Source organism: Methanolobus sp. ZRKC4, assembly GCF_045291305.1.
GTDB lineage: Archaea > Halobacteriota > Methanosarcinia > Methanosarcinales > Methanosarcinaceae > Methanolobus.
This window is the reverse complement of record NZ_CP146983.1, coordinates 115,343-173,013: the sequence shown is the minus strand read 5'-3', so window position 1 is coordinate 173,013 and position 57,671 is coordinate 115,343. Positions and strand designations below refer to the sequence as shown.

Sequence of the window (57,671 nt, the reverse complement as noted above, 5' to 3'; positions counted from 1 at the left end):
CTAAAAAAGCCCTCAAACTCATCAGGGAGCATGAAAGCATAGAAAATATTCTAAAGGCAAAGGATCTGGAGATTCCTCACCTTGAGGATATCAAGGAGTTCTTCAAATCTCCTGATGTGACTGATGATTATTCTCTGAAATGGAGCAAACCAGATCCCGAAGCAGTAATCTCCTTCCTCTGTGGTGAACATGATTTTTCTAATGACAGGGTGGTAAAGGCTCTGGAACGCCTGGAAACTTCTTCTGGAGGCGGCCAGAGCACTCTGGATAAATGGTTTTAGTTCTTTGAATCCTGTTTTTTAATGAGTGAGACGCCTGTCATCTGTTCAGGTTTTTCTATGCCAAGTATATCCAGCATTGTGGGAGCTATGTCTGAAAGTTTTCCATCCTGTAATGTCATTTTTTCCTCACTGCTTACCAGAAGGCACCTTACAGGATTGGATGTATGTGCAGTATGTGGCTTTCCTGTGTTGTAATCTATCATCTTCTCAGCGTTGCCATGGTCAGCGGTTATGATGGCGGAACCGCCTTTTTCCATAATGGCATCGACAATCTTTCCTACACACTGATCAACGGTCTCAATGGCTTTTATTGCTGCATCGACGATTCCTGTATGTCCTACCATGTCCATATTGGCAAAATTGAGGACTATGGCATCATAATTGTCGTTGAATATTTTATTCACAAGCTCGTCAGTTACTTCATAGGCACTCATTTCCGGTTTCAGGTCGTATGTCGATACCTTTGGGGATGGTACAAGGCATCTTTCTTCTCCTTTACTCTGCCTTTCTTCCCCCCCATTGAAAAAGAAGGTTACATGGGCGTATTTCTCGGTTTCAGCTATACGAAGCTGTTTCATGTTGGCTTTGCTGAGTACTTCTCCAAGAGTGTTACTTATGCGCTCAGGCGGGAACGCGATAGGTACGTCCAGCTCTTCATCATACTCGGTCATGCATACATAGAACACATCAGGTTTTGCCTTTCTCTCAAAGCCTTCAAAGTCCTTTTGTACAAAGGAATATGTCAACTGACGCGCCCTGTCCGGCCTGAAATTGAAGAATATTAACGAATCTCCTTCTTTCACTGTTGCAACAGGTTTTCCTTCTTCATCCACAACAACGGTAGGTTTGACGAATTCGTCATTTTCTTCCCTGTCATATGCCTGGCTGACTGCTGATACTGCATCTTCTGCAAAGACTCCCTCGCCGTTTGTGAGTGCGTTGTATGCCAATTCTATTCGATCCCAGCGTTTGTTGCGGTCCATTGCATAATACCTACCGGAAACCGTTGCAGTCTTTGCTATGCCGGTGCTATGGCAGAACTCCTCATGGGCTTTCATGTCCTCAAGCGCATTCTGTGGTGGCACATCTCTTCCGTCAAGGAATGCATGGATATACACGTTTTCAAGGCCTTCTCTTTTTCCCATCTCTACGAGTGCTCTCATGTGACTCATATGACTGTGTACGCCACCGTATGAGAACAATCCCATAACATGAAGTGATGAATTGCTCTTTTTAACATTGTTAATAGCCTGAAGAAGGACTGGATTTTCAAAAAAAGATCCGTCTTCTATTGCTTTGTTTATCCTGGTATAGTCCTGGTAAACTATCCTCCCGGCTCCAATGTTAAGGTGTCCGACTTCCGAGTTTCCCATCTGGCCTTCGGGAAGTCCTACAGAGTTGCCTGAAGCTCCAAGCAGGCAGGAAGGATACTTTTTAACAAGGTTGTCAAGTACCGGTGTTCTCGCAGCGAGAACCGCATTTCCAGTTTTTTCATCCGTGTAGCCCCATCCATCAAGTATCATCAGCAAAAGGGGCCTTTCTCATGTGACATGCGTTGAGAATTGTCCTGATGGTTTTTAAATGCGTTGTATTGTGAGTTCAGGATGAGGTGATATTCTCATCCATAATCGTCAATATTTTGAACTCTTTTATCACCATCACAAAGGTAAGTAAGAACGCAAGACCATCTGATAATGGGAAAGCCATCCATACACCTGTCAGCTGGAAAAAACGTGGCAGGATTATCACAAGGGGTATCAGGAACAATAACTGTCGACTCATGGCTAATAAAAATGAAGGGCGTGCTTTTCCTATCGCCTGATATAGTGATGTTCCAACTACCTGAAAGCCTACAAGCGGGAGTGCCAATACTATTATACGTGTTGCATATTTCCCCGATGAAATAAGTTGCTGGTCAGTGGTGAATATACTGAACAACTGTTCAGGAAAGGCCAGAAACACTATGAAACCCACAATTGCCATAGCGGTTGTAACAAACATTGAGAGCTTAACAGAGTCCATAACCCGGGAAAAGTTCCTTGCACCATAATTGAATCCGACTATCGGTTGTAATCCCTGTACGATCCCGTACATTGGCATGAAAGTGAACATGAACAGACGGTTGATTACGCCGAAAACTGCTATGGCAACATCTCCTCCGCCGTAAGCCAGAAGTATGTTGTTCAAAACAATTACGACAAGACTGCCGGATGCATTTCTTGTAAGGGGTCCCATTCCAATTGAAATGGTTTCCCTGGTAATGTCCCATTTTGGTATCAGATTTTTAGTATGGAATCGCAGGCTGGAATTGCCTGAGGCAAAATACCACACAAGGAAGATAGCTCCTGTAGTCTGGGCAATAACAGTTGCAATAGCTGCTCCTTTTACCCCCATTCCAAAACCATACATGTATAAGGGCTCGATTATGATTCCCAGTTTGTCAGCAAGAAAATTGAATTCTATGTATCCTGACCCGAAGATGAAAAACGGGTCAAGTATGATGTTTACAAGAGCTGATACCAGCATGGTGTACATTGCAACTTTGGCATTCCCTTCTGCGCGCACCACATTGTTCATGGCCAGTGCGAACATGAAGAATATGGATCCGTAGAGTATCACTCTAAGGTATTCTGTGGCATATGGAAGAATGGTGTCAGTAGCCCCGAACAATTGCAGTATGGGTGTGATGAATATGCTTCCTAGTATACAGATGAATGCACTTGTTATCAGGACAAGGGAGAGCACGTTTCCCATTACATTTTCAGCTCTGTCAATATTCCTCTCACCAAGGCTTCGTGAGATCATGGAAGAACCACCGATGCCAATGGCAAGTGCAATGGCCATGACTACCATCATTATAGGGAATGCAACTGCAATTCCTGCGATACCCTGTACGCTGTTCTCTCCAAGTGCCTGACCTACAAAAACAGTATCTACCACGTTATACAGAGCCATGACTAACATCCCTATGGTGGCAGGTGCGGATAACTTGAAAAGGAGCTTGCCTATACTTTCATCAGCTAAGAGTCTACTTCGTTCGTGCAATGATCAGCCTTCTTTCCCGGAAAAAGGGATGGGACTAATAGACTGGATTGTTGTATTTATCCTTTTCTTTCATTGTGTCTGGAACACTTTTTTTCCGTTTAATTGAAAGTGTTTTATCTTTCTGATCTTATGCTGTCCTGATGTGCCGGAGCATAATGTTAAACAGAAGCAAAAGATTGCTTTCAAAAAGTATGATGTCAGTATTGTTCCTGTCTTTGCTGGTTGCAGTAAGCAGTGTGAACTCAAGGTCCTTCTCAGCTTCCATGCGTATTTTTGAAAAAGGGTCCTGAGTTTCATTTCTTGCGATCGATATACTCTTTGCAACTGAAAAAGGGTCAAGGTATTTGTTGACCCAGCAACCCAGTTCTTTGCTATATCTTGTAGAAAGAGTCATGTTCTTGATTCTCTTCAACGAACTCTGTTTGTTTTCCTGATAGTATGTGATCCAATCCGACATGCTATTACCCCGTTCATTTTACTCAAAATGATGAACTATTCCCATGTGTTTATTTGTTAGTTCAACAATATTAAATTTCTCCAAAACAATATTTATATTTATCTGTTTATATTTGTTTAATGATGTCTGGCTTACAAATTGTCTGCCAATCACGTTATCTATTTATGCTAATATGGTCACTTTTTCATAGGGGGTTAAAAATGGAAGAACCTATAAAGAAATCCGATGAGCAATGGAAAGAAGCACTCACGAACGATCAGTTTCTTGTATTGCGACAAAAGGGGACAGAAGCGCCTTTTACCGGCAAATATTATGCGAACAAGGAGGAAGGTATCTACCTATGTGCAGCATGTGGACAGAAGCTATTCACTTCGGACACAAAGTTTGATTCAGGAACCGGATGGCCCAGCTTTTTCAAACCCATATCTGAAGAGAAGGTTATGCGCAAAAAAGATAAAAGCCTCTTCATGGAGAGAACCGAAGTCCTCTGCAGCAGATGTGGAAGCCATTTGGGTCATGTTTTTAATGACGGACCTAAACCCACAGGTGAGCGGTTTTGTATGAATTCCATATCACTTGATTTTGAAAAAGAGGAATAAGGGCATTTGATTAAATATTGATTTGAGGCAAAAAGCCTCAAATTTATCTTATTGTAACACTAAGTGTCATGTCGGGAACATCTGTTACACTGAATGTGTAGGTCCCACTTTCCATGAATGTATAGGTATAGACGTCGTTGGAATCCATTTCCTGATCGTCAAAGAGGCCGTCATCACTGACAAGCACATATGTGTTCTGTGGTTTGTAGTTTCTCCACGCTATGGAGTCGCCCCTGTTTATTTCAAGTTCAGAGGGTTTCATCATTCCGTAGTATTCCATCCTTACAGCGTAGTCCTGAGCTTCACCAATTATAGGTTCAAAGTCTTCAACAACATCTTCTGATGCTTCTTCTACTTCATCTACAACGGTGTCTTCTGCATTGTCGGCACATCCGCTAACGAATACTCCTGCAAGCATTAATAGTATGATACATATCAGCCATTTTTTTGTCATATTTTACCACCCAATTCTATTTTCTTAAATTAGAAATTTTCCTATTTGTCTTTCCCGGCAAACAGCTTATTTTATTTTGTAATTGCTTTCCGGGATAAATTTATACGGCATATCGTGAAATAAAGGCTATGAACACATCCCTTATATTTTTTATGTATTTGCTACTGGTAAACATAGTAGCATTTTCCCTAATGGGGATAGACAAAAGAAAAGCAAAAAAAAATAAATACAGGATACCTGAAAAAAATCTCTTCCTGTGGGCGATTGCCGGTGGCAGTGTCGGTTCTATTGCAGGGATGTACTTTTTCCATCACAAGACCAGACATCCCAGTTTTCAGATTGGAATGCCTTTGATCCTTCTGGTCCAGATATACGTGTTTATTCGTTTTCTGATCCCACTTTATGTTCTGAGCTGATACGTGGGGTGGAGTTCAGAACTCCAGCCTTTTCATCTCTTCCAGTATCTTTGGGGTGAAAGTGGTAAAATTCTGTATTCCACCGGTCCATGCGGCCAGCATCATGACATCCTTGATCTCCTGGGCAGTCACACCGTATTTTTTCAATCTCTGAAGTATCTTCACGGCACTACTTGTTTTTTGATTGGCGCAGGCAATGGCGAATACCATCAAATGCTTATTTCTCTTGGAAAGACCGCCTTCCCTTTCGTCCCATACTGAACTGTAGAATCCTGCCACAGCTTCTGAGAAGTCCTCATCCAGTCTCTTTGCATAGACAACGGCTCTTGGCTGGAATCCTTTCACGTCTTTTGCATTTTTTGTTTCTTCTGCCATATTATCAATGAAGATTTGGCAGGAAATGATTTAATGCTTTCTTTGAGGATTCTGGTAATATAGCTGATGATGAATATTTCGTTGAAACTTACGAAGACGAAGGAATCTCATAATGAAGGAAATATTACTATTTTCTTCTACCTTTTGGTTCACTATTGTTCCTATCCTTGTTTTTAGATTCATCCGATATTTTATGTTTAGTTGAGATGCTTGAATATCCCGATAGTAAAATAGAGAGAATCGTAAGTGCTCCTACAAATATTCCCAAGTTTTTAACCCATTCTTGTTCATACCTAGATTTTACATGCACTGTTACGCTTTCTTGTGTAGAATACCACACATTGTCATGCTCATAGAACACATAACTTCATAATTACCAGGATTCGCATTATCTGCTATTTGAAATTCGAGAGATAGAGGAGTTACCAATTGTCCGCCATTTTCTTGCCACGGAGCTACCCTTGAAGTATTATTAAAGGACTGCCATGGTTTTCCCCCATAATTAAAAAAGGGAGCTAAATTATCATCGTCCTTTGTAAAATAATACGCTGGCAAAGCTCCTGCTAATTGAGATCCTTCTTTAAAGGAACGTGTCTCATACTGACTTTTTTCTTTACCCTGCTCAATATCTGACCAATTGGCTTGAATTGTATAGACACTAACACTTTTTTCCTTGCTAATATCAGAAGGAATCGATATTCTTATTTTATTAGTATCAACTTGTCCAACACCTGTGATGAAATAATTTATTTTTATACCTTCATTTACATTTTTTTCTATATATTTAGTGTCAGAATAAATTTCATAAACAGGGACACCAACAGAATAATTGGCTGTGGCATTAGATACGTTATAAAAACAAGGGAAATCTGCAGATACATTGCCGCAGAAAACAATGCACAAACAAAGCGCGAAAATCCAACATGCATTTTTTTGATAACGCATTAACAATTACCTCTTGTTCTAAATAAGAACTCACTATGTTGTTAGAATATAAATGTGTTTAAATTTATTTATATTAAGCTGAGATATGATAGGTATTGCTTCCATTAAATATCGTAAATAAGATATTTAAACTGCCAAGTAAAGGAAAAATTTCCAACAGCATTCTTGAAAACCCTTTTTTATTTATATGCAAAATCTGTATTTTCATGTTTGAAAAGGGTGAAAGAAGAAATCTTTCTATTATGGTGGCTAATCGGAAATTTTAATTCGGGCATTTGCTAAATGCCCCTGTTCTGCATCCGGCACATAGCGCAGCTTGTTCAGTAGCAACCCATCAGTCCCGGTACTCTCTTCCTATTAATAGATAATGTACGTGTGTCATCAAAAATGACGACAAAGTATAACATTATAAATTTCACCTACAATTTCCCATTCATAATAGAAAACTTTTAATTCTGGTGCAGAGTAAGTTCCATCATGTCTCTTGAAAACTACGGGGTTTTAAAAGGAAAGCCAAAGGACTGTAAATGTGGAAAAGGTACAAGCTCTCATTTTCAGGTACTAGTACATGATGGCAAACATGAGCATCGTGTTGCTGTTAATGTCAGTTCTAAGGTTTCTCCTTCTGAGATACTGTATTTTGTAGATGACAACTTCAGTCATCCAATCACTGAAAAACTTGAGAACCTTGGAATGGGATATAAAAGACTTGATAATACCTCAAGGGCTATACGTCTGGATTATGTTCGTGGCGGACTCTTTGATGTGTCAAAGATGCTGCCTTTGAAATGCGATATTCCAGGTCCTTCCAATGACCTTAATGAGCTCATACAGAAATACGTGAAGCAAGCCATCAGTATGAACGGCAGCATGATCTATGCTTTTGGTGAAAGATGGGGGCCAGAATCTTTCCTTTCTGATAGTTTCTTTGGTTTCAGGCCCGGTAGTGGTATCCATGATATTCACATGAATCAGGGCAATTCTCCTAAGTGGACAGGTGATGATGCTCCTGATCAGGATGGAGGCCTGCTCATACATTTGACGGAAGAGGACAGGTGGATTGCTATTTTCCTTGCATTCCAGTCCCAGTGTTTCAATACAGATGAGTCAACTGGTCACTGTCTGCCTGATGGGAAAAAGATTACTTCAGAACCATGTAAAGAATCCAAAATAGAGCCTGAAAACATAGTTCATGCAGGCTCGGTCAAAATAATTGCTGCACTTGTCAATCCCATAGGTGTTGATATGGGCAAAGAGGCCATAACTCTGTTCAATGCCTCTCCTGATGATATTGATCTCGATGGCTGGTTCATTCAGGATGGACCGGGAAGAAAATCCTTGCTGAAAGGCGATATCAGTGCAGGCTCAGGTACGCGTATACTTCTGTCCGGAAAAGGTGTTATTCTTGCGAATAGTGGAGGGCAGATCAGCTTGTACGATAATAAGGGCACATTGATGGATGAGGTTAAGTATGCCGGCAGGAAAGTACGGTCTGGCTGGAGTCTTGTTTTTTGATTCCAATCTTCCTTTTCCCATTTTTATTTACTGTCAAAACTCGATAAATTGATAAGTTCTCACGTTGTCAGTCTCTTATACAACAAAGGCAACGTCTCCGGTAGCATAAGAGCATCATCGATTATCGTGTATCCGACATCGGAAAATATGTTGTCAAGGTACTCTCCGGGATTCCTGTCAACAGTTATGCAGAAGAAGTGCATACCCTGGTTTTTTCCTTCACTGATGGCAACTCTTGTATCTTCCTGTGCGAGGTCGCCCTGATATGAATCCTCTCCCTTTGACCTATCATAGGGTTCGCCATCAGAGAGCAGCACCAGCATTTTTGTCCTTGCACCAGCCTGTTCCAGTTTCTTTATGGAATGGCGGATTGCAGGTCCCAGGCGTGTATTGGATTCAGGTTGCAGGAGGCTTATCCTGCGTGCCACATTATCCGAGAGTCCTTCATCGAATTCCTTTATCACAAAATACTCAACATCTTCGCGGCTCTTTCCTGAAAATGCGTAGATGGCGTACTTGTCTCCGATGCTCTCAAGCGCCTGGCTCATGATTATGAGTGCATCTTTTTCAACATCCAGTATGCTCCTGCCATCAGCTCCAAGTATCTTGCGTGTTGAGGCACTGACATCCACAAGAAAGAGGGTTGCAACATCCCTTTCATGCTTATCCCACCTGATATACAGCCCATCATCTGGGTTGATTCCGCACCTTTTTGCGATGAGTGATTCTGTAAAAGCATCGATATCTATTTCGGTTCCATCATTCTGCTGCTTCATCCGGTGGAAAGCTTCAGGTTTCATCAAACTGAAAGTGTGTTTAAGGAGTGCTATCTCATTCCCGTAGCGTTCCATTGCTTTGGTATAGTAATATGTGGAACCGCCTATAGGTTCAATTTCATTTATCGTACTCCACTCTGATCTGTAGTCATTGATTAATGAGTCCCACTCGTCGTATTTGTAGCTTCCAAGCACTCTCCAATTCTTATTCAGGGCTTGAGTGGGTTTCTTGGTGGCCTGCTCCTTCGGTCTTTCTTCCTGGGCGGTCAGGTCTGACTCAGTTTCAGGTATGAAATTCTTAATGACATTCTCACAGGATTTAGTCATCATCGGGTCCGCAGAACCAGTGGCACCGATATCCATTCCCCGGTAACCGATGTTCTCCAGCATTTCATATTCCGTTTGTCCAAGAGGGCCAAAGTATTCTTCAAGCAGGTCATAGATGTCTAAAGCAAGCTCAAGGGATGAGAATGTGCTTGAATCTTCCCTGAATATGTTCTCTTCCAGCTTTTTCTGGGTTTTCTTCAGGATTCCTTTGTTAGGCTCACTAATCTCAAACGCAGGTTCATGTCCGGTGGAAATCCACAGCAATGCCTCCATGAATTCATCAAGTCTATCTTCTGGTGCAGGTCTTGTCACAAGCATCCTGTGGCGCACATCCTCAAGGTCAGAGCGCACTCCTTTGAAGTGGTCCATTATCATGTACTCGACACGTGCATCCTCCAGTATCCCCAATATGGTTGCAGCCAGTATCTGATTAGGAAAAAGTGAGAGTATGTCAATTATATCGGGATGGTCGTTATTTTCCCTGTCCTGTGAAAGAGTATCTCCCTCATTTTCAAGCGAGTACTTCCCCTTTATCTTCTCTGTCATTGCAGCGGCTTTTTCAAAAGGGATGTCCACCGAACTGAACCGAACGTGTCCAACCTCATGCATTACACTCAACTTGTATATCTTGAAATTATCTTCAATATCCTCATAAACTTCCATTTTAGGTGCGAGGTAGATTGTATTTCCTGCTATGATGGGGTTCATGCCATGTACATCTACCTGAAGTGGCAATGTTGCCATGGAGCGTATTATGAAATTGGTGCCTGAAAGTCCCAGAGCATAATATCTCAACACATTTGCCACTTTCTTAAGAGTGATTGCACCTGTGAGTTCTTCAACCAGTTCTCTGGAACTTTTGGATTCGAGTGAGAAATAGGCTTTTCCAGCAGGTTTTTTCTCATCAGCAGCTTCCAGACCCTTCAGTGTCCAATCTTCCAGGTCGTCCATGTTAAGTTTTTCAAGGATCGAAGGTGAATGGAAAAAGAAATTCAATGCCAGTTTCCTGTCTTTCTCATATACCTTCAGTCCGATCTCTATCCATTTCCCTGCATTTTCTGGTTTTGTTCTATCAACAAATGGGCTGAGATTCTCAAAAAAAGCACTGGAAAGAGCGCCCTCTTTTGCAAGGAGTGCATTTGCAATCCTGAATATCTCTTCATGCTGTTGCGGGGGTATTTTGCTTAATGCCTGTATGGATGTTTTGAAATAATCCATGGCCAGTTCAAGGTTCTGTATTGCGATTCCTTCTCCCGTTCCTGCCCATTCATCAAACATCTCTTTACTTAGCAGTTTGTATGCCCCGGAAGTATTTTCAAAATAACTTTCAAGACATTCAGATTGGATATCTGCCAGAAGGATACCTCTGTCTATGAGTATTGACCTGATATCCCTGTCTGTATCTTCCAGGTGTTTTCCAAGTGCAAGGCTTGTTCTGATGAAATTCCTGAGTGTCTGTTTGTTACCCGAAAAGGAGGATATTGCTTTATCTTTCCATCCTTCTACTTCATTCAGTTTCAGGTTACCAAGGTAATGTGGGATAGTATTCAAAAAGGATTTAGCACTCTTATTATCTGTATCAGCAAGGTCAATTGCGATGTTCATGAGGAATGCAAACTCTTCCTCATCAGCCTTTTCCATAATGGTTCCTGCATTCCTCAATAATGTCATTGCAGGGACTTCACCAAATTGCAGCATACGGTCCATGGAAGCAAGAACTTCTCTTCTCCTTTGTGGCCGGACATTTGGAAGCACCTTTTCTATCAGGTTTATGAGCTCTATGGCAGTGAGCCAGTGGCTTTTGATGACACGCTCTGTGACGTGGCAGAATAAAGTAAAATTCTCCGGTGTGAGCAATAAGTGCAGGTGGATGAGGTGTTCAAAGTAGGCTTCTGCAACCTTTGCGTTGAAATTTCCAAGTTTTCTTCCTTTTTCCACAAGCTCCTGAAACATTTCAGGTTTTGTGGATACAATTACCTGTCCGGTATGTTTGAAGTAGGCTATTGCTATCCATTTATTCTGTTTGGAGAGCGAAATTCCTGTGCTGGTCCAGTTTTCAAGAAGTTCAAGACCGCCTTTTTTTATGATTGCCAGCGAGGAATCAAAGAATCCTTCACAACATGAAACACTCAGTTTCGAGATTTCTCTTGCAAGGGAGAGCCAGCTCTCAAATTCATATTTTTCAAGGGATCCATAAACATGTGGCGCAGCACCAAGAAAGGCTATAAGTACTCTCATGCCACGCTTGAGTGCGCCTTTTCCGGCATGAAGGACTGCTTCCAGCTCATCATCATCTAAGTTTTCAAACCCTGCTGCTAATCTGGAAATTTCAGAACTTTCAAGTTTTGGAAAATAGGCTGCTATCAGTTCATTGGTCTTTCCAGTTGTGGCAGGCTTTTGTGTATCTGTACCTTCTGCCACGTATTCACTCACTCCATAATGGCAGCGATGATCTCATCAATGCTTCTCTGCAGATCAGGATTGTCAGTTATGGGTTTTGCCATGGCTATCCTGCAGGCTTCTTTGGATTCTATACCTTCGCGGATTAGTTTGCCTGCATATATCAACAGGCGGGTGCTCACTCCCTCTTCGAGTCCATGATGTTTGAAGTTCCTGATGCTCTTTCCAATTTCCACGAGCAGGCCCGCGGTCTTCTCATCGACTTTACTTTCATGCGCAACGATCTGCTTTTCAAGCTCTGCGGGGGGATAATCAAAATCAATTGCAACAAATCTCTGCCTTGTGCTCTGTTTCATGTCCTTGACAATGCTCTGGTAACCGGGGTTGTACGAAACACAAAGCATGAACTCTTCCGGCGCTTTGACTATTACTCCGAGCTTGTCGATAGGTATTATGCGTCTGTCATCGGTGAGCGGGTGTATGACTACTATGGTATCCTTCCTGGCTTCCACCACTTCATCAAGATAACATATTGCTCCACATTTCACAGCTTTTATGAGAGGTCCGTCACTCCATTCTACGTTGTCTCCTTTTATCAGAAACCGTCCCACAAGGTCTGTTGCAGTGAGGTCCTCATGGCAGGCAATTGTTATCAGAGGACGTTGTAATTTGTAAGCCATATATTCCATGAACCGTGTCTTCCCACAACCAGTAGGTCCTTTCAGGTTCACCGGCAGCAGGTTTTTGTACGCGGCTGTGAATATCTCAACTTCGTTACCCACAGGTACGTAGTAAGGTTCTTCTGTTACCAGATATTCATCAACAGGCAGCTCTTCAGATAAAGCACATTTTGTTGGCATCGTACTATTCCTCTTATGATAGTATTCTACTGTCTTGCTTTATATCTGCTGTGCAGGAGGACTTTTACTTATGTTTTATCAATTTGATGGAAATTGATAGGTTTTGATAGATGTATCAGTTACAAGTGATTTGTTAATGGCTAATGAAGTTCTGAATATTGCGAACTGAACATATTGTTGAATAGGTAGTTTACTTTTACATCCCTGGTGAATTGATGTTGATTCCCTTCAAAATCATGCTTTAATTTAATGCATTGGTAAAAAGAAACGGTTAAATAATGTAAAAACTTCCCTTTAATACAGTTACTTATAATGAGGGATGTTGTTTGTTATCAGAAAAATTATCCATAATAATCATTTTTGTACTCTATCTCCTCTTCATGGTGGGTATCGGTGCGATTTACTATAGGAAAACAGCCAATCTGTCAGACTACATCCTTGGTGGAAGAAAGCTGAACAGTTGGGTGACTGCCCTGAGTTCTCAAGCATCGGATATGAGTGGATGGTTATTGCTTGGACTTCCCGGATATGCCTACGTAGCAGGAATGGAATCCATATGGATAGCTGTGGGGCTTGCGCTGGGAACTTACCTTAACTGGAAATTTGTAGCCAGGCGCCTGCGTAAATATACTCAGGTAGCGGGGGATGCTATTACCATTCCGGTTTACCTTGAGAATAGATTCAGGGATCAGAGCAAGGCACTCAGGATCATCTCTGCTTTGCTTATTTTGGTATTCTTCTTGTTCTATACATCATCAGGACTCGTTGCCGGTGGAAAGCTTTTCAGCACGGTTTTTGATATGCCTTATACTACAGCACTGACCATCGGTACTTTTGTGGTCATAACCTACACATTCCTTGGCGGGTTTATGGCTGTATGCTGGACTGATTTCTTCCAGGGAATGTTGATGCTATTTGCCATTGCAGTTGTACCAATTACAGCTATGCGCAATGCAGGAGGATATAGTTCCACTGTGGATATCATCAGGTCAATAGACCCGCAGCTTCTGAATCCATTTACATCATCTGGTGGAGACCTTATCTCTCTGGTAGCTATTGTTTCTCTGCTTGCCTGGGGACTGGGATACTTTGGTCAGCCTCATATACTTGTAAGGTTCATGGCTATCCAGCATTCTGACCAGATTAAGCAGGCAAGGCTTATTGCTATGATCTGGGTGGTCATATCTCTGGCTTTTTCCGTCTTTGTTGGAATAACAGGAATGGCATTGTTCCCGGGAGTACTCGACGGTGCATCAAGCGAGACGATATTCATGTTGATGGTTAACGAACTTTTCCATCCTTTGCTTGCAGGTCTTTTGCTTGCAGCAATTCTTGCAGCCATAATGAGTACTGCGGATTCACAGTTGCTTGTTTCAGCTTCTGCATTCACCGAAGATATATACAGGCTGCTTTTCAAACAGGATGCCAGTGAAAAGGAACTTGTATGGATGGGAAGACTTGCTGTTGTTCTAGTATCTGTTGTAGCATACTACCTTGCATTGGATCCAGAAAGTTCAGTATTGGATCTTGTGTCATATGCATGGGCAGGGTTTGGAGCTGCTTTTGGACCTACGATTCTTTTCTCTTTGTTCTGGAAGAAAATGACAAAGAACGCTGCACTGGGGGGACTCATCTCCGGTGGGCTTATGGTTATCATCTGGAAACAGCTTTCTGGGGGAATATTCGATCTGTATGAGATAGTACCTGGTTTTGCACTTTCATGCATCGTGATCATCCTCATAACGATGCTGGAAAAGGAACCTTCTAATGAGATAATGGAAGAGTTTGACAGGGTCGCAATTGCAGATGTATAATTTTACCGGCAGAATATGCCGGTCATTTTTTTAACAATGGAATTGGTTTTGAGGATGCTGAATATGAAATGATGGATTCCTGGATTCCATAATTATGAAAATTACACTGAGGCAGAATGCCCGGTGTGGTAAATCGTTTCCTCTCAATTTGATTTGACAAAATTAAGGACGAGTGTATATGTCAAGAAAACATTTTCAACCTAATAATGAAAAATTAAAGATTAGAAAGATAGATGAAAATGATTTTAACAAAATATGGCCGATGATAAAAGAAATAATAATGGAAGGGACTACTTATGAATATCCTGTTGATATGGGTAAAGAAGAAGCTTTGCATGTTTGGATGAAGAAACCAGAACACACATATTTGGCAGAAAAAGATGGAGAAACTTTAGGTACTTATTTTATCAAAGCAAATCATAGCGGGCAAGGAAATCATGTTTGTAACTGTGGGTATATGGTTGCTCCCAATGCACAAGGGCAAGGGATTGGAACTTTTTTATGTAAACATTCTCAACAAGAAGCAACTAAACTTGGCTATAGAGCTATGCAGTTTAATTTTGTAGCTTCCACGAATTTAAAAGCGATCAATCTTTGGTTAAAGTTAGGTTATAAAATTGTAGGCAGGTTGCCAGAAGCTTTCAATCACCCTGAAAAAGGATTTGTAGATGCTTATGTAATGTATAAATTTTTAAATGATAGTTGATCTAACAGTTTGAAGAGTTTGATTTGAAATTCCTTTTGGTTTTTTTAGGAATCCTGTGGTTTTATGTTAGTGATGGGATGGGTATATGGATCAAAGTTATCCGGATTAGAAACATAACACAAATGTACTTGATTTAATATCAAATATTCAAAAAATATATATGCTATCAGAACAATTATGAATGTGAGGATGATTTACAATTAACAAGTCTATCTGATTATTACCTGGGACATGTTTAAGCATTTCTTCTGCATAGGAAATATTTCCAAGTGCATTCATCCTCAAGCCTCCAACTTTTTCGAAATTAACTAATCTGTTTTTGCTAAACATACAGACAAAGCAGCATTGACGTGTAGTTTCTAATGTTATATTGGCAAATCTTTATTTGTAACTATTCAGCCTGATAAAAACGCTATCAATAACAATCTTGACAAAAAGTTGAAACGTAAATTTCATTAGAATCATTTATTTTGATTGTTGCTATTGATTGCTTTTTTGATTGTTAGATTGTTAGTGAGCAGACATCTCTATTTCGATGAAATCAGTACCAATAGGCAAATCGTGCCAGGCTGAATAGTTACCTTTATTTTTAGTATCTGTTGATGAAGATTTCAATGAAGACTCTGTAGGTGTGCAACCAAAAAGTGAGTTAAATCTAGAATCAAGGCTTAAAAAAATAGAGAAATATCTAGGAATCTCTCAAGAACCAGTAACAAGAGCATCAATAGGATTTTTAAAAAAGATAGTCCCGGCCGGATTCGAACCAGCGTCTTCGGCTCCAAAGGCCGGAAGGATTGACCACTACCCTACGGGACTACGCAGGCTTAGCAGAATAAATGCATTATGGTACTTAATTTTTATGCAGAAAAGGATATTTTTCACTTTGCGATGATAAGTGTCAAAAGGTCCTTATCGTGCAACTCATGGTCAAGACCTGCTCTCTGGCCCGGGTGCTTGGCTGATGTTCCCCATACCAGTGAATACCTGAATTTTCTCCTGAAATCGCGGTGGAGGTGGTCACAGATTTCTCCAACCGTGACACCTTTGCGTACAATGAGTGGCTCTTCCATGTCAGCGGGGCCACCCTGGGGTTTCAGGTAAACGCGAATAAAGTCCAGTGATTCGTATATCAGGTCCTTGACGGCATCAAGGTTCAGCTCCTTATCGGCTGAGATGTATGTCGCATCAGGGTAATCCTCCCTGCATTTATCCAGTACATATTCATCTGCCATGTCCACCTTGTTGACAACAACAACCGAAGGGATATACACCCTGTTACCCATGATGGCGTCTATCAGCTGGTCAACGTTGATATTGTCCCTGATGAGCACATGGGCATTGTGTATTTTATACTCTGCAAGTATTGCCTTGATAAGATCATCTGACAGGTCGAGGTCAAGAGTGCTGCTGACCGTGACACCGCCTCTGTCATGCCTCTTTATGACGACATCAGGTGCTTTCTGGTTCAGGCGGATCCCTGCATCATACAATTCCTGGGTAAGAACATTATGGTGGTAATTCTGGAACACATCCAGTATAAAAAGCACAAGGTCGCAGTTCCTTACGACAGAGATTACTTCTCTTCCACGGCCTCTTCCGCTTGCAGCTCCCTTCACCAGCCCGGGAACATCAAGTATCTGGATAGTTGCATTGTTGTATTCAAGCACTCCCGGAATCACATCCAGGGTTGTAAACTCATAGGCTCCGACCTCTGAATTTGCACCGGTCAGCTTGTTAAGTAGTGTGGATTTTCCCACTGACGGGAATCCTACAAGCGTGACGGTGGCATCTCCTGACTTTCTCACGGAGTATCCTTCACCGCCTCCCTTGCTTGCAGCTTTCTTGACAACTTCATCACGCAGACGTGCAAGCTTAGCCTTCAGCTTACCAATGTGATGTGATGTTGCCTTATTGTAAGGAGTCTTTTTGATCTCCTCTTCTACTTCCTGTATATCCTCGTGTATGCCCATTTGAACCTACCATAACGTCAAAATAAAAAAGATTTTCCCGATTTTAGACTTGCCATATCGTCAAAAGGGGGATATTATACTACCGGTCATTTCATACGTATGAATTCCGGCCGGAAGTCTTCTTGAGAATTCTTCGGAGCGGAGAGCATTCAGGAAAACCTGTATCTCCCTGATATCCAGAAGATCCTTTCGTATGACAAAATCAAATTCGTCCTCTGTAACAGGAACAAACCCAAGCCCGGATTCCTCTGCCGCAGCCCTGATTCCAAAGCCAACATCTGCCTTTCCACTTTTTACAGCATCGCAGACAGACCGGTGGGTCTTTGAACCTGAATTGTAACCCTTTATGTTTTTGATAAATTCACTCTTCGTCATCCCTTTTGCTTCTGCCAGTGTTCCAAGCTCTCTTTCCAGAATTGCTCTTGTTCCGGATCCCCGGTTCCTGTTTATGAGTTGCAGGCTGGTTATTTCCTCAAGTCCGTCCACATGGTTGTCAGGGGTGAATATAAGCCCTAGCTCTCGCCTGTATCCCTTGACAAGAACTATGTTCTCAAGATTCATTTTTGATATGGTTGATGAATTGTAATTTCCCTCTGCGTCCACCATATTCACACATGCAATGTCAGTAGTGCCGCTGGATATGGCTGCAAATCCTGCACTGGAACCCCTATTCAATGTCCTGAACACAAGTCCTGTCATCTCTTCAAGCAGATCTATGCCCGGGCACTGCCCACCTACATACATCAGGTCCGGGATTCTCACATTACCAAACATAGTAACCTCAACCGGGCTTCCTGCGTCGATATACTCAGTCTCTGCGTTGATCTCGATAATCCCGTCAGCATCTGAAAGAGTTGTGATTGCTCCTGAGGTCTTGTCTGCGGGGTATGCTCTCCCGCGGATCACTCCCACAGGGAATAACTCCTCACGTCCTCCTGAACGTATGCCTGTTCCCATGACAGCCTGAACCTTTGTCCTGAAGGATGGTGCGGTTCCAAGTGAATTATGGATTATCGGTGCCACAAACTCATTGAATATACTGAGTGCAGAGGTTGGGTTTCCCGGAAGGCCGATAGTAGGTATGCCATCTATCATCCCGATGACGACCGGTTTGCCGGGTTTAATGGCGATTCCGTGGGTAAGTGTTTTTCCCTTATCCTCAATTATCTTGTACATTATATCCCCGACACCCGCAGAAGTGCTGCCCGAGGTGAGAACCATATGACATTCTCTGATCGCCCTGTCCAGGCCTTCTTCCATCATTTTTCCGTCGTCGGGAATTATGCCATACATTTTCGGAATAGCGCCTGCCTCTTCCACGCTTGCAGCTATTGCATAGGAGTTTGCATCGAATATAAGTCCTTTTCCAAGTGAGTTGCCGGGTTCTATGAGTTCATTGCCCGTTGAGATTATGCCCACCAACAGTTTTCTGACAGGTACTTCTTTCATGCCGACTGATGCAAGAACACCGATCTCCCTGGATCCGATACGTGTATTCTTCCTGAGTACACGTTCTCCCTTCATGATGTCGCTGCCGGCTTTCATGATGTTCTCATTGATGTGGACCGGCTGGTAAACAAGTATATTATCATCTACCCCCTTTGTTTGTTCAACCATCACCACAGCATCTGCTCCGTCGGGGATGGGTGCTCCTGTGGATATCTCAATAGCTTCCCCTTCACCTGCAAAAAAAGTGTCAGAGCACCCGGCAGGTATGGAACCTGTCATTTTGAGCTTCACAGGCTCAGGTTCACTTGCCTGATAGGTATCCTTTGCATGTATTGCATAACCGTCTTTGACAGAGCGGTTGAATGCAGGCACATCCACACCCGAAGGTATGTCATCTGCTATGATGTGTCCTACAGCTTTTTCAATAGCTAAAGTAATAATTTCTGGCTGGACTCTGATCTGTTCGATCAGCTTCCTTGCTTCTTCTACGGGGGTGAGTTCCCTGAATTCCTTGCGTTCCATTATGCTCGCTTATTCATCGTCAAGATACGCTATAAGCGTTTTGTTGAGCTTGAATACTCTTGAAGCAACATACCACAGACCCATGAGATACACGATCCATGTAGCAAGGGAAAGTATCTTCAGGTTGTGGGTGGAATCCAGGGCTTCGAAAGTGATCACAAGGGTCACAGGCATGAGCAGCAATATTGCCATTACCGAATCATTGAGGTATTTGAGGTTCTGCATTACCACTTTGCCTTTTTCTCCCTCTAGTTCCATTCTAAAACCTCATTTATTCTATATTATATTATAATAGCATTTGAATACAATAGGTTACTGGAGTAATGCCTAATTAATGTTTTGAAGAAATAAAAAAGAAGAAAAGATAATGAAGAGTCAACTCTTCATTTTAAGGAAAAATAGGTGTTCCTGTGGTTGTTGTGACTCTGTCAAAGCTGCAACCATCTTCTTTGTAATAGGTCCTGGCTTTCCGTCACCGATATCACGGCCGTCCACCTTGACAAGAGGGGCAGCTTCAGCAGCCGTACCTGTCACGAATATCTCATCAGCAGTATAAAGGTCGAAAAGTCCCATGTTCTCTACAATAACCTCGATATTCATTTCCTTCAATAATTCGATTGCAGTAGCTCTTGTAATGCCTTTTAGGTTGTTTATTGTCGGAGGGGTGTAGACTTTTCCGTTCTTAATTATGAAGATATTGTCGCCTGAACCTTCGGAAAGATAGCCGTTCCCGTCAAAGAAAATAGCTTCATCTCCACCTTTCTCATTTGCCTCGATCTTTGCAAGGATGTTGTTCAGGTAGTTGAGTGATTTGATATTCGGGGAAAGAGCATCAGCCGAGTTCCTCCTGATTGCAACAGTAACTCCTGTGAGCCCGACTTCATAGAGGTCTCCGTACATTGCACCCCATTCCTGGCTTATGATGAAAATATTGGGGTTTGGGCATTTTCTGGGGTCAAGTCCAAGGTCTCCTACACCCCTTGATACAATAGGCCTTATATATGCGTCTTTCAGATTGTTTTTCCTGAGTGTTTCCAGGACAGCTTCTTCCATCTCTTCCTTGGACAGGGGGATTTTCAGAGCTATTGCCCTTGCTGAGTCATAAAGCCTGTCAATATGTTCCCGTAACTTAAAGACACGTCCGTTGTAGGCCCTTATGCCTTCGAATACACCATCACCGTACAGGAATCCATGGTCGTATATCGAAGTCGTGGCCTTCGATTTGGGGACATATTCGCCGTTGTAATATATCAAAAGTTCACTCATAATGAAGCCTCATCAAATTGATGGTAGGTTTGATGTCAAACTATTATATATTTGTATTCACATTCACATTGTTTGCAATTTAGGAATGTGCCTGGATTCTTACAAAAGGCTTTTATGCTAGAAAACCTATTTCAGACTCCAGTCAATCATTAGCGGTCCCGTGGCTTAGCCAGGATATAGCATCGGGCTTCTAACCCGAGGGTCAGGGGTTCAAATCCCTTCGGGATCGCTCAATTTTTGTAATCATTGTTTTTTTTATTGAGAAGTTGTTCAAGTCGACCGAAAAAAACTTATCCTATGAGTCATATAGTAAGTATTGCTGAGAATGTAATGTTCGAAGTTTGAAACACTGCGACACTATGTTTCGGCTTTCGATTGGATCAATTCAGGGAAATACCCTGCAACATGTATGCTTGCCAATCGGAATATTTAAGACGTCAAGAGGGCGATAGGGTATTATAGTTTTCTCTGTTGCCCTCGCATTACTTCCTTTTTCTCATAATTTATTAATCCATACAAGTAGATTATTCGTAACTATTCAGCCTGATAAAAACGCTATCAATAACAATCTTGACAAAAAGTTGAAACGTAAATTTCATTAGGATCATTTATTTTGATTGTTGCTATTGATTGCTTTTTTGATTGTTAGATTGTTAGTGAGCAGACATCTCTATTTCGATGAAATCAGTACCAATAGGCAAATCGTGCCAGGCTGAATAGTTACGATTATTCTATTAATATTGTGAGTTCATATTCCTGGAACCACAGTTTTACATGTGTGTAACAAAAGAAATACGATTATAATTACGCAGTAGATTTTACCGAAATAGAACAAATTGTAAAAAAATAATAGATGTCTTTAATCATTAAGCCCCAGAATATTCCTTTTCTCTTTCTTTTTTTCTTCCTTCTTTTCATTTTGACTTGTCTTAACGAATTCAGTGACTTCCTTCAATCTGTGGATATTTGTTTCATCATGTCCCATGTTATTACTCCTTTCCTATGTTCAGGTACGTTCCCCATATTCTATCATTGCCTCTTTCCCGAAAACATGCCTTACATCTGAAAGAAGCACTGACTTTCCTCTTTCCATTTCTTCTTTAAGGTTTTCCAGTTGTCTTCTTTCTAAGTCAATGTCATGGTTTGTAGATCTTACCAGAACATGATGTCTTTCAATCTCTTTTTCAATCTCTTCTTTTTGCTGATAGATACTAAGACCGTTTAATTCCACTTCTAGCTTCTCTTTCTCTGAAAGATACTTTTTTCTTTGCTCAACAAGGGATAATATTATTTTTTTATCGTCCAGCACTTGTATTTGCTTTAGGGTTTTGTCACACATTTGGTCCTTCAGGCCAAGTTCTCCACTTTCGACCCTGCTCTTGAGTTGTGAAAGAAAAGGATTAAGGTCATGTTCAATTGCAAATGCAGGTTCTTCTTTAATGGTCCTGAGTATTTCCCTGTTCTCAGGGGAAAGTACACATCTCTCATTCTCATCCTGTTTTTCCATTCTGGAAATGGCCTTTGAAAGTGGTGTGAAGAGTCTTCTTGCTTCGGATCCTGCGTCTGCTATCTTTGTATCAAGAAGTCGAATCTCAGTTTCCAGTTGTTTTGCTCTTTCAAATTCGCTACTATTCTCAAGTTCCGTAAGTCTGGAGTCATCCACAGAAAGTTTGTCCTTTGCAGATTCGTACTTAGAATCCAATTCCACCATTTTTTTAGTACTATTTTCTATTTCTTTTCCGGTCCTGCTAACATTCTCCGCTTCCGTAGAAATCTTCTGTAATTCTCCTATCCTTTCGTTTCCCTTCATTGTCGAGGAGTAGAGTTCGTCAAGCGCATCTTCAAGATCTGCCAGGCCCTGATTTATTTTCTGGTGTTCCCTGGGGTAAAGTGCCTTTATATACATCAGGCTTTTACGGGTATTATCTAAAACAGTTTTCAGGGTGGATTTTGAATCTGTATAGAATTCAGAAGCAGCTACAGGTGAGGTATCTCCGGGAACTTTCAACTTATCATCGATGAGCTTCAGGTTATTGGCTACATTGTCCCTGTTTGAGTCTCCAAGTTTTTCTCCTCTTTTACTTGCACCCTCAATAGGTTCAGCAGTTAGTAGTTCTTTCTTTAATTGTTCCAGGTCTCTGAGTGCATTTTTGATTCCATCATATTTTCCCTTTACAACAGGTCGAAGTTCTTCTTCCTGCTTTTTAGACTCGTCTCTCACAATACCGGCAAGTTCCATGAGCTTAAAAACAGTTGGCTGAGATTCTTCTTTTTCCTGCTTTTTTCCAAAAAGCCTTTCAATGAATTTCATCTCTGCTATAAAATGATGTAATCTAACTTTAAAAGATTATTGGGCACAAACCTGTCTGATAACCTATGCTTAACACCTTAGAAAAAAGCGTTTCAGAAAATGACTATCTTGCTTTTTTCGATCCTCGCAAAACAGTCATCGCCTACTTTAAGGTCCATATCCTCAAAGAACTGGTTTGCCAGCTCAGCAATCAGTATATTTTCATGTTCTGTTATCTCAAGAGCCAGAATTTTACTTGCTCCCTTATTGACAATGCTCTTCACGCTGGCAGTAAATGTATTTTCTCCGGCATTCTCCCTTTTATCTATAAGGGGCAATATACGGAGATTTTCAGGCCTTATACCCCATGCCATTTTATCGTTTACTTTATTATCTGGCTTATTTGCGATCACCTGCAAGTTTCCACATTTAAGTGTCAGTGTTCTGGATGTTTCATCCTCGTCTAAGGCAAGCGAATCCTCGAAGATGTTGGACATACCTACAAGTTCTGCAACATGCCTGTTCTTCGGATGATAAAAGACTTCTTCGGGTGTTCCCAGCTGCTGCACGCGTCCGTCGTGGAAAATTATTATCTTGTCAGCAATCGTGAAGGCTTCTACATGATTGTGGGTTATGAAGAGCACCGGAATGCTAAGCTCCCTCTGTATCTCCTTGATCTTCTCCCGAAGTTTCATACGCACTACCATGTCCAGTGCTGAGAATGGTTCGTCCAGCAAGAGGATATCAGGCTTGGGTGCAAGGGCCCGTGCAAGTGCTACCCTTTGTTTCTGTCCACCTGAAAGCTGTGAAGGATAATTGTTCTCCAGGCCTTCTATATGGAGTAGCTGCAACATTTCCTGAATTCTCTTTTCTTTCTCTTCTTTGCTCCATCCTTTCAGTCCGTAGGCAATGTTCTTTTTCACATCCATGTGGGGAAACAGGGCATAGTTCTGGAATACGTATCCGAGGCTTCTCTGCTGTACCGGAAGGTTTATTCTTTTATGGCAATCGAAATACACTTTGTTATTAACGATTATCTTTCCACCGTTGGGTTCAAGAAGTCCGGAAATGCATTGGAGTGCTGTAGTCTTCCCTGACCCCGAACGTCCGAAAAGTACTACCAGCTCATTTTCAATCTCAAATTTGGCATCAAGTGTAAAAGAAGGCTCTATGCCTTTTTTCTTGTCGCTTTTTTTCTTGTAATATCGTTTTCTGAAATCCACTTTGATGCCTATACTAACACCTCAGACCTTCCATGTGTCGACAAGTTTTGCAGTTATGGCCATAGAGAGTAGTGACATTGCTATCAATATTATTACCAGCGTATTGGCAAGTTCGTTATTCCCTGTCTGGAATGCGCTGTATATCGAAAGTGACATAGTGTTAGTTCTTCCGGGTATATTCCCTGCGACCATGAGTGTTGCTCCGAACTCTCCCACCGACCTGGCAAAACTCAGGACTATTCCTGCGAGTATCCCTTTTTTTGCAAGTGGAAGTGTGATGAAAAGCGCAGTTTCCAGTTCTTTTCTTCCAAGGGTGAATGCGGCATATTCGAAATCTCTGTCCACTGCTTCGATTGCAGCAGCAGTAGTTTTTACCATAAGTGGAAGCGATACGATAAAAGCTGCAATGACTGCTGCCTCCCATGTGAAAAGTATGGTCCACCCTGTCAGGTTGTAAATGATATTTCCGAGGGCTCCGTTTTTTCCCAGTAATACTACCAGAATGTATCCTGTTACAGTGGGGGGGAGTACAAGAGGTAAAGTAACGAGGACATCTGCGAACCATTTTCCCCTGAAATCACGTCTTGCGAGCACATATGATATTATCACACCTACCACTGCTACTACAAGGGTGGATAATATTGCTATTTTCAGCGTGATCCCAAGGGGAAACCATATCTGGTCCAGCATTTCTTTTTAATCCTTATTATGCCGTGAATCCATGTGATTCTAATATTGATCTTCCTTTTTGGCCTGTAACAAAATCTACGAACATTTGTGACTCTTTTTTATGTTCTGATGATTCAAGGACTGTTATTGGATAACTAATGTCTGTGCTGGTAGGAATGGTGGATATGATTTTGATGGTGTCTTTTTTTGCAATTTTTGCATCAGTCATGAATACAAATCCTGCATCAACTTCGCCTCTTTCAACATAGACCAGCACCTGCTTGACGGTTTCGGCAAGCACTGCTTTTCCTTCTAATTCATTCCATAGTCCAGATTCTACAAGGGATTGCTTTGAATAAGTTCCGGCTGGTGATATTTCCGGGTCGCTGATGACAAATCTTTTAACGCTATCATTTAACAAGCTATCTACGCTTGTAATCTCCAGCTCACTGGTTATTGGGACGATAAGGACCATTGAATTTTGAGCAAAGTCAGTCCTTGAATCTTTAACTATCATTTCCTTTTCATCAAGTAGATTCATATGTTGCTGAGATGCTGATGCAAAGACATCAATGGGGGCACCTGCTTCAATTTGCATACGTAGCGCTCCCGAGCTTGCAAGGTTAAGCTGAACATCTATTTCAGGATTCTCTATCTTGAACTGTTCTACAATCTCTTCAAAAGATTCGGTAAGTGTTGAGGCAGCAGATACTGTGATTTGTGTAGGTTCTGTTTGTTCAGATGGTTTGTTTACACATCCGCTTGCCAGCATCATTATTATCAGTATGGCTGTAATTCCTACAATGAAGTTTCTATTTTGTTTCATATGGACCACCTTTGTAATTTGAACATGTCTCTTTCTGATAATGGTAGCTTATTCCAAGCGCCGTTATGTTCTCTGGGACATATCGATTATTCTTGTTAGGACTAATATAAATATCTATCTGGATATTGCTTGTAAAAAGTATGACTTATGTTGTAAATAAAAAGCCGAACTATGTAGGTATACATATAAATTACAAGATAGGGCAACGAGCAGTTATACTTGCCCACTATGGATACAAAAAAGTAAGTTTGCAGTATCGTGGGTAGTGGACACTGCAGAAATGAGTTTATTCTTCTACAACAGTAACTTTTTTCATCACATCATTTGGCTTAATCTTGTTGACAACGTCCATACCTTCGACTACCTGGCCGAAAACGGTATGTACATTATCAAGGTGTGGCTGTGGTGAGTGTGTGATGAAGAACTGGCTGCCTCCGGTGTCCTTTCCAGCATGTGCCATTGAAAGTGCGCCTTTGCCGTGTTTGCGTGGGTTACCTTTTGTCTCACATTTGATGGAGTATCCTGGTCCACCTGTACCGTCTCCTTTAGGACATCCGCCCTGGATGACAAAGTTTGGTATGACCCTGTGGAAAGTAAGGCCGTCGTAGAATCCCTGCTTAATGAGTTTCTCGAAGTTTGCTACGGTTTTTGGTGCATCCTTCTCGAAAAGTTCCAGTACAATGTTACCTTTATCGGTTTCTATTATTGCTTTCTTCATGAGTTTCACCTTAATGAGATTTGTTAATGGGTGTGCCGGATTTAAGGTTTTCTGTAAGGCTGTTCGGATTTGCCAAAGCACTTAATCGATGGTAGCTTCAAGCTCGTTTCTCGTCACGTGGAGGAAAGAAATAAGGTTGCCTCCTCCATCATATAGGAGAGTGTATTCGGAATCTATTTCCTCCACTTTATTATTTTGTTTTTCCTCCCATGTACAGTCAATGGTTCCTTCCAGTGCCATGAGCTTGAAGTAGTGCATGGTTATGTTGTATAACGACTGCGTATCACCATCTACGATTGTCATGTTTGGTATCATTGTTGTGGGGCTGGTCACATTCCAGGAGTACTCTTCAATTTCTCCATCGGAATATTCCATAAGATAAGTTTCATTTAAGAAGTCGAAGGTACAATTTGCATGCTTCTTGTTGTCAGGGTCTTCATATTTTGTAAATTCACTGCCTGCATCTACCCATGTCTCCCAATTGGTACTGACAGCAGAATCCCTGTATTTGACATGTTGTATGGTTGTCTTATCGGTCTCATATTCTATCTCTTTTGTTCCAGATGAGGCCCTGAGCCAAAATTGTGCGGAATTAAAATTTGATGCATCTTTTGATACTGCTTCAAGGTAGTATGAAAAATTGTATATGGGTTCGGGATTTGATTCATTCAGTTGAACTATCTTAAAATTGTAGGCCAATGGATATGTTCCCATCTCTGGTACGGTATCAAGGTCCAGAATTGCTGTTTTGTTTTCGTCATCAAGGGTTGCTGTGGTGGTTATTAGTGTTTCCGCATATTCTGCCCATCCATCATAATAATCACTCTGGATGTAGATGATTATCTTGTCAGCCTTGAGAGGATTGACAAAAAGGCTGTTCTTGGTACTATTCGGGAACAGTATATCTGGATCGCTGGTTGATGCAACGGAAATCGCTGCATTTGTACTTCCTGAAACTGAAGTATTTCCTGTTATTTTCATAATAGGAATTGTTAGTGTTTCACCATTGAAATGAAACTCTGGTGGTGAAATCATTACCGTCCCACCGGTGGGATATTTAGACCACACGCCACCGCCTTCATAGGCAATGATCCTTTCTCCTGAAGTATAAACTATCTTTCCCATGGATGCGTTGAATCCTGCAAAGTCTGGTTCGTTCTCATAGCTTTTCCATGCATCCCAATAACTACGATTCTGGTAAAAATCATCATACCATGTTGAATTTGATGAAAGTCCTATGATCATTATCTGGCTTTCATTGTAGGCATCATCGTCCCCCATAATTTCGACATCTCCTCCCATAAGGGAAAGGCCCGTCGTCTGAAGAGGAGCTTCTCCGAGGGCTGTCTTGCTGGTTCTGGAGTCAAAAACTGTGAATCCCTGCTCAATTTTTTGAGCCTGGGCCATATCTTCCATGCTTTCTATTGCGGGTAGTGTGTAGAGGACCATTATACCTATTGATAGGAGCGTGATTGCAAACATGATTGTAATTCCCACAACCGATGAAACTGCAGCTTTATTCCCTGACAGATCCTTTCCCATTTTTTAACTCCATATGATTATTAATCGATAGTAACGTCCATGGCCGCCTTGACGATGTATACATCTATATTTTCGGTATAAATCTTACCTGCTAAAACAGTTTGAGTCGTCTCGTTAAGCTCTATGGTTGACATGCCAAGGTGTTCATTCAGGTATTTTTCCCATGCTTTAAAATAATCACTCGTTATGCTTATGTTTACATGTGAGACGTTTTGATAGCTGTTTATGGACCTTGTCCCGGCATCAGTTGTCACACGCACAAGTCCTGAACCGGAAATGGAGTCTGCACCCGAAACACTTCCGTCAGGGATCACCAGAACGTTATTTGCATAGGTAAAACGTGGCTCAGATGCCATAATTGCTTCTCCTGTGCTGTATTTGATCCACACTCCGGTGTTCTCATAACCCGTAGAAGTATCTTGAAAATCATTCTCTATCTTTCTCATCTGTTTTCCATAAAATGATGAGCTAAACGAATCTGATGAACTGTTCCATGTCTGCATAGTTATGCCAATCTGGCTGTTTCCCGTAACAGACAAAGACCCCCCGTACATTTTCAATTCGACTGATTGTGTAGGAGCATTTCCGAATACTACCTTATTGATATTGAGGGCCAGTACCTGGAAACTTTGTTTTATATTTTCGGTATGATGGGCATCCTGCATGTCTTCCAGAATCGGTACGCCAGCAACTATGATTATCCCGGTTGCAAAGAGTATGATGGCTAAAATGATGCTGTAATCAACAATTTCCGATACTGCATCATTCGAATATTTAAATGATTTTTCCATATACATCTTCCGGTTTAATCGATTTCTATCATGTTCGTGTCAGGATCATAGTATAATATGAAATCATCAGATCCGCTGAAAAGTTTTACCGACGCGACTTCGGTTTCATGTACCTTGTAGGGTACTTTTACCCGGGTAGCATACTTCCCGTGGGACTCGAATATGATCTCACTAGTCTGGTTCGATATCTCCATTGAATACTGTTGGCCTGCGATCTCATCAGGAAGTGGTAATTCAAAGAAAAAACTACCTACTTCCCCTCCTGCATTCTTGGTTATCTGTACGGCAGTATCGATGTTCGATATCTGTAATGCCATATCGTTACCGTGTATCTCAAATTCGTCTCTCATTATTGTATGTTCGGCCCTGTCTATCATATCGTAAAAAGAGCTGATCACAACTACCATAGTTATTACTGTAATAGCCAGGGTTAACACGAAACCAACGGAAACGGATATCGCTCTCTCATCATCTTTGAATTGCCGGATCATATCTGCCCCTTTGGTAACGTAATAGGTATTGTCGAATTAATCTCAAGATGTCCGTTCTTGTTCAGTTTCATGGTGCTATTGACGATATGTACTCGTTCAATGTAGAATTGCTCTCCGTTAACTAGATCGCCTGATGTCAGAAATGTACCCATTGCCTGACTTCCATTTATGAATTTGATGCTGTAAGTTTCTCCTATAGTCTGGTTGCTGAAATAATAATTGAAGTCAGCTGTATCGGCCTTATTTGATGTAATGTTAATTTCGCTGAATGAATCATCTTTAGAATTCAGTATGGAACTGCTGTCGTACACAGTGAGGTTGATGTCACCACTTGAATTGAACAGACTGGCTGACCAGATTGTACCTGACTGATTATTAATTTCTATTACAAACTTGTTTGATTCATTCCCCAGAGTGGATGCATTAAGCCTGGATAAGGAAAATGAATCTGTATAATTAACCCTTTCGACAACTATCCAGTCATCGTTTCCGTCACTCAGACCATTTTGCGTAAAATAAGCATCCTGCAGTGTTCCTGAATCAAGGGAAAATATGAATCCTGAGAATGAATAGCTCTTTACAACTTTTTCTGAGTAGTTTGCCAGGTAAGCATTGAATTTGGCATTGTCTGATCCGCCATTTGAGTCTGCATAAGCTTTCTCATAGGCTTCGACGGTGATTTGTACAACGTTGGAATAATCAAAGACGTTTGTCTCGATACTGGAATCTGAGGCTGTGTTACTTGCATAAACGATGTTGTTAAGCATGACAGTCAGAACTACGATGCCTATTCCGACAATAAAACCGGCAATCAATATCATCTGACCGGATTCGTTCAGTCTTTTCATGTTAACACCTGTTTCACATTCGCCATAATGTCATCTTCACATCAACAAGATTATAGAAATCCGTACTTGTATCGGCATCAGGTATGCCTGTATCGGATCTGAATTGGGAAGTATCAGCTATATCTGAGTTAGACAACAGCACTCTCCTCGAAACTATTACCGCATTATCCGAAGGTTCGCCGTTGTATATGTAAGGCAGGGTCATAATTGTCCCTGTGCTACCGATCACAGCAAATTCTACATTGTGTGCTATGCCTTTGGAAACGATCACACTCTCCAATAGGTCAGCTGTCGAGCTGTTTTCGAGGTTGTTATTGTTTTTAGATACGTAATCGATAGAGTTCCAGGTATATTTCTCTCCGTCCCAGTTCAGTATGTCTTCTTTGAGGCTGGAATTCTGCCCGTAGTGGGAATGGTCAAGCACATTCAACATATCCCGGCCCATTGTCTGAAGCTGTGCTTCTATGTGGGCATTTGCCGTTGAGGATGTAAGGGGAGTGAGAGAAGTTGCCTGGACAGTGAAAATTATTATTCCCGTAATGATTATGAGAGTCATGAGAGCTTCTAGGGTGTGTAGCTGGGCCGATGTATCGAATTTAACATTAAATGGACATTTCTCATCGATCATATTACCACACTCTCACAGATAGCATTCTCTGAGTTTCATTCCCGGTATTTTCATCCCGGACAATGACTATTCTTTTAGTCTGGCCTATGTTTCCCTGTGTAGGCAACGTTTTCCCTGTGGAATGTATCAGTAAACCAGATGAGATGCTTTCCATTGTGATGTTGAGATTGTAACTCAGGAACGAGCTATTCATACCATAGTAATCGATGGTGCCTTCATAATTTGCATTCACCTGACTGAAGAAATTATCAACCTTTGTACCGTTCAGCAGGTTTGGGGTCCGGGGATTCCCTGCGCTCATGCTTTGCTCGATTATGCTTGTCGATATCCTGTCAGCGACTAATGTAACTTCGTCTGAGTTGGACTGGAATGGAGTGAAAAGACCTGTTGTATATGAAAATACAAAAATTATACTTACCAGAAATATTGCAATACCGATGAGGTAATCTATGTGCATTTGGCCACGGGTATCGATCATAATTCCTCAACATATATATGTTGTCTATTATATAAAAGGATAATTGTAAATTAATTATATTTCCTGCACTTCATTTAAGGGTAGCTGTAAGATCGTTCCTGCTCACATGCAGGTAAGTTATACTGCCCGGCATGCCGTCATAGTAAAGGGTCAGGGTGGATTCATCATAATCTACAGGGTCTGATCCTCCTCCTTTGCCTTTTCCACTGCCGGGATGATCTAGAACGAAAATCACTGATCCTTCCATTGTGATGAGCTTCATGTAATGCTGGGTAAGGTTGTAGAGTGATGTCGTATCACCGTTGGTATAGGCGATATCCGGATCAATACCTAACGAACTATTATTGTCCCATGAAAAATCACTGCTCTCGTCGTACTCAAAGGTAAATGTCTGACTTAAGAGGTCTACTTCAGCAGCCTGATCATCTTGTTTGCCACTTACAGGGAAAATATCCATTCCATCCCATGTTTCAACTCCTCCTCCGGTGGCTGTGTCTTCGTAGATGACACTCATGATTAGCTGGTTTGCACCTCCTTTCTTCGCAAGTGTATAGGTTAGTTTCCTTGTGCCTGAGGATGCAGTTATCCTGTAGTTGCTGGGATTCAGCCCTGCAGAAGCCCTTGCTTCAAGGTCAAGAGAGAAATTGTATATTGGTGCAGGGTTTGACTGGTTTACTGCCCCTACCTTGAAAGCCTGTTTCAGTCTATCTTTTCCCATTGCAGGGATTACTTCCAGCTCTACAATGGCAGTCTCATTTGCATCATCTGTTTCAGCACTAGTATACGCAAGGGAATTTGCATAGTCCGCCCATGCGTTATAGAACTCACTCTTTATATAGATGAGAACTTTATCTGATGTCAGAGGATTTGTTCTTCTTGAATCTAAAGGATCCGGATACAATATTGTTGGCATGTTGTCAGAGCTGACGGTGATATCGACATCAGATCTTCCATCGTATGCGGTATTTCCTTCTATACTCATTATTGGAAGTGTCAAAGTTTCCCCATTGTAATGGAATTCAGGTGGGGATATCATAACCGATTTTCCATTAGGATATTTGGACCACACTCCTCCTCCTTCATATCCGATAACTCTGTCTTTGTCACTGTACACAATACTTCCCATTGACGCATTGAACTCGTTCATCTCAGGATTACTGGTATAGTCCTCCCAGGATCTCCACTTATCCTTGTTCTGTTTGAAAGCATCATACCATGAAGCATCAATATCTACAGAGATGATAACTATCTGGCTTTCTTCATAGGATTGGTTATCACCATTAACTTTTATGTCACCTCCTGTCATAGAAAAGGAAGTGCTCTGGCTTGGCGATTCTCCGAGTGCGACTTTGCTTGTACGTGAATCAAATATCGTGAATGCCTGTTCCACCTTCTGGGCATTTGCCATATCCTGCATTTCGTATATTGTTGGCACACCATAAAGAAAAATCATACTTACAGATGTAATTGTAAGTGCCAATAGCATTATCATTCCCACAACGGATGAAACGGCTTTTTCAGATCGTATTAATTTTTTCATTCTACACCCACCCATTTTACTTCTTAATTTCACTCTACAGTCACGCTCATAGGAGAAACTGTTATGAAAACATCGATATTTGGATTGTAATCCTTTCTTACCTGAATCGTCATGTTGCTTGCGTTTACATATGTTGTCTGCATTCCGATCGATTCATTAAGATATTTTTCCCATGCTTCGTAATAATCGCTTGATAGTGTAATCTCAACCTGTGACACATTGTTATAACTTTCAACTAAAAGCTGACCACCGTTTGATACCACACGGATCAATCCCGATCCTGATATTCCTTCATTGCCTGTGATCGTTACCATGGGTATTAACAGTGAACTGTTGTCATATGCAAATACAGGTTTTGATATTGCAATTGCACTTCCCTGTGGATATCTGGCCCATGCGCCGGTATTCTCATAGGCGAACGATGTGTCCATGTATTCATTTTCTATCGCACGTAATTGCCTTTCAAACGAGATCGATTCAATTGAGGACGTGGATTCATTCCACATGTCCATGCTTACATTCATGTAGCTATTACCCGTGACGGAAACTATACCACCATGCATCTTTAGTTCTACAGACTGGGAGGGAGCTTTACCTGCCGCTATTTTATTCATGTTTGGGGTAAGTACTGAGAAACTCTGTCGGATGTTCTCCTGATATCCTGATTCTTTCATATGCTCAACCAAAGGGTACCCTACAACAGCTATGATTCCAATTGCCAGAAGCATCATTCCAAGTGTTATGATGAAGTCCAGAACTTCCGTAACCGCATCATCAGAAAAGACTGATCTTTTTCTTCTTGTCATTTTGTTTTGTTCCCATGTGCTCAGAATATTATGATGGCATCTTTATCGGGTTCGTATGTCATTACATACTCATTTTTCTGACTATATAGTGTAGTTGAATAGACTACTGCGTTATCGGCATAATATGGAACTTTTACTATCGTTTCATCTCTGTCATCTGATGTGAGCACAATATCCTTGGTGCTGTTAACAAACTCTAATGAATATGTTTTTCCTGCGATCTTGCTAGGCAGGGACAGCTCATATCTTATTTCTCCGATCTGCGATCCGGAGTTCTCTGCAGCACCAATCATGGTGTCCATAGATGCAATACGCACAGCGATATCACTTCCATGTATCTCAAATTCGTCACGCATCACGGTTTGTTCTGCCTGATCCATCAGGCTGTAGAATGAACTGAGAACCATGACAAGCATTAGGACTGTTATCGAAAAAGTAAGTATGAATCCAATTGAAACTGAAACCGCATTCTCATCGCTACATATGTTCCGTAGTGTCATATGTTTCTCCCTGGCAACGATACCGGTAAATTACGGACCATATTCATTTCACTAGAGCTCATGGTGAAAGTCGGATTGATCACCCGGTGCCTTGCATATGCAAAATCCTCTCCTGAACTGAGTTTTCCTGAAAATGTGAAGTATCCCACTGCATTGCCGCCATGGAGGATATTTATTGAATAATCATTTCCATCTGTATTATCTGAAAAAAAGAATGACCCTGAAGGGTTGGAGTCAATTTTATTTCCGGTTATGTTGATCAGGGTGGCTGCTGTATATGTTCCTATTACTGATGACTGATCTGAAACAGTGGCGTTTATAATGCCGCTTGAGTTGTAAAGTTCAATGGACCATAGGGTAGCGGAACTATTCGTAATTGTTATTGTCAGGCTGTCAGAGCTATCTCCTAGTTTTGATGTGTCGGGGATTTCCAGCAAAAACACATCTGTGGTGTTGATGTTACTGGCAACTGTCCAATTATCTCTTCCATCCACGAGTCCAGTTTGGGTGAAAAAAGGTTGATGCAATGTAGTATTCTCACAATTAAAAGTAAATCCTGAGATCGCGTAGTTTCTGGAAGCTATCTCTATGTACATATCTATGTACTGTTCAAAGGACGTATTATTGAAACTTCCATCTTTCATAGCATACTTGTAAGCATCTTCATAGCTTTCTGATGTCATCTGGACAGCATTTGAAATCTCGTAACGCGAAGTATCAATACTTGATTCTGAGGCAACGTTACTGGCATATATGACATTGTTCAGCATGATGGTAAGCACAACTATGCCGATTCCCAGTGCAAACCCTGTAACAAGGAGTAATTGCCCACATTCATCCAGTTTTTTCATTCCATCACTTTCCAATGTTCTTACATTCTCCAGAGTGTCATTTTGATATTGACAATATTGTAAAAATCACTACTTGTATCAGCATCAGGTATTCCTGTATTTGTCATAAAAACAGATGTGTTCCCAACCTCATAATCTGAAAGGACTACTTTTTTAGAGATGATCACAGCATTGTTGGATGGATCGCCATTATATATGTAGGGACTCGACATCTCAATGCCATTTTCATTTATCCGGGCGAAATGGACATTGTGTGCAATTCCTCTGGGGATTGCAATAAATAGGAACATATCACCAAGGGAACTGTTTGAAAGGGTCGTGTTGCTGGAATCTCTTGATCGGTATGCTGTTCCGTTCCATACATATTCTGTTCCGTCCCAACTCAGTACGTCATTCTTAAGATCGGAGTTGTGGCCAGATGGTGTGTAGGAAAGTGCATTTAGCATATCCTGGCCAATGGTCTGCAGCTGGGCTTCGATATGTGCATTTGCAGTTGATGATGTGAGTGGTGTCAGAGAGGTTGCTTCTACTGCGAACACAATCACTCCAACCATTATCAGTGCTGCCATTACCGCCTCAAGTGTATGCATCTGGGCGTGTGAATTCTTTTTCATATAAAAGATATTCCAGTTCATATTACCACACCCTAAATGACATTATGGTTGCTTCTGTATTTCCTGAATTTATATCTTTCAACAAGACTATTCTTTTTGTCTGGCCAACATTGACACCGGTTGGTATTACTTTCCCAGAAGTGTTGATAATCCCTGTTTTGTTTTCCAGTGTGACATTAAGGTCGTATCTAAGATATGATCCGTTCAAGCCAAGGTAGTCAACAGTATGGGTGTAATTTCCATCCAGTTCTGCAAATAACAGATCGACTTTTGCCTTATTCACCATGTTAGGAACAGTTTCATCACCTTCGTTCAGGATATTCTCAACCAGGGCTGTTGAAGTCCTGTCAGCAATCAACGTAGTTTCATCAGAATTTGAGATGAAAGGGGTGAATATTCCGGAAGTGTAGTTGAATACAAAGATGACTACGAACAAGAAAATAGTGATGCTGATGAGGTAATCTATAGTTATCTGGCCTTTTTTGTCCATATTGCCCTTTGTATAATTAGTAGCTAATTATATAAAAAACAATTGTAATATATTAGTTGTATTTATTTCACATGTTCGAGGCATTGGCTTCTATACCCCAAACAATTAAAAACAGCAAATACATATCATAATCCCTGATGGATGAAATAAGGATAGTCCACACAGGGGACACACATCTTGGATACCGGCAATATCATAGTGATGTACGCCGGCAGGATTTTTTCAATGCTTTTTCCACTGTGGTGGACGATGCTATTAGTATGAGCGTGGACGCTGTAGTACATGCAGGTGACCTGTTTGATTCCAGGAATCCCACACTTGATGATATTCTTGATGCCATGGGTCTGTTCTCAAAACTGAAAAGTGCAGGAATTTCGCTCCTTGCAATCGTTGGTAATCATGAGAGCAAACAGAGTACGCAGTGGCTTGACCTTTACAGCAGCCTTGGTCTTGTAATTCGTCTTGGTACAGAGCCTTACAGGCTGGGTGAGCTTGCCTTATATGGTATTGACAGTGTTCCAAAGACAAAGATACCCTTATTTGATTATTCCATATTTGATGACAAGGCAACCGATGCAAAGTATAACCTGTTTGTAATGCACCAGCTCGTAAAACCCTTCGCCTTTGGTGACTGGGACATAAAAGAGGTAATTGACTCTATTCCTTTTGATGTGCATGCAGTACTTCTTGGAGATAACCACAAGCAAGAAATAACCACAGTCAATGATGCATGGGTCACCTACTGTGGCAGTACCGAGAGGAACAGTACTTCAGAACGCGAACCACGCTCCTACAATATAGTCACCATCGGGGGAACTGGTATTGAGATAAGTAAGCGTGCAATTAAGACGCGTGAATTTGTATTCATACCTGTCAATCTCACGGAAGATTCGGATTCTCACGAGGATGTATTTTCCGCAGTAATGGAACATGACATTGAAGAGAAAGTTGCCTTCGTGGAAATATCAGGCGATGTCAGGGTAAAGCTGGATTTCAGTGAAATAGAGAAGTTCCTTTTGTCAAGAGGTGCACTGGTTCCGGGGATAAAGGATCTTCGCAGTGGAGTCGATACACTGGAAGATTCCTCTTTGAAAGTCTCTTTCTCAGATCCGGACGATGTCGTCAAAGAAGAGATTAAGAAAATGGACCTTACGTCTGGCGGTCTATTGCTTGATGATATAATAAGGGATCCACGTATAGTGAAGACAAGAGTCGGTGATGAGGCCGAGTCTAAATTAGGACAGTTGCTTGAAAATATCGATTTTACGAAATATGTTCCTGTTAACGCTTCCTATGTACTTTCCGATGATGCAGCGATGGTGGTATCCGAGTCTGCGATGACTGAATATGGTCATGCAGTTGAAACAGTGACCGAATCTGAAAAGAAAACATCGGATGATACTCTAATAGATGTGGTTCAGAAGTCCGACGGTTCTGAAAAAACAGATATGCCCGTTTCTGATAATTCTAACGATATAGTGCCTGTTAAAAAATCTAAGGAAACAGGAGCTACTGAAAAAATGGACATGTCTGAGGACTCAGTAGTAGTGGATGATGCTGAGCATAGTGATAAAAAGCAGGTCAAAGCTAAAAAAACAGAGCCTGAAACTGTAAAACCCCGGCAGTACAATCTTGGTGACTACCTATGATGATAAAAAGGCTGAAAATCCAAAACATAAGGAGTTATGAAAACCTGGATTTATCCTTCGAAGATGGTGTGACAGTAGTCTCGGGGGTTAACGGCAGTGGAAAATCCAGCCTGCTTGAAGCCTGTTTTACCTGTCTTTTCGGGAGCAAAACGCTTGATAAGGAATTTGTTCTCTCTGATATCATACGCAAGGGTGCTACAAAGGCATCCATTTTACTTGAATTCGAGCAGAACGGGCATGATTATTACATTGAACAGACTTTCAGGAACGACCCGGAAAAAGGCCGTGCCTCCAATACCGGTGCAATCCTCAAAAAGAACGGGGAGATAATTTTCGACCAGGCATCACGCACCTATGAAGCTGTCAGGTCACTGTTGAATATGGATGAGGAAGCCTACAGGAACTGCGTTTACATCAGGCAGGGTGAGATTGATGTCCTGATCAATTCAAAGCCCAAGGACAGGCAGAAGATGATCGATGACCTGCTAAGGCTTGGTAAACTGGAAGAATACCGGGAACGATCTTCAAGTGCCAGGGTTGGAGTTGGGCGGCATCAACGTGATAATGAAAGACGTATCAAGGAATTTGGCGCGGAGATAAAGCTCGTAGAGGATACTGATCCCAGTGGTAGGCTGGCAACTCTGAAGACCAGAGCCGGGCAAATTGATTCTGAAATGGCTTCGTTCAATGAAAAGAGGGACCGCACACGTTCCCTGATAGATGAGGTCACGAAAAAACTTTCGGAGTTAAGTGAACTCTCCGACAGGAAAAAGTCGGTGGAACAACAGATAAAAGAGCTTACTGACAGAAAATCAAAATCATTCCAATCCATTGATTCATTTTCAAAAGACATTCGTTCTCATAAGGAACTTCTTGAATCCAGACAGGTGAGAGTTTCTGAAATAGAGTCTCAGTTGAAGGCTAACTCAAAAGATATTGAATCCCTGATCGTTCAGATGGATGAAGCTGAACGTTCTTTACGGGACGCTCTTAGCGAGCTGAAAAGTAAAAAAGCAGTTTCTGAAAAAGATCTTCTCAGCATTGCTCAGTCTGTGAAAGATTCGGAAAAACAGATAAAGTCCATTGAGGATACGGCAAAAGATGCTGACTCCAAAATAAAAGGCGTTTATTCTGAGATCGAGAAACACAAAGTCAGCATTGCAGGACTTGAGGATAAACACAAGAATATTTTGTCTAAAATAGTTTCTCTGGGTTTCATTCTTGAAAAACTTGAAAACATCGATGAGGTTCTCGACCTTGTAAATGACCAGCAAAAAAGGTTCTATGGCAGGGAATCTAAACTCAAGGTGAAGATATCTGAACTTAAAAGCAGGATTGAAAAATCAAAACAACTTCTGGCAGCTGGAAAGTGCCCCACATGTGGGCAGGAACTCAAAGGTTCATGTGTGGAGCAGTCCAGTGTTTCAGATAATGAAACAATAAAGCAACTGGAAGCAGAACTATCTGAACTTAAGGTCAAGCAGGCCGAAGCTGAAGCAAGGGTTGATAAGGTCAAATCAGCTCGCGCTTGTAAATCAGACATTGATGTTGTTCTCAGGGATATCGAGTCTGCGAAAGAGGCTATTGACAGGGATAACAAGAGGATTGAAGAGTATAAGCTGCACCTCAGGGAAGATGAGCTGAAAATAAAGGAACTTCTGTCCGGGAAGGAAGTACTGGAAAAGACCATCGACGGGACAAAAATAAAGGTAGAAGGGTTAAGGCAGGAAGAGGAATTAACCTTAAAAGAGCATTCAAAGTCCCTGGAACGCCTTGGTCTTGCCCGGGAAATGCAGAAAATAATGGGAGAGTTCGAGAAGATAACTTCCGAAATAAGGCAGATGAATGAGAAAATCAAAGGTATTCAGGAAATGATCTCACTCTTTGAAGGGCAGATAGGGGAGAAAAAAGAATCTGTAAAGGATATTGATGAGAAGATTGGAAAATTCGATAAGAAAGAGCTCGAATCTTTTAGCAAAGATTATAGTTTTGCTTTTAGCAAGATCAATTCGGAAATTGATAGGCTGAAGCTTGAAAAAGGCGAGGTAATGAAGAAAGAGGGAATGGCTGAAAATGACAGGACCCGACTTTCAGGCCTCAAAAAGAATCTGGATATGCTAAAGAACCGGGCTGATTATCTCAATGCTGTTTATTCTGATGCTGAGAACCTTGAAAGTATGTACATGCGAATACGTGCGCAACTGCGTTCCAGCAATATACAGACGCTTGACCGGCTGATAAACGAAATATTCTCGTTCATGTATTCAAATAATGCTTATTCTCATGTAATGCTGGACGCAGATTATAATCTCACGGTGTTCGAAAAGGATGGCACTGCTCTTGAACCCAAGCTTCTCAGCGGCGGAGAGCGTGCTTTATTCAATCTGGTACTTCGCTGTGCAATATATCGCCTGCTCTCACTTGGTACTTCATCTCATGATGGTGCCGGGCTTCCGCCGCTTATAATGGATGAACCTACAGTTTTCCTGGACCGGGGCCATGTTCAACAGCTTATAAAACTGATAGATATGATGCGTGATATCGGTGTGGGGCAGATTCTTGTGGTGTCCCATGATGACTCACTAATTGATTCGGCAGATCATGTTTTTATGGTAGAGAAAGACCCAGTGACAAATAATTCAGCCATATATGCAAGATAATTGACAGTAAATACTTATTTATTGCTTGAATAAAATACATCTGGCGACCAGAAGGTATATTATACTTTTACCCATATATTAACACAAGATTTTTGAAACACTTAATGAGGGACTGAATGGATTTGCGAGGTATTTAATGAATTCTGAAAACAGGGACTTTATAATTGAGCGTCTCGAACGCCAGTTAAAGGAAAAAGAGGCGGAAATTGAGGACATAAAAACGACTCTCCGCGATTCTATTCTCCGGGAAATAAGAAGTGATCTGAAAAGTGACCTTGATATTAATAATCGCATTGTCCAACTTGAGCAGAAAGTTCAGGCAATGACGAGCAACCTGAATGGAATAATGGATGAACTTCTTGACCAGAAATCAATGATACGTTCTATGAAAGAGTTACCCGTTCCTTGCGAAAAGAAAGTAGAGCAAAAATCACCGGTTGAGCCTGTAAAGGAACCATCAAACGCAAAGGTATATAGGCCGGAACCTAAACCTGTAGCACCTTCAGCAACTCCGTCACAATCACAGCCTGTACCTCCATCTTCAGCAATTCCTTCTTCTGTACGCTCAGCTCCAACTGAACCATCACCTTCAGCAAAACCATTCAATTCAAAGGTTTCCATAAGGTCTGATGAATCTGAATCTTCTTCGGGAACTGTCCAGCCATCCTCATCTCCAAACATGCGTTTCAATGTAAGGGAAGTTCCTTCTGTAAAACAACCTGAAATGCCTGAACCTGAATGCCGGTCTGAATATATTATCGCAGAAACCGATGATGAGCGCAAGGTTCGACTCGACAAGGACTCACGACAGGATATGGCTTCGTGCAAATATATTGTTGCAGAAGAAGGTCAATCCTCATGTGAAGAAGAAGAGGAATCCTCTAACTATGAGACAATCGAGGCGCGCGAAGATGAAGATGCTGTGGTAATCGTCACACGAAGAAAATAATCTTTTTTATAAAAAAAGGGGAATCACGTGCATATCAAGGAAATTGAGTTCGTTAACTTCAAATCCTTCGGTAAAAAGGTAAAGATCCCGTTCTTTGAAGGTTTTACCACTATTTCCGGACCTAATGGTAGTGGCAAGTCCAATATCATAGACGGTGTCCTTTTTGTTCTGGGACTTTCCAGCTCCAGGACCATGAGGGCTGAAAAGCTCACTGACCTAATCTATAACGGTGAAAGTTCCAAGAAACCTGATTTTGCCCAGGTCACCATCAAATTCGATAATACAGACCGCAAAATGCCGGTTGCAAGTGATGAGGTTTCCATCACTAGAAAAATACGCGAAACAGACTCCGGTTATTACAGCTACTTCTACTTCAATGGCAAGGCTGTCAGCCTCACGGATGTACACAACAATCTTGCAAAAGCAGGGGTCACTCCCGAAGGTTATAATGTTGTGATGCAGGGTGATGTTACCCGTATAATCAACATGACGGCGGGGGAGAGGCGTAAGATTATAGATGAGATTGCCGGTGTCGCGGAGTTTGACAACAAAAAAGACAGGGCAATAAACGAGCTTGAGATCGTGCGTGAAAGGGTCGAAAGAGTCGATATAATCATTGAAGAAGTCGGCCAGCAACTCCAAAAGCTCAAAGCTGAACGGGATCAGGCACTTAAGTATCAGTCTCTCAAGGAAGAGAAGATGAAGTTCGAAGGCTTTGTGCTCCTTGCCAAGCTCAAGGATGCAAAGGTAGAGCTATTATCTGTTGCTGATGACATCCAGGCCAAGGATGAGGTTCTTGGTAAACTGGGACTGGATCTTGATGCCAAAAAGATCAATGTTGAAAAGCTTGAGAAGGCTCTGGAAGAGATGACATCCACCATTCATAAGATGGGAGAGGATGAGCAAATCCGGATAAAGAAGGATATTGAAGAGATCAGGGGTGAAATATCCCGCTGCAATGACAGTATTGAGCTTGCAGATAATGAGATGGAGGATATCGAATCCAGAAGAAGGAAGACCTTTGTGGAGATCGATGAGATCAAAGGTAAGCTTGAAGAGCTGGATTTAAAAATATCCGAAGAATCCATGCGCAAGGATGGTATTCTTGCCGAGATGTCGGAACGTAAGACCGAGAGGATGATCCTGCAGAGCAAGATAGCTGATGTGGATGCCGAATTTGCGGAGACCAGGGATGAGGTTTCCGGATTGAAATCCAAGCTTGAACTTGCAAAAAATGAGAAAAACGAACTTATGCGCCAGGAGGATCGGCTACTGGATGCTCTCAGGAGAAAGTCTGCTGAGGTTAGGGATATTGAAAGTGAGATAGAGGATGCGAAATCCAAAGCTCAGTCCTCTGACAGTGATACTCTCTCCGTAAAATATGATATTGAAAAACTTAATGAGAAAATCGATGCCCTGACAAAGGACATTGATGACCTTGAACGTAACCGTGCCCAGATTCAGTCTGTTATTAAGGACCTTGAGGATGAACTGCGCACCTATGAAAAGGATTATGCACGCATTGAAGTGCGTGTAAGGGCTTCCGAGGACCATAGTAACTATTCTAAGGCCGTTGAAATGGTCATGAATGAGAAAAAGCATCATGGATTGCCTGGTATATACGGCACAATCGCCGAGCTTGGAAGTGTGGACCAGAAGTATTCCACAGCTCTTGAGATAGCTGCAGGCGGAAGGATGCAGGCTGTTGTTGTTGAGAATGACGAGGATGGTGCCCGTGCGATTGATTTCCTTAAGCGCAGGCAGGGTGGAAGAGCCACTTTCCTGCCCCTGAACAAGATGGATCAACGCAGGCCGTATAAGAACCTCTCTGACAGGGAAGGGGTGATAGGTTATGCTCTGGACCTTATTGATTTTGACCCGAAATTCGAGCCTGCTTTCTGGTATGTGTTCAGGGATACGCTGATTGTTGACACCATGACCAATGCCCGGCGCCTGATGGGTGGCTTAAGAATGGTAACCCTTGATGGCGATGTTATTGAGAAAAGCGGTGCTATGGTGGGAGGTTCAAGACAACGTTCAAGTGGTCTGTCATTTGCAGCTTCCGAGAAAGATAAGCTCGTTAAGCTTGCGGAAAAGATCACCGAGTATGATTCCAGGCGAAGCACTGCCATAAAGAAACTTGATCAGATCGAGGGTCATATTTCACAGGTGAATCGTGAAATCCATGAGCATGATAAGGAAATTTCCAAGAAGGAGATGCATATCGAGGAGATTGCAGGACGCGGCGAACGTCTCTCTCAGCTCATTGAATCAAAGGCTCAGGAACTTGCAGATATAGAAGAGTCACGCAAGGAGCTCAGAGATGAAATGGAGCGAACTGTTACCCTGAAACAGGAAAAGGAAGAACTCGTCCTGTCTTTAGAAGCGGATATCGGGGAGCTTGAAGAAAAACTTGCAGGTTCTGAAGTTCCTGAACTCAACCGTCAGGCAGAGCAGCTTGACGGGGAAATAAGGCGTCTTGACGGCAGGGTGAGAGATATAGAATCGGATGTTAATGCGTTGAATCTTGATCGGGATTATGCAGCTTCTAAGATTGAAGAAAACCGTGAACTCATTAAGACCATGGATGAGAAGAAAGCTACGCACAAACAACGCGTGGCCGACCTCAGGAATAAGATCACTGAACTTGAGGCATCTCTTTTGGAAAAACAGCAGCGTGAAACTGAACTTGCTGATAAGTTAAAAGAATTACAGCAAGAACGTGCTCAACTGCACGAGAAGCATGCTTCTGTGAAGAAGGAATTTGAGAAGATAAAGCTCAGAGTTGATGACGGTAATCGTCATATGATGGCTCTGAAAGCCACAAAGGCTGCACTTGAAGAGCAGGTTGGAGAACTTGGTGAGGAACTGCTCAGGCGGGGTATTGAGGAAAGCGAAGAAGTTCCGAATTATGAGACCGTGCGCACAAGGATAGCTTCCATTGAAAGAGCAATGGAAAAACTAGAACCTGTAAATATGCGTGCCATTGACGAGTATGACGAAGTGGATTTGAGGCTGAATGAGCTTGTAACACGGCGTGACACTCTATCTTCCGAAAGAGAGCAGATTCTTGAAAGAATTAAGCAGTATGAAGAGCTCAAAAAAGATACTTTCATGGCAACATTCGACGGGATCAACGAGCCTTTCAAGGAGATATTCAACGAACTTTCCGATGGTATTGGGGAACTTGTGCTTGATAATTATGATGATCCCTTTGCAGGCGGCCTCACACTCAAAGCCCAACCTAAGGAAAAGACACTCCAGCGCCTTGAGGCAATGTCCGGAGGGGAGAAAAGTCTTACAGCTCTCTCCTTTGTCTTCGCAATCCAGCAGTACCGACCTGCTCCATTTTATGCCTTTGATGAAATCGATATGTTCCTGGACGGTGCCAATGCAGGAAGGGTTGCCCAGCGCGTGAAAACGGCTGTCAGGAATGCTCAGTTCATTGTAGTCTCTCTTAGGAAACCGATGATTGAGGCTGCGGAAAGGACTATAGGAGTCGCCATGCAGGAAAATAACATAACAAGTATCACAGGAGTGAAGTTGCGTTGAGCGAAATAGCAGAAGATATGGAGCTGGTTCAAGCAGCCGAAATTGTTCCGATTGCTGGTGTTTCGTTACCATGCACTATTGATCCCGGATTCATGGAAACTCTCCGGGGACTTGGTGTAGATGAATCCCTGCTGGAGTTTTCTGATGATGTGCTTAGCGAGCCTGTCGAGATTCTCATGAACCTTGCGAAGAACGGGGATATTAATCCCTGGGATATCGATATCGTTAATGTGACTGATATGTTCCTTGAGCGCATAGAGCAGATGCAGATGACAGATCTCAGGATATCCGGCAGGACTCTGCTGTATGCATCAATCCTTCTGCGCATGAAATCCACGGGAATTGTGCAGGAGGAAGAAGAGGAAGGCGATTTCGACATGTTCGATGATGAACTGGACTTCTATGATGTTGAAGAATACCCGGTTCCCAAACTTCCTATTCGGCGCCGTGCCACCCGCCCGGTAACACTGCAGGAACTCATTCTGGAACTTCAGAAAGCAGAAAAGGTCGAGACCCGGAGGAAAGACCGTAAGGTCCGCCGCAAACTTGAAGAAAGGTCTGCGGTAACTACGGATGAAGTACTCGGAATAGCTCACGAGGAAGACATACTGGGGCGTGTCAGGGATATGGCTGCAATGTTAAAGGAATCATTTACTGAGCATGAGTTTGTCCAGCTTTCTGATCTGATGACCGATGACCGATCTGAGAACATAATGACTTACGTGTCCCTTTTATTCCTTGCTACTGAAAAAAAGGTATGGCTGACACAAAAAGAATTGTTCGGCGAACTATATGTGTATCCAGCCAGGGCAAATTATGAGGCTGTTTAAGAGGTGTGTTTACAGTTATGAGTGACCGGGAAGTTATGGAGGCAGCTCTTTTTGCTGCCGGAGGGGCACTTGATGCGGCAACCCTTGGAAAACTGATAGGCAAGCCAAAGAAACATGTTATCTCTATCGCAGTTGATCTTGTGAAAGAATATTCTTCCAGGGAAACTGGTATTGAGGTAATTGACCTTGGTGAACGCTATGTGATGCAGGTCAAACCTGAATATGCCGAGCTTGTACGGCCACTGGCTCCAAAGGAGTTGAGTGCTCCTATGCTTCGTACTCTTTCTATGATTGCCTATCACCAACCTCTTGTCCAGTCCGAGTTGATTGACATGAGGGGTAACTCGGCCTATGATCATATACGTGAACTCAAGGAGAGGGGTCTTGTGGAGGCAACTCCTCACGGAAGGACCAAACTTCTTCATACAACTTCTCTATTCGCAGACTATTTCGGGCTTGAGTCCAATGATCCTGAGCTGGTAAAGAAAAAGATAGTTGAACTATCAAAAGTGCAGAGCGGTCAGAGTGGTCTTAATAAGTGGCTTGGGCGCAGGTTTATTGGAGTGACTCCTATGTATGAATCTCTGATGGGGATGTGCGGCATCAAGGATTATAAGGTAATCAATGCCTATGAGCCTACAGAAGAGGAACTGGAGGAGCTGGCAGATGTCTATAAGCTTGTGATCTCCAAAGGTTACATTGAAAAAGTGAGTAAATATTATGACGGAGAAATAATTGAGGTTAGTTCAACCACGTTTGATGATATTATTGATTCTATCAAACTCCTTGAGAATGTGGCTGACCCTGAGAGGTCAAAGTCAAGTATTGAAGCAATAAATGAGCTCAAGGAAAGGTATGCTTCAAAAGCTCTTGTTTTCAGTAAAAAAGTGAGGCCTGCAACTGATATGGTTGCGCGCATCGTGAGTGACTTGCGTCTTGGCGTATCAGCAGATGGATTTGTCATAGCTCCTGATTACGGCACATCAACAGATGGTGTTGAAGTTTCAGAAGGTGCCGAGATTCTTGTACCAACTCACAAAGCCATGGATGGCAGCTTGCTGGAAAGGGTTTGTAGCAAATATGACGCTGTTATAGATGGACTTAAAAAGTTTGAGAACAGTTGAAAATAAGCAGTTTGATCTAAAGATCTTTCCAAAATGTCATTTTTTATGGTTTATTTAAAAAGATATATAAACGAGAGGGTATAAGTTTATATAGTCAATTGCTGAATATAACTCCGCTTTAAATACGAGGATATACCATGTCAGATTATAACATAAAGATTGAAAATGTAGTAGCATCTACTAAGCTTGCAGAAGAATTCGATCTTACTAAGATCGAGGCAGAATTCGAGGGTGCCGAATATAACAAGCAAAAGTTCCCCGGACTTGTATACAGGGTTTCTGACCCAAAGGCTGCATTTTTGGTTTTCACATCTGGAAAAGTGGTATGTACAGGGGCAAAGAATGTTGATGACGTTCATACTGTCATAGGCAACATGGCAAAGAAGCTCAACGATATAGGTATAAAAACCATAGACAACCCTGAGATCACAGTACAGAACATAGTTGCTTCTGCTGATCTCCAGGCAGTTCTCAATCTGAATGCTATTGCTATTGGTCTTGGTCTTGAGAATATTGAATATGAACCCGAACAGTTCCCGGGACTTGTCTACCGCATCGATGACCCGAAGGTCGTAGTACTCATTTTCAGTTCAGGTAAACTTGTGGTCACAGGCGGTAAATCACCGGAGAACTGTGAGCAAGGTGTTGAGGTCGTAAGGCAGCAACTCGACAGTATGGGCCTGCTCTAAGACCACATCTTTTTATTTCTTTTAAAATGACAAACGAGAACGTCTGTATTTTATTGCCTGTCCTCAATGAAGAAGCCACAATCGGGCAGGTTATAAAAGATTTCCGTGCCGAGGGCTTCGACAATATCCTTGTTATGGATGGCCACAGCACCGACAGGACCCGTGATATTGCGGAGAGTGAAGGTGCAAAGGTTATTATTCAGCACGGTAAGGGCAAAGGCCAGGCTATTCAGGAAGCCTTTGAAATCATTGACAATGACTATATTGTCATGGTTGACGGGGATGGCACGAACCTTGCAAAGGACGCTCATGTGGTTCTTGCTCCTGTTCTTGAGGGTAAGGCCGACCATGTGATGGGTAACCGGCTGGTTGACTATGAAGATGGAGCATTTACCCGTCTCAATCTAATCGGGAATAAGCTAATCAATAAAATGTTCGGAATGGCCTATGGGGTGTGGCTTGAGGATATTTTAACCGGTTACAGGGCTTTTAACAAAAAAGCTTTCAAATCCTTTGAATTAAAAAAACTGGGATTCGAGATCGAGTCCGAGATCACTATTGAAAGTGTTGCAAAGGATCTGCGGATTGAAGAAGTTCCGACTACCTATCTTGCACGGCACTCTAAGGGTGCTACTAAACTGAATCCTCTTAAGGATGGTTGGAGGATCGGTTCCACTATTTACAAAATGGCAAAATTGCATAACCCGATGTTCTATTTTGGCATAATTGGTGGGATTTTCATTGTATCTGGACTGATAGTTGGTACTTATGTTGTAATACAGTGGTTCCAGGGAGTTACCCGCATACCTATGAGCATTCTTACTGCTCTTCTCATCATTGCAGGATTCCAGATGTTTGTTTTTGGAATGTTGAGCGATCTTGTAGTTACCCTTCATAGGGAAAATTTGCGCATGCTCAGGGCGCTGAGTGAAGATAAGAAGAAATAACTGTTGTTTAGTTTATGCTTTTCTTCTTTCTTCCTTCTCAACAATACATATTTTCCAGTAGATTTGCTTTCATATTTTAAATTCTGACCTGATTCATATACTCTTGGTTTTGCAGCAAAAAATAAATAAATACAAGTGTAAAACAAAACAATTGAGCTTGTTTTGAATTAAAGCAAATCTTCTCACAGCATGTGCTTATTCCGTGCAATGTATTTATTGTGTCTGTTTTTAGCCATTTGTTGCGGTCCGTATTTCCATATATTTAAATGTAATTAATCCTTTGATAAAGTAAACTTGACTTTATCTAAAGTTTGATTTTTGACAAGCCTTTTATACAATTTGATTCTTCTAAGGTACATCGAACACTGAGGTATAAACAATGACAATTGTAACAGATGCAAAAAATGGTAAGATCACAGAAGAGATGAAGATCGTTGCCGAGGCAGAAGGCAAAGATCCTGAATTTATCAGACGTGGAATTGCCGCAGGCAGAATTGTAATCCCCATGACCCCATACAGGGATATCAAAATCTGTGGTATGGGTGAAGGACTCAAGACAAAGGTCAATGCATCCATTGGTGCATCATCAGACATCGTTGATCTTGACATGGAAGTAAAGAAAGCAAAGGCTGCTGAAGCTGCTGGTGCAGACACACTTATGGAGCTCGGAACAGGTGGAGACTTCCTTGGAATCAGGAAAGCTGTCTGTGACGCAATCTCCCTGCCAGTAGGTTCAGTACCACTCTATCAGGCATTCATTACAGCAGCAAAGAGGGATGGTTCCATTGTCCACATGACCGAGGATGACCTCTGGTATGCAACCGAGGAGCAGGCAAAGCTCGGTACGAATTTCATGGCTATCCACACAGGCATCAACCAAATTGTCCTTGACAGATTGAAGGCACACGGCAGATACGGTGGTCTCTGTTCCCGTGGCGGTGCATTCATGAGCACATGGATGCTGCACAACGAGAAGGAAAACCCACTTTACGCAGACTTCGACTACCTCTGTGAGATTCTCAAGGAGCACGAAGTTACTCTTTCAACTGGTAACGGAATGCGAGCAGGTGCAGTTCACGACGCAACAGACAGGGCACAGGTTCAGGAGCTCATCATCAACTCAGAATGTGCACAGAAAGCACACGACAAATACGACCTTCAGGTTATCGTAGAAGGACCAGGTCACGTACCACTTGATCAGGTAGAGATGAACGTCAAGCTTATGAAGGCAATGAGTGGCGGAAAACCATTCTACATGCTTGGTCCACTCGTATCAGACATCGGTGCAGGCCGCGACCACATCGTAACAGCTATCGGTGCATCAGCTTCAGCAGCAGCAGGCTGTGACTTCCTCTGCTATGTAACACCAGCAGAACACCTTGCACTTCCAAACCTTGAAGATGTAGTTGAGGGTGTCAAGACCTCAAAGATTGCTGCTCACGTTGGTGACATGGTCAAGTACCCGGAAACAGCCCGTGAAGTTGACCTTGCAATGGGCAGGGCACGCAGAGATCTTGACTGGGAGAAGCAGTTCGGTCTTGCACTCGATCCGGAACTCGCAAGAAAGATAAGAACCGAGAGAGCTTCAGCAGACGAAGACGCATGTACCATGTGCGGTGACTTCTGCGCACTCAAAATCGTAAACCAGAACTACGATCTTTGTAAGTAATGCTTCCGGCATTACTTTCTCTCATTTTCTTTTTTTAGTTTCTCTATTTTTGAGTGGCAACCATTATTCCTAAGTGGTAACTTTAGTTTTTTTCTTTATTTCACAATAGAGTATTTCTGTGCTGTATTAAAAAAGAGAATTGTTTTGGCAAGACAATACTTTTATACTTTTATGTCGCAATATTTTACGGGGTATCATATGGTTTATAATGCACAAAGGATTCCTGGTGTACTGAGAAATGCTGGATAGCCACTTAATCAGGGGGATGTGGTAGCATGATCGAGACAAATGCCAAAAATGTGCACAATATAGCTCATGGGATTCTTCCAATCCGTAAATTCTTAGCACCTGAGATTATTTTCGGTGATGGTTCCCGAAATCTCATAAGCCAGTACGTTCTCAGTTTATCTGGCAGGAATGTATTTTTGGTCAGCGATCCTGGTATTTTTAGAGCTGGTTGGGCTGGGGAAGTAGCGGATAATCTGAAGTCAGCAGGCATAGATGTTGTGATCTATGACAAAGTTTCTCCAAATCCTCTGTCTGCGGAGGTTATGCGAGGGGCAGAGCTTTACATGGAGAAAGGTTGTGACCTTATCGTGGCTGTGGGTGGTGGTAGTTCTATGGATTGTGCAAGGCGATAGGTGCGGTTGCCTCTAATCGGTGCAGCGTTCTGGGGCTGGAAGGGGTAGACGAAGTAGCTCTGCCTGCTTCTCCTATAATATGCATTCCTACGACAGCCGGTTCTTCTGCCGATGTGTCTCAATTCGCTATAATCACTGATGAGCAGAAGAAACGCAAGTTCGCTATAATTAGCAAAACCATGTTGCCAGATCTTGCACTTATAGATCCTGAGACAACCATGACTATGAATCTAGAACTGACAGCTGCCACTGGATTGGATGCTCTTAGTCACGCTTTTGAGTCCTATGTTTCTAATGCCTCCTCTGCGATAACAGATATGTTTGCTTTAGAGGCTACTAAAATATTAGCGGAATATCTGCCAAAAGTGTATGATGATCCTGGAAATATCATGTTCAGGAATGAGGTCATGATGGGGAGTATGTATGCTGGCCTGGCATTTTCCAATGCTAGTCTGGGTTTAGTGCATGCTATGGCACATAGTCTGGGAGGTAACTTGGATTCTCCTCACGGTGAATGCAACGCCCAGCTTTTGGAACATGTAGTTGCTTTTAATTATTCTCACGCACCAGACAAATACAGGGCCCTTGAGGCTATTATTTCTGGTAAGAAACCATCAAATAAAAGTGGACCTGATGGCCTGATACTCGAACTAAGAAATATTAACGACCATCTGGGTATAAAGCCTGGATTATCAAATATGGGAGTGAAAGAGGAGGACATTAAGTGCCTCTGCGAGAATGCATTCCTTGATCCATGTCTGGCCACCAATCCTCGTTCCGCCACGATAAAGGACATAGAGGTACTTTACCATGGGGCTCTCTAAGGACGATAGTAGGCAGGATATTCTCCGAAAGAAAATCATCGGATTAGGTGATACCTCTCATCGGAAGAGTTATTATCCTCAGCTAAAGGAGCAGATTAGCGAGCTGAATCTGGCTATGCATGCATTGCAGGAGAGTGAGAACAAGTACCGCACCCTGGTAGAAAATGTCAACATCGGTATTATCAGAAGTGAACCATGGAAGCGCGGCCATATAATTCAGGCGAATCCGGTTTTTTGCGAGATGCTGGGTTTCAATGATGAAAATGAGCTCCTTACTATATATGCGACAGACATCTATCTTCATCCTGAGGACCGGCTTGAATTAATGAGGGAGCTGAGGCAGACAGGTAAGATAAAGGATCGCAAGGTGGTGTTCAAGGTCATGGACGGAACAACTATCTTATGTTCTCTAACTCTTTCGGCACAGTACGATTCCAAAGGCAACATGATTTTCATGGACGGTGTGGTTGAGGATATAACCGAGAAAGAGAAGAGGGCGGAAGCTCTCAAGCAGGCAAACAATAAACTCAATCTGCTTAGCTCCATCACCCGGCATGATATAATCAATCAGATAATGGTTCTGGAGGGATACCTGTACCTGATGATTGAACAAGTGAAGGATCCTGAAGAGTTAGGATTGCTACGGAGGATGAAGGAGAGTGTGAGGTCTATTGATAGGCATATTATGTTCACAAAAGATTACCAGGAGATTGGCATCCAGGCTCCTGGGTGGGTCAATCTCCGAAGTGTTCTGACCGAGGCTATAGTTCCACTGGATAAAACATTGGTAAATTTCCATATAGATGTAAGGGATTATTTGATTTTCACTGACCCACTGATAAGTAAAGTGTTCTATAATCTGGCTCACAATGTCATAAAGCACAGCAATGCCACCACCCTCACCATCACCACTGTTGAGGAAGAAGATCACTTATTGGTCGTATTTCAGGATAACGGTATTGGGATCGAAGAGAAGAGCAAATTGTTCAAGAAAGGCAGTTCTAGCTCAGGATACGGACTTTTCCTTTCTAAAGAGATTTTGTCTATAACTAGTATTGGAATCAGGGAGACTGGTATATCGGGTAACGGGGCGCGATTCGAGCTGTTTTTTTCTCGTGGACAGTACAAAAACCCGGTATGATGGAAAATTAATCGCAACCTGAATTTCTCGATGGTCTAAAAAAAGAGGTTGACTAGAATTTCCAGAGTATCTATTTATATCTAGGCTTACAAAATTAATCTTATGACAGTAATTACGCTTACAACTGACTTTGGATCTCTGTATCCTGCATCTATGAAAGGTGTTATACTCAGTATAATCCCTGATGTAACAATAGTTGATATTACTCACTCAATACCATCTGTTGATATCAGGGCGGGTGCATTTGCCCTGTATTCCGTTGTCCGGCATTTTCCCCATGGAACCATTCATGTTGCTGTTATCGACCCTGGTGTCGGTACTGAAAGAAAAGCTATAGTCGTACGTTCTGGTGGTCATTATTTAATAGGTCCGGATAATGGTGTTCTTATTCCCGCTGCATCTTTGCTTGGGGATATGGAGGTCTTTGAAATTAAGAATCAAGGGATTCTGGGGGATGTTTCTTCTACTTTCCACGGCAGGGATATTTTTGCCCCGGCGGCCGCACATATCTCCCGAGGAATGGACCTTCAGGACATTGGTCAGAGCACAGATGAATATGTTGATCTTGATTTCTCAGGCTATGTAATACAAAAGGATTTCATTGAGGCAAAAGTGATATATGTCGATAAATTTGGCAATATAGTTACTAATATTCCCGGGGAAGAGATTCATAAAAATGTACCGCATGGAAGTATCCTGTCGATTTCAGGACGACAGATGCCATTTTTGAGTACTTATGGTGAGGTGCCAAAAGGAAGAGTACTATCGCTTATAGGAAGTCACGGATTTTTCGAGATAGCAGTAAATCAGGGAAGTGCTTCAAAATTACTACATTTGAGCAATGGAAATGAAATAAAGATAGGGGTCCTGAATAACCCTTGATTTCTCTAAACTCCTATTGTCCAGTACTTAGTTTTATTTTCTCTTTACAAAATAGAGGCACATTATTGCACATACAAGAGGTATCAGTGTGTTCTGTCCTGATTGCTGACTCTGTGAAGTTTCTTCATTAACATCCTCAACTTCCACATCACCGACGTTCACCTTTGCATTGTTAACAGTCACTTCCAGGCTGTCTCCGGCTGAATTGGTGATCACAACGTTATTTATCTCTATAACTGCGATTCCGGAATTGTTTTTTGAAGCGAGCGTGATATTCAAAAAAGTTCCTGATTCAAGTGACATGTCATCTCCCATTATAACAGAATATATGCCGGTGACAGTTCCAAGTTCATTGTCAATATTCCCTTTTGAGAATATTGTATTCTTTCCACCTTGCTTGAAAAAATTTCCTTCAGTGATGGATGTTATATTAATAAGTGAAGGCTCATATGAAAGTTCAAGTTCTACTCCTGATACGTTGGTATCGGGTTCTATTATTATTGCAATTGTAAAACTTTCATTCTCTTCAACATTGATTTGTGCCGGTGAAAACCCTACATTTATTTCGGCACCTGCAAGTCCTGTGAAGGATATGACAATCAATGCGAATAAAGAAATAGTTGAAAATATGCTGCAGTTCTTATCACTCGTCATGTTACACCACCTTTTATATTATTCATGGCGTTATTATATTAAAAGAATTGTCGTAACTATTCAGCCTGATAAAAACGCTATCAATAACAATCTTGACAAAAAGTTGAAACGTAAATTTCATTAGGATCATTTATTTTGATTGTTGCTATTGATTGCTTTTTTGATTGTTAGATTGTTAGTGAGCAGACATCTCTATTTCGATGAAATCAGTACCAATAGGCAAATCGTGCCAGGCTGAATAGTTACGAATTGTCTATCAATTTAATTAATTCAAATATTACATCCATTCATAATGTTGTGCCACTTCCAGATCAAAATTATACATGAGACTGTTTTCAACATAGCCGAAGAAAAGGCATTTCTGGCAATTGCGTGCAGTGTCCTTTCTGAGTTTTTTTGTACTTTCCCATACATTTCCAATACCTTCACTTATATGGCCTATGGGACTTCGGTGGACTCTGCAATTTTCAATGCTTCCATCGGCTGTAACGTCCAGTATGATGTCATTGGCATGACAGGTAAATTCAGTCTTCAGATCCCTTACCATTTTCAGGTATGTGTAGGAATTAATGATTGGATAACCCTCTTTTTTCATTTCGATGATTCTGTCAACTACCGTGCGATACTTTTGCATGTCCCTTATGCCAAGCTTTTCCCATGTGTCATTCCCGATCCCTCCGAATTCGTAAAGTGGTTCAAAGGATATTTTTACATCCAGTTCTCTTGTGAGTTGGATTAGTTCTTCTATGTCGTCGAGATTTTTCCCGCTGATGACACAGTTCAGGAGCAGGGAATTTTTCATGCTCTCCTTTGCCTTGACAATGCCCGGGAGAATCCTGTCAAATTCCATGCCTCTTATCTCCCTGTAACTTGATATGCCGTCCACTGAGACTGAAAGATAGTCAAGGTTCTGAAGCTCATCTACCCTCTTTTCCAGTAGTAGTCCGTTGGTTATTAGTGAGGTTATCATTCCCAGGTCTTTAGCATGTGCAAGTATTTCAGGGAGATCTTCTCTGAGTAGTGGCTCAACAGTCCATGCATTGTAAGCAAGTATTCCAAAGGCTCTTGCTTCTTCAAGTAGTCTGAATACGTCTTCGAGTTCCATTTGTGACCCGCTTTCTTTCCAGTATTCGCAGAAACTGCATTTCATGTTGCATCTGGAATTGATTGCGTGTGAGAGAACAAAAGGTCTTCTTTTTACCCGCATCTGCCAGAGGGCCTTTGCGGCAATTACAGGTGAGAATGTGTTCATGATGTTATCATCCGTTTTACTTGTCTTATCACTTTCTCTTTTATATATCTTGGTTTTGTAAATTTATAGTTGTGTAATACTATTTTCCTGGATATTAGTTCATTAAGTATATATAGCTCTTATTACGTATCCATTAGTGTTACTAAATTCAATAATTTTCATAACACGAATTATAACATTATGAGGAACTAGAATGCATATACCAGATTCATTTATGCCTCTAAGTCAGGCAATAATTTATTGGGTCATCGCCCTTCCCTTTATATTTATGTCCGTTAAATGGGCACGAAAAGAACTTGACGATACAAAAGTACCGATTCTGGCAGCCCTCGCCGCCGGAATATTTGCAATACAGGCATTGAACATTCCTATTGGTATGGGTACCAGTGGCCATATGGTCGGAGCAGTCCTTGTAGCTATTATCTTTGGTAGCCCTATGGCAGGTGTTCTTGTGCTCACCCTTGTCCTGCTTGTTCAGGGTTTTGTTTTTGCTGACGGTGGAATCACTGTAATGGGTGCAAATATCCTGAATATGGGCGTTATCTCAGGATTCGCAGGATACTACACATTCGTGGCTTTAAAGAATAAGGCAGGAATAAAAGGCGCATCCTTTATCGGTGCATGGTTCGGATTGTTCATGTCTTCAATTGTATGTGCGGTTCAACTATCTGTTGCAGGTACTTTTCCTCTGGTGGCAGGACTTGCAGCAATGGGAACTTTTCATCTGATAATAGGGTTCGTAGGCGAAGGTCTTATCACTGCTATAGTTATAACGGCAATACAGAAATCAAGGCCCGACCTGCTGGACTCATCTGTTACAGGTACTAATGGGGTGGGGGTATGAATATGAGTGTCAGCAAAGGTATTAATATGAAGTTCCTTTACGCAGGAATAGCCATTGCATTGCTGATATCTGTTCTTGCTCCTTTCCTTGCATCTTCTGATCCGGATGGTCTTGAAAGTGCAGCAATGGGTGTGATCGATGAAGCAAAAATGACTGCCATTGAAGAGATGGCTCCTGTATTTGAATCTCCAATGCCTGACTATGCTATTGAAGGTCAGGGCAAGATGGGAGAAGTGCTTGCTGTTGTGATAGGCACTCTTCTTGTGCTGGGAATCAGTTTTGCACTTGGAAAAGTTGCAAAGAAATAAATTCTCCTTCCCTTTTTTTCTTTCATCTATTTTTACTTCAGGCTACAAAAGCCAGTAGTAATGTCCCTACAGTTATTACAAAGAATAGAATATCTGTAGCTTTTATCTTGTTCTTATGCACATAGACTTTGTTTACACTGGAATAGCCTCTGCATAACATACTGGTGTATGTTCGCTCTCCTTGTTCATAAGAACGGATGAACAACGAGCTAATGGTATATCCTACCTGCTCAAGTATCCACCTGCGTGGTGCATTTTTGTTCCAGATGTCAAAAAGGCGGGTCTTTTGGGCTGTTCTGATGCGTTTGAGCATTATCCAGAATACAAATAGGTACCTGACCATCATTGTCAGCAGAAGTGTGAATTCCCTGGGAATTCCAAGACGTCTGGCGGATACGACCATGTCATTCATCTTCATTGTGGATGAAAGAAGTACGATGGAAGTCACGCAGACGGTGTACTTTGCAAGGAGCACCGCACCAAAAAATATCCCTTCATATGTCAGGGTAATTCCAAGTGGTAGATAAATTGGATATACTGTAAAAGTTTCAATGAATGGCTGCCTGACAAATGGCTGTATAATAACAATCGTAAGTCCAAAAGGCAATATGGAAAGGAATCTCATGATAGTATATGCAGGATTAAGTCTTGCGATTAGCATTAGTGAAATCAGGTAAAGCTCAAGAATCGCAAGTTTCATGAAATTTCCTTCGTCTATACGCGGAAGGCTTACAGCAAAGACTATTATCGCTATCGTTGCAAGTATCTTGATCCTGCCGTCAAGCCTGTGGACAGGACTGTTCTTATAGGATTCTCTTTCGATGTCAGTAAGTGTGATCTCCATGGGCAGACCTTTTTAGTTATTATTTTCTACCAATCGTATGATCTCATTCCTGGCATCCATGGGTGTTATCTTTATGTCTGCATCCAGACCAGATTCCTGCAGGAGCTCGAAAAGTTCTGCAATTCGTGGCATCCTGAGATGTGCATTTTCCAGAATATCATGTTTTTTGAATATTTCCCTGGCAGTCCCCTCTGCTTCGATCTTTCCGTGATGTATAACATAGACTCTGTCAGCGAAAAGTGGCACAATGTCTACATCATGCGTGGAAAGTATTACAGTAATCCCAAGTTCCCTGTTCATTTTCTCTATTACACTGATTACCTGATTGGCTGTCAGAGGGTCCAGTCCGGCAGTGGGTTCGTCAAGTACGACTACCTGAGGTCGCATGGCAAGTATACCGGCGATGGCAACGAGTTTTTTCTGCCCCCCGCTAAGGTGATGAGGTGAACGTTCCTCAAAACCGGACATATGTACAAGTTCAAGAGCTTCAGCAACCCTGCTTTCAACTACATTTTCCGACAGACCCATATTCATTGGTCCGAAGGCGACATCCTGTTCAACTGTGGGAGCCAGTATCTGGTCATCGGGATTCTGGAAAACAATTCCCACTGTCTGCCTAACATCTCTTATGTTTTTTCTGGAGATCTCCTGTCCATTAACAAAAACCTGTCCTGAGCTTGGTTTGATTATGCCGTTCAGGTGTTTGAATAGTGTTGATTTTCCAGCACCA

52 protein-coding genes, 2 tRNA genes and 2 pseudogenes (2 of these 56 running past the window's edge) are annotated in these 57,671 nt (G+C 41.9%); 21 read left to right on the top strand and 35 right to left on the bottom strand.

Features of this window, described 5'->3' with window-relative positions; genetic code table 11:
* Nucleotides 1-281, top strand: the final stretch of a protein-coding gene (gene fen / locus V7O67_RS00905; RefSeq protein WP_406670549.1) for a flap endonuclease-1. It extends 736 nt beyond the left edge of the window; the window shows 281 of its 1,017 coding nt (coding positions 737-1,017); its start codon lies beyond the left edge, outside the window; it ends in the stop codon at nucleotides 279-281.
* On the opposite strand, the gene gpmI is transcribed toward fen, so the two are convergent.
* From gpmI to V7O67_RS00890, 3 genes are all read right to left on the bottom strand, one after another.
* On the bottom strand, nucleotides 278-1,804 hold the full coding sequence (gene gpmI, locus V7O67_RS00900) for a 2,3-bisphosphoglycerate-independent phosphoglycerate mutase (protein WP_406670548.1): 1,527 nt from the start codon (nucleotides 1,802-1,804) through the stop codon (nucleotides 278-280). The two genes, fen and gpmI, sit on opposite strands and share 4 nt — an antisense overlap.
* A gap of 76 nt (nucleotides 1,805-1,880) precedes the next feature.
* Entirely contained in the window at nucleotides 1,881-3,326 is a 1,446-nt protein-coding gene (locus V7O67_RS00895; RefSeq protein ID WP_342303896.1) for an MATE family efflux transporter, read from the bottom strand.
* Between the two features lie 127 nt (nucleotides 3,327-3,453).
* Complete coding sequence (locus tag V7O67_RS00890) at nucleotides 3,454-3,783, bottom strand: hypothetical protein (RefSeq protein ID WP_342303897.1); 330 nt, start codon at nucleotides 3,781-3,783, stop codon at nucleotides 3,454-3,456.
* A gap of 200 nt (nucleotides 3,784-3,983) precedes the next feature.
* Between V7O67_RS00890 and msrB the strand changes: the two genes are divergently transcribed.
* On the top strand, nucleotides 3,984-4,382 hold the full coding sequence (gene msrB / locus V7O67_RS00885) for a peptide-methionine (R)-S-oxide reductase MsrB (protein WP_342303898.1): 399 nt from the start codon (nucleotides 3,984-3,986) through the stop codon (nucleotides 4,380-4,382).
* Between the two features lie 43 nt (nucleotides 4,383-4,425).
* On the opposite strand, the gene V7O67_RS00880 is transcribed toward msrB, so the two are convergent.
* Nucleotides 4,426-4,836, bottom strand: a complete 411-nt coding sequence (locus V7O67_RS00880; RefSeq protein ID WP_342303899.1) for a cell surface lipoprotein — start codon at nucleotides 4,834-4,836, stop codon at nucleotides 4,426-4,428.
* A 128-nt stretch (nucleotides 4,837-4,964) separates the two neighbouring features.
* On the opposite strand from V7O67_RS00880, the gene V7O67_RS00875 reads away from it, so the two are divergent.
* Complete coding sequence (locus V7O67_RS00875; RefSeq protein ID WP_406670547.1) at nucleotides 4,965-5,252, top strand: DUF1294 domain-containing protein; 288 nt, start codon at nucleotides 4,965-4,967, stop codon at nucleotides 5,250-5,252.
* A 15-nt stretch (nucleotides 5,253-5,267) separates the two neighbouring features.
* On the opposite strand, the gene V7O67_RS00870 is transcribed toward V7O67_RS00875, so the two are convergent.
* Both V7O67_RS00870 and V7O67_RS00865 read right to left on the bottom strand, forming a co-directional pair.
* Nucleotides 5,268-5,627 carry a carboxymuconolactone decarboxylase family protein gene (locus V7O67_RS00870; RefSeq protein ID WP_342303900.1) on the bottom strand — a complete coding sequence of 120 codons (360 nt, stop codon included), beginning with the start codon at nucleotides 5,625-5,627 and terminating at the stop codon, nucleotides 5,268-5,270.
* Between the two features lie 312 nt (nucleotides 5,628-5,939).
* A complete protein-coding gene (locus tag V7O67_RS00865) occupies nucleotides 5,940-6,572 on the bottom strand; it encodes a hypothetical protein (protein WP_342303901.1) in 633 nt (210 codons plus the stop codon).
* Between the two features lie 477 nt (nucleotides 6,573-7,049).
* On the opposite strand from V7O67_RS00865, the gene V7O67_RS00860 reads away from it, so the two are divergent.
* The gene (locus tag V7O67_RS00860; RefSeq protein ID WP_342303902.1) at nucleotides 7,050-8,087 is read left to right on the top strand and encodes a DUF2278 family protein; all 1,038 of its coding nucleotides are present in this window, start codon (nucleotides 7,050-7,052) and stop codon (nucleotides 8,085-8,087) included.
* A gap of 59 nt (nucleotides 8,088-8,146) precedes the next feature.
* Here the strand turns inward: V7O67_RS00860 and V7O67_RS00855 are convergent, their stop codons facing one another.
* Nucleotides 8,147-11,611 carry a VWA domain-containing protein gene (locus tag V7O67_RS00855; RefSeq protein ID WP_342303903.1) on the bottom strand — a complete coding sequence of 1,155 codons (3,465 nt, stop codon included), beginning with the start codon at nucleotides 11,609-11,611 and terminating at the stop codon, nucleotides 8,147-8,149.
* Nucleotides 11,612-11,619: 8 nt separating this feature from the next.
* Entirely contained in the window at nucleotides 11,620-12,450 is an 831-nt protein-coding gene (locus V7O67_RS00850) for a CbbQ/NirQ/NorQ/GpvN family protein (protein WP_342303904.1), read from the bottom strand.
* Nucleotides 12,451-12,776: 326 nt separating this feature from the next.
* Between V7O67_RS00850 and putP the strand changes: the two genes are divergently transcribed.
* Nucleotides 12,777-14,264, top strand: coding sequence for a sodium/proline symporter PutP (putP, locus tag V7O67_RS00845; RefSeq protein ID WP_342303905.1), 1,488 nt, complete (start codon nucleotides 12,777-12,779; stop codon nucleotides 14,262-14,264).
* 178 nt (nucleotides 14,265-14,442) lie between these two features.
* On the top strand, nucleotides 14,443-14,970 hold the full coding sequence (locus V7O67_RS00840) for an N-acetyltransferase (RefSeq protein ID WP_342303906.1): 528 nt from the start codon (nucleotides 14,443-14,445) through the stop codon (nucleotides 14,968-14,970).
* 743 nt (nucleotides 14,971-15,713) lie between these two features.
* Here V7O67_RS00840 and V7O67_RS00835 read toward each other — a convergent pair.
* The 5 genes and pseudogenes from V7O67_RS00835 to ilvE all read right to left on the bottom strand — a co-directional run bounded on the left by V7O67_RS00835 (nucleotide 15,714) and on the right by ilvE (nucleotide 20,177).
* A tRNA-Gln gene (locus V7O67_RS00835) sits at nucleotides 15,714-15,786 on the bottom strand.
* Between the two features lie 62 nt (nucleotides 15,787-15,848).
* A complete protein-coding gene (locus tag V7O67_RS00830; RefSeq protein ID WP_406655754.1) occupies nucleotides 15,849-16,940 on the bottom strand; it encodes an OBG GTPase family GTP-binding protein in 1,092 nt (363 codons plus the stop codon).
* Nucleotides 16,941-17,000: 60 nt separating this feature from the next.
* Nucleotides 17,001-18,911 (bottom strand): molybdopterin biosynthesis protein, encoded by a 1,911-nt coding sequence (locus V7O67_RS00825; protein WP_406670545.1) that lies wholly within the window; start codon nucleotides 18,909-18,911, stop codon nucleotides 17,001-17,003.
* Between the two features lie 9 nt (nucleotides 18,912-18,920).
* Entirely contained in the window at nucleotides 18,921-19,169 is a 249-nt protein-coding gene (locus V7O67_RS00820; protein ID WP_406670544.1) for a sodium:proton antiporter, read from the bottom strand.
* A 130-nt stretch (nucleotides 19,170-19,299) separates the two neighbouring features.
* A pseudogene (gene ilvE, locus V7O67_RS00815) lies at nucleotides 19,300-20,177 on the bottom strand (branched-chain-amino-acid transaminase).
* A gap of 154 nt (nucleotides 20,178-20,331) precedes the next feature.
* Here ilvE and V7O67_RS00810 point away from each other — a divergent pair.
* Nucleotides 20,332-20,406, top strand: a tRNA-Arg gene (locus V7O67_RS00810).
* Between the two features lie 630 nt (nucleotides 20,407-21,036).
* Here V7O67_RS00810 and V7O67_RS00805 read toward each other — a convergent pair.
* The 18 genes from V7O67_RS00805 to V7O67_RS00720 all read right to left on the bottom strand — a co-directional run bounded on the left by V7O67_RS00805 (nucleotide 21,037) and on the right by V7O67_RS00720 (nucleotide 35,482).
* The gene (locus V7O67_RS00805; RefSeq protein WP_342303911.1) at nucleotides 21,037-21,162 is read right to left on the bottom strand and encodes a hypothetical protein; all 126 of its coding nucleotides are present in this window, start codon (nucleotides 21,160-21,162) and stop codon (nucleotides 21,037-21,039) included.
* Between the two features lie 21 nt (nucleotides 21,163-21,183).
* Nucleotides 21,184-22,488 carry a hypothetical protein gene (locus V7O67_RS00800; RefSeq protein WP_342303912.1) on the bottom strand — a complete coding sequence of 435 codons (1,305 nt, stop codon included), beginning with the start codon at nucleotides 22,486-22,488 and terminating at the stop codon, nucleotides 21,184-21,186.
* A gap of 92 nt (nucleotides 22,489-22,580) precedes the next feature.
* The gene (locus V7O67_RS00795) at nucleotides 22,581-23,690 is read right to left on the bottom strand and encodes an ABC transporter ATP-binding protein (RefSeq protein ID WP_406670543.1); all 1,110 of its coding nucleotides are present in this window, start codon (nucleotides 23,688-23,690) and stop codon (nucleotides 22,581-22,583) included.
* Nucleotides 23,691-23,711: 21 nt separating this feature from the next.
* On the bottom strand, nucleotides 23,712-24,380 hold the full coding sequence (gene modB / locus V7O67_RS00790) for a molybdate ABC transporter permease subunit (protein WP_406655747.1): 669 nt from the start codon (nucleotides 24,378-24,380) through the stop codon (nucleotides 23,712-23,714).
* Nucleotides 24,381-24,396: 16 nt separating this feature from the next.
* Complete coding sequence (modA, locus tag V7O67_RS00785) at nucleotides 24,397-25,185, bottom strand: molybdate ABC transporter substrate-binding protein (RefSeq protein WP_406670542.1); 789 nt, start codon at nucleotides 25,183-25,185, stop codon at nucleotides 24,397-24,399.
* Nucleotides 25,186-25,471: 286 nt separating this feature from the next.
* A complete protein-coding gene (locus V7O67_RS00780; RefSeq protein ID WP_406655745.1) occupies nucleotides 25,472-25,903 on the bottom strand; it encodes a peptidylprolyl isomerase in 432 nt (143 codons plus the stop codon).
* A gap of 81 nt (nucleotides 25,904-25,984) precedes the next feature.
* Nucleotides 25,985-27,445, bottom strand: a complete 1,461-nt coding sequence (locus tag V7O67_RS00775) for a hypothetical protein (RefSeq protein ID WP_406670541.1) — start codon at nucleotides 27,443-27,445, stop codon at nucleotides 25,985-25,987.
* A 20-nt stretch (nucleotides 27,446-27,465) separates the two neighbouring features.
* Nucleotides 27,466-28,236: a hypothetical protein gene (locus tag V7O67_RS00770; RefSeq protein ID WP_406670540.1), complete on the bottom strand. Its 771-nt coding sequence runs from the start codon at nucleotides 28,234-28,236 to the stop codon at nucleotides 27,466-27,468.
* Between the two features lie 14 nt (nucleotides 28,237-28,250).
* Nucleotides 28,251-28,727 (bottom strand): hypothetical protein, encoded by a 477-nt coding sequence (locus V7O67_RS00765; protein WP_406655742.1) that lies wholly within the window; start codon nucleotides 28,725-28,727, stop codon nucleotides 28,251-28,253.
* A complete protein-coding gene (locus V7O67_RS00760) occupies nucleotides 28,724-29,575 on the bottom strand; it encodes a hypothetical protein (RefSeq protein WP_406670539.1) in 852 nt (283 codons plus the stop codon). Before V7O67_RS00760 ends, V7O67_RS00765 begins: the two co-directional genes overlap by 4 nt.
* Before the next feature lie 13 nt (nucleotides 29,576-29,588).
* A complete protein-coding gene (locus V7O67_RS00755; RefSeq protein WP_406670538.1) occupies nucleotides 29,589-30,203 on the bottom strand; it encodes a hypothetical protein in 615 nt (204 codons plus the stop codon).
* 1 nt (nucleotide 30,204) lies between these two features.
* Complete coding sequence (locus V7O67_RS00750; protein ID WP_406670537.1) at nucleotides 30,205-30,681, bottom strand: hypothetical protein; 477 nt, start codon at nucleotides 30,679-30,681, stop codon at nucleotides 30,205-30,207.
* A 70-nt stretch (nucleotides 30,682-30,751) separates the two neighbouring features.
* On the bottom strand, nucleotides 30,752-32,221 hold the full coding sequence (locus V7O67_RS00745; RefSeq protein WP_406670536.1) for a hypothetical protein: 1,470 nt from the start codon (nucleotides 32,219-32,221) through the stop codon (nucleotides 30,752-30,754).
* Nucleotides 32,222-32,250: 29 nt separating this feature from the next.
* Nucleotides 32,251-33,027: a hypothetical protein gene (locus tag V7O67_RS00740; protein WP_342303924.1), complete on the bottom strand. Its 777-nt coding sequence runs from the start codon at nucleotides 33,025-33,027 to the stop codon at nucleotides 32,251-32,253.
* 20 nt (nucleotides 33,028-33,047) lie between these two features.
* On the bottom strand, nucleotides 33,048-33,527 hold the full coding sequence (locus V7O67_RS00735) for a hypothetical protein (RefSeq protein WP_342303925.1): 480 nt from the start codon (nucleotides 33,525-33,527) through the stop codon (nucleotides 33,048-33,050).
* Nucleotides 33,524-34,393 carry a hypothetical protein gene (locus tag V7O67_RS00730; RefSeq protein WP_342303926.1) on the bottom strand — a complete coding sequence of 290 codons (870 nt, stop codon included), beginning with the start codon at nucleotides 34,391-34,393 and terminating at the stop codon, nucleotides 33,524-33,526. Before V7O67_RS00730 ends, V7O67_RS00735 begins: the two co-directional genes overlap by 4 nt.
* Nucleotides 34,394-34,398: 5 nt before the next feature.
* Nucleotides 34,399-35,013 (bottom strand): hypothetical protein, encoded by a 615-nt coding sequence (locus V7O67_RS00725; protein WP_342303927.1) that lies wholly within the window; start codon nucleotides 35,011-35,013, stop codon nucleotides 34,399-34,401.
* Between the two features lies 1 nt (nucleotide 35,014).
* Nucleotides 35,015-35,482, bottom strand: a complete 468-nt coding sequence (locus tag V7O67_RS00720; RefSeq protein WP_342303928.1) for a hypothetical protein — start codon at nucleotides 35,480-35,482, stop codon at nucleotides 35,015-35,017.
* Nucleotides 35,483-35,619: 137 nt separating this feature from the next.
* Between V7O67_RS00720 and V7O67_RS00715 the strand changes: the two genes are divergently transcribed.
* From V7O67_RS00715 to V7O67_RS00660, 12 genes and pseudogenes are all read left to right on the top strand, one after another.
* Nucleotides 35,620-37,131 carry an exonuclease SbcCD subunit D gene (locus V7O67_RS00715; RefSeq protein WP_342303929.1) on the top strand — a complete coding sequence of 504 codons (1,512 nt, stop codon included), beginning with the start codon at nucleotides 35,620-35,622 and terminating at the stop codon, nucleotides 37,129-37,131.
* Nucleotides 37,128-39,791 (top strand): AAA family ATPase, encoded by a 2,664-nt coding sequence (locus tag V7O67_RS00710; protein WP_406670535.1) that lies wholly within the window; start codon nucleotides 37,128-37,130, stop codon nucleotides 39,789-39,791. The genes V7O67_RS00715 and V7O67_RS00710 overlap by 4 nt, the downstream gene beginning before the upstream one ends.
* Nucleotides 39,792-39,927: 136 nt before the next feature.
* On the top strand, nucleotides 39,928-40,740 hold the full coding sequence (locus V7O67_RS00705; RefSeq protein ID WP_406670534.1) for a hypothetical protein: 813 nt from the start codon (nucleotides 39,928-39,930) through the stop codon (nucleotides 40,738-40,740).
* Between the two features lie 27 nt (nucleotides 40,741-40,767).
* On the top strand, nucleotides 40,768-44,292 hold the full coding sequence (smc, locus tag V7O67_RS00700) for a chromosome segregation protein SMC (protein ID WP_406670533.1): 3,525 nt from the start codon (nucleotides 40,768-40,770) through the stop codon (nucleotides 44,290-44,292).
* Nucleotides 44,289-45,122 (top strand): segregation/condensation protein A, encoded by an 834-nt coding sequence (locus V7O67_RS00695; RefSeq protein ID WP_406670532.1) that lies wholly within the window; start codon nucleotides 44,289-44,291, stop codon nucleotides 45,120-45,122. The genes smc and V7O67_RS00695 overlap by 4 nt, the downstream gene beginning before the upstream one ends.
* Nucleotides 45,123-45,139: 17 nt before the next feature.
* Nucleotides 45,140-46,246 carry an SMC-Scp complex subunit ScpB gene (scpB, locus tag V7O67_RS00690; RefSeq protein ID WP_406670531.1) on the top strand — a complete coding sequence of 369 codons (1,107 nt, stop codon included), beginning with the start codon at nucleotides 45,140-45,142 and terminating at the stop codon, nucleotides 46,244-46,246.
* A gap of 137 nt (nucleotides 46,247-46,383) precedes the next feature.
* Nucleotides 46,384-46,935, top strand: coding sequence for a TATA-box-binding protein (locus V7O67_RS00685; protein WP_406655716.1), 552 nt, complete (start codon nucleotides 46,384-46,386; stop codon nucleotides 46,933-46,935).
* Nucleotides 46,936-46,961: 26 nt separating this feature from the next.
* On the top strand, nucleotides 46,962-47,882 hold the full coding sequence (gene aglJ, locus V7O67_RS00680; protein WP_406670529.1) for an S-layer glycoprotein N-glycosyltransferase AglJ: 921 nt from the start codon (nucleotides 46,962-46,964) through the stop codon (nucleotides 47,880-47,882).
* A 379-nt stretch (nucleotides 47,883-48,261) separates the two neighbouring features.
* Entirely contained in the window at nucleotides 48,262-49,551 is a 1,290-nt protein-coding gene (thiC, locus tag V7O67_RS00675; RefSeq protein ID WP_406670527.1) for a phosphomethylpyrimidine synthase ThiC, read from the top strand.
* Nucleotides 49,552-49,826: 275 nt separating this feature from the next.
* A pseudogene (locus V7O67_RS00670) lies at nucleotides 49,827-51,016 on the top strand (iron-containing alcohol dehydrogenase).
* Nucleotides 51,003-52,157: a PAS domain S-box protein gene (locus V7O67_RS00665; protein WP_406670525.1), complete on the top strand. Its 1,155-nt coding sequence runs from the start codon at nucleotides 51,003-51,005 to the stop codon at nucleotides 52,155-52,157. The pseudogene V7O67_RS00670 and the gene V7O67_RS00665 overlap by 14 nt, the downstream one beginning before the upstream one ends.
* 102 nt (nucleotides 52,158-52,259) lie before the next feature.
* Nucleotides 52,260-53,039, top strand: a complete 780-nt coding sequence (locus V7O67_RS00660; RefSeq protein WP_342303939.1) for an S-adenosyl-l-methionine hydroxide adenosyltransferase family protein — start codon at nucleotides 52,260-52,262, stop codon at nucleotides 53,037-53,039.
* Nucleotides 53,040-53,072: 33 nt separating this feature from the next.
* Here the strand turns inward: V7O67_RS00660 and V7O67_RS00655 are convergent, their stop codons facing one another.
* Both V7O67_RS00655 and V7O67_RS00650 read right to left on the bottom strand, forming a co-directional pair.
* Nucleotides 53,073-53,693, bottom strand: a complete 621-nt coding sequence (locus tag V7O67_RS00655; protein ID WP_342303940.1) for a cohesin domain-containing protein — start codon at nucleotides 53,691-53,693, stop codon at nucleotides 53,073-53,075.
* A 277-nt stretch (nucleotides 53,694-53,970) separates the two neighbouring features.
* Nucleotides 53,971-54,945 (bottom strand): radical SAM protein, encoded by a 975-nt coding sequence (locus tag V7O67_RS00650; RefSeq protein WP_406670523.1) that lies wholly within the window; start codon nucleotides 54,943-54,945, stop codon nucleotides 53,971-53,973.
* Nucleotides 54,946-55,138: 193 nt separating this feature from the next.
* On the opposite strand from V7O67_RS00650, the gene cbiM reads away from it, so the two are divergent.
* On the top strand, nucleotides 55,139-55,789 hold the full coding sequence (gene cbiM, locus V7O67_RS00645; protein WP_406670522.1) for a cobalt transporter CbiM: 651 nt from the start codon (nucleotides 55,139-55,141) through the stop codon (nucleotides 55,787-55,789).
* Nucleotides 55,790-55,791: 2 nt separating this feature from the next.
* Entirely contained in the window at nucleotides 55,792-56,097 is a 306-nt protein-coding gene (locus V7O67_RS00640) for a PDGLE domain-containing protein (RefSeq protein WP_406670520.1), read from the top strand.
* Between the two features lie 37 nt (nucleotides 56,098-56,134).
* Here V7O67_RS00640 and cbiQ read toward each other — a convergent pair whose 3' ends face one another.
* Nucleotides 56,135-56,941, bottom strand: coding sequence for a cobalt ECF transporter T component CbiQ (cbiQ, locus tag V7O67_RS00635; RefSeq protein WP_406670518.1), 807 nt, complete (start codon nucleotides 56,939-56,941; stop codon nucleotides 56,135-56,137).
* Nucleotides 56,942-56,953: 12 nt separating this feature from the next.
* Nucleotides 56,954-57,671, bottom strand: partial view of an energy-coupling factor ABC transporter ATP-binding protein gene (locus V7O67_RS00630; RefSeq protein ID WP_406670516.1) — the 3' portion only. Its footprint extends 128 nt past the window's final position; only the last 718 of its 846 coding nucleotides appear in the window; the start codon falls outside the window, past its right edge — the gene reads right to left on this strand; the stop codon is at nucleotides 56,954-56,956.

Coding starts and splice junctions, on each gene's coding strand:
- V7O67_RS00750 (WP_406670537.1), bottom strand. CDS start 30,681: ATGATCGATACCCGTGGCCAAATGCACATAGATTACCTCATCGGTATT.
- V7O67_RS00800 (WP_342303912.1), bottom strand. CDS start 22,488: ATGAAATTCATTGAAAGGCTTTTTGGAAAAAAGCAGGAAAAAGAAGAA.
- V7O67_RS00775 (WP_406670541.1), bottom strand. CDS start 27,445: ATGGGAAAGGATCTGTCAGGGAATAAAGCTGCAGTTTCATCGGTTGTG.
- V7O67_RS00710 (WP_406670535.1), top strand. CDS start 37,128: ATGATGATAAAAAGGCTGAAAATCCAAAACATAAGGAGTTATGAAAAC.
- V7O67_RS00705 (WP_406670534.1), top strand. CDS start 39,928: ATGAATTCTGAAAACAGGGACTTTATAATTGAGCGTCTCGAACGCCAG.
- V7O67_RS00780 (WP_406655745.1), bottom strand. CDS start 25,903: ATGAAGAAAGCAATAATAGAAACCGATAAAGGTAACATTGTACTGGAA.
- V7O67_RS00880 (WP_342303899.1), bottom strand. CDS start 4,836: ATGACAAAAAAATGGCTGATATGTATCATACTATTAATGCTTGCAGGA.
- V7O67_RS00820 (WP_406670544.1), bottom strand. CDS start 19,169: ATGGAACTAGAGGGAGAAAAAGGCAAAGTGGTAATGCAGAACCTCAAA.
- V7O67_RS00715 (WP_342303929.1), top strand. CDS start 35,620: ATGGATGAAATAAGGATAGTCCACACAGGGGACACACATCTTGGATAC.
- V7O67_RS00650 (WP_406670523.1), bottom strand. CDS start 54,945: ATGAACACATTCTCACCTGTAATTGCCGCAAAGGCCCTCTGGCAGATG.
- V7O67_RS00660 (WP_342303939.1), top strand. CDS start 52,260: ATGACAGTAATTACGCTTACAACTGACTTTGGATCTCTGTATCCTGCA.
- V7O67_RS00830 (WP_406655754.1), bottom strand. CDS start 16,940: ATGGGCATACACGAGGATATACAGGAAGTAGAAGAGGAGATCAAAAAG.
- V7O67_RS00740 (WP_342303924.1), bottom strand. CDS start 33,027: ATGACAAGAAGAAAAAGATCAGTCTTTTCTGATGATGCGGTTACGGAA.
- cbiM (WP_406670522.1), top strand. CDS start 55,139: ATGCATATACCAGATTCATTTATGCCTCTAAGTCAGGCAATAATTTAT.
- V7O67_RS00850 (WP_342303904.1), bottom strand. CDS start 12,450: ATGCCAACAAAATGTGCTTTATCTGAAGAGCTGCCTGTTGATGAATAT.
- V7O67_RS00840 (WP_342303906.1), top strand. CDS start 14,443: ATGTCAAGAAAACATTTTCAACCTAATAATGAAAAATTAAAGATTAGA.
- V7O67_RS00865 (WP_342303901.1), bottom strand. CDS start 6,572: ATGCGTTATCAAAAAAATGCATGTTGGATTTTCGCGCTTTGTTTGTGC.
- modB (WP_406655747.1), bottom strand. CDS start 24,380: ATGCTGGACCAGATATGGTTTCCCCTTGGGATCACGCTGAAAATAGCA.
- V7O67_RS00760 (WP_406670539.1), bottom strand. CDS start 29,575: ATGAAAAGACTGAACGAATCCGGTCAGATGATATTGATTGCCGGTTTT.
- V7O67_RS00755 (WP_406670538.1), bottom strand. CDS start 30,203: ATGATCGATGAGAAATGTCCATTTAATGTTAAATTCGATACATCGGCC.
- V7O67_RS00890 (WP_342303897.1), bottom strand. CDS start 3,783: ATGTCGGATTGGATCACATACTATCAGGAAAACAAACAGAGTTCGTTG.
- V7O67_RS00825 (WP_406670545.1), bottom strand. CDS start 18,911: ATGGAACGCAAGGAATTCAGGGAACTCACCCCCGTAGAAGAAGCAAGG.
- V7O67_RS00770 (WP_406670540.1), bottom strand. CDS start 28,236: ATGGAAAAATCATTTAAATATTCGAATGATGCAGTATCGGAAATTGTT.
- V7O67_RS00640 (WP_406670520.1), top strand. CDS start 55,792: ATGAGTGTCAGCAAAGGTATTAATATGAAGTTCCTTTACGCAGGAATA.
- V7O67_RS00805 (WP_342303911.1), bottom strand. CDS start 21,162: ATGGGACATGATGAAACAAATATCCACAGATTGAAGGAAGTCACTGAA.
- thiC (WP_406670527.1), top strand. CDS start 48,262: ATGACAATTGTAACAGATGCAAAAAATGGTAAGATCACAGAAGAGATG.
- V7O67_RS00720 (WP_342303928.1), bottom strand. CDS start 35,482: ATGGACAAAAAAGGCCAGATAACTATAGATTACCTCATCAGCATCACT.
- V7O67_RS00745 (WP_406670536.1), bottom strand. CDS start 32,221: ATGAAAAAATTAATACGATCTGAAAAAGCCGTTTCATCCGTTGTGGGA.
- V7O67_RS00870 (WP_342303900.1), bottom strand. CDS start 5,627: ATGGCAGAAGAAACAAAAAATGCAAAAGACGTGAAAGGATTCCAGCCA.
- msrB (WP_342303898.1), top strand. CDS start 3,984: ATGGAAGAACCTATAAAGAAATCCGATGAGCAATGGAAAGAAGCACTC.
- V7O67_RS00875 (WP_406670547.1), top strand. CDS start 4,965: ATGAACACATCCCTTATATTTTTTATGTATTTGCTACTGGTAAACATA.
- aglJ (WP_406670529.1), top strand. CDS start 46,962: ATGACAAACGAGAACGTCTGTATTTTATTGCCTGTCCTCAATGAAGAA.
- V7O67_RS00735 (WP_342303925.1), bottom strand. CDS start 33,527: ATGACACTACGGAACATATGTAGCGATGAGAATGCGGTTTCAGTTTCA.
- V7O67_RS00725 (WP_342303927.1), bottom strand. CDS start 35,013: ATGAACTGGAATATCTTTTATATGAAAAAGAATTCACACGCCCAGATG.
- V7O67_RS00685 (WP_406655716.1), top strand. CDS start 46,384: ATGTCAGATTATAACATAAAGATTGAAAATGTAGTAGCATCTACTAAG.
- cbiQ (WP_406670518.1), bottom strand. CDS start 56,941: ATGGAGATCACACTTACTGACATCGAAAGAGAATCCTATAAGAACAGT.
- modA (WP_406670542.1), bottom strand. CDS start 25,185: ATGAAACAAAATAGAAACTTCATTGTAGGAATTACAGCCATACTGATA.
- scpB (WP_406670531.1), top strand. CDS start 45,140: ATGAGTGACCGGGAAGTTATGGAGGCAGCTCTTTTTGCTGCCGGAGGG.
- V7O67_RS00655 (WP_342303940.1), bottom strand. CDS start 53,693: ATGACGAGTGATAAGAACTGCAGCATATTTTCAACTATTTCTTTATTC.
- gpmI (WP_406670548.1), bottom strand. CDS start 1,804: ATGATACTTGATGGATGGGGCTACACGGATGAAAAAACTGGAAATGCG.
- V7O67_RS00765 (WP_406655742.1), bottom strand. CDS start 28,727: ATGATCCGGCAATTCAAAGATGATGAGAGAGCGATATCCGTTTCCGTT.
- V7O67_RS00860 (WP_342303902.1), top strand. CDS start 7,050: ATGTCTCTTGAAAACTACGGGGTTTTAAAAGGAAAGCCAAAGGACTGT.
- V7O67_RS00665 (WP_406670525.1), top strand. CDS start 51,003: ATGGGGCTCTCTAAGGACGATAGTAGGCAGGATATTCTCCGAAAGAAA.